Origin of the sequence: Actinoplanes subglobosus (assembly GCF_042650585.1) — a bacterium.
GTDB classification, from domain to species: Bacteria; Actinomycetota; Actinomycetes; order Mycobacteriales; family Micromonosporaceae; genus Actinoplanes; species Actinoplanes subglobosus.
Genome location: NZ_JBHSBL010000026.1, coordinates 293,534 through 334,208, shown reverse-complemented (window position 1 = coordinate 334,208; position 40,675 = coordinate 293,534). Strand labels below are relative to the sequence as shown.

The following is a 40,675-nucleotide window of genomic DNA, read 5'->3' as shown; positions in this document are numbered from 1 at the left end:
GGGTGTGGGAGAGTAGGACGCCGCCGGACTCAACGTATGGAAAGGCCCACCCGGGTATCGGGTGGGCCTTTTCGTGTTTCCGGGACGCGACGACGAGGGCGGTCGCGGCGCAGCCGGGGACTGGGATCTTGCGGTTGGGGAGCGGTGGCCGTACCCGAGAAAGGTTGTCCTTCTTGACAGGGAAGGCTCCGGTTGGGCATAGAAGTGAGTAACGCGGGGCCGACCGGTGCAGGACCAGTGCGAGGGAGGGACGATGCGGATCAGCGACATTCTGCGGGTCAAGGGCGGGCAGGTGGTCACTGTCGAGCCCGATGCGAGTATCGAGCGGTTGTTGGCAGTTCTGGCGGAGCACGGGATCGGTGCGGCCGTGGTGTCGCGGGACGGTTCGGTGGTGGACGGGATCGTCAGTGAGCGGGACGTCGTGCGGGCTCTCGCGGCGCGCGGGGCGGCGGTGCTGACGGAACCGGTGAGTGCGATCGCGACCGCCCAGGTGCGCACGGTCAGTCCGGAGGCGCAGCTGGAGGACGTGGAGCGGCTGATGACCGAGCGGCGGTTCCGGCACGTGCCGGTCGTCGTGGACGGGGCGCTGCGCGGCGTCGTCAGCATCGGTGACGTGGTGAAGAACCGGATCGGGGAGCTCGAGGACGAGCGGAGCACCCTGGCCGGCTACATCACGGGAGAGCGGGTCTGAAAAAGCCGGTGCCACCGCCCTGAAGGCGGTGGCACCGGATTCGGTCACCGGTGGAGCAGGGCGGCTAACCGGTTTCGTCCCCGTGCCGCTGACTTCGCCGAGCGTCGCCGGCTCACGAGCACGGCGGCCGCCGCCGCGACGGCCAGCACCAGGGTTGTCGCGGTAACCGTCTTCTTGGGATTTCGGCGTACGGTTTCGGTCACCCGCTGGCGCGCGTGCTCGGATGTGCCGTTGATGTCGGCGGGGACCTCACTGATCGTGGGCTGGTTCGTGGTCATCGCTCACCTCTCCGGAGAGACTCGCAGGGCCTGCTCGGCCGTATGCCCGTCGTGGGGTGGGATTCAACCCTGCGTAACGGTTCATTCACGCTCCAGGGCCGACGCTAATCCGACAGCACCGCGGGCGTTGTCGTCGATCCGACAGGACTAACCCTCTCGGGAGCGGTGCCGTTGATGATCGGGACGGCGACGGTGCGGGAATCGGTGAACAGGTAGGCCTGGGTGTCCTCGATCGGCACATAGGCGTGCGAGGTCACGCCGGGTGGGGCCACGTCGTCGGCGTCGGACTGCAGGCGGTCGCGGGTGAGCGGCTGGTTCGCCGTCACCGGCCGGGTGTGCGGGATCAGGGCGCCCGCGCTGCGGGGCACGTTGACCAGCACCGGCCTGATGTTGCCGCGGACCACTTCGGCGAGTTCGGCGAGGGCCCGGCGGACCGTCTCGCGGCCGGTTCGGGCGAAGTCGCCGACCAGCAGCACCTGGTCGCTGACCGCGGCGAGGGCGATCGCGTCCGCGGCGGTGAGCACCGCCGGCGAGTCCAGGACGACCACGTCGGCGTGATCCCGGACGGACCGCAGTACCGTGGCGATCCGGTCACTGTCCAGCAGGTCGACGTGGCCGCCACCGGGGACGAGACGACGGTGGCCGGCGGGCAGCAGGCGCAGGTTCCGTACCCCGGTGTCCTCCAGCACGTCGCCGGCCGCGGCGTCACCGTCGAGGAGCATGGTGAGGCCGCGGTCGCCGGGCGCCTGGAAGACCCGGTGCAGCTGCGGGTTGCGCAGGTCGGCGTCGACGAGGACCACCTTGCGGCCGGTGCGGGCCAGGGTGACGGCCAGGTTCGCCGCGGTGGTGGTACGGCCCTGCCGGTCACCGGGACTGGTCACCAGGATCGTCGTGGCCCCGGTATCACGCAGCGACGGCAGCAGGCGGGACCGCAGGTAGCGGTAGGCCTCGGCGGCCGGCGACGCGGGTTCACGGAGCGCGATCGGGGCGTCGGCGCCACGGGAGCGCCGGACGCGGGGGACGGTCGCCAGCACCGGGGCGCCGGCGAGTCGCGCGTAGTCCTCGCGGCTGCGGATCGTGCCGCGGGTGCGGGCCCGCAGGAACGCGGTCACGGTGCCGAGCAGCAGGCCTGCGGCGGCACCGGCACCCAGGTAGGGCAGGAGTGGCCGGGCGGCCGGTGCGGCGGGCAGGTTCGGCTCGCTGAGCACCGAGGTCTCGACGCGATAGGCGGCGTACGACTCGACGAGCGCCCGGGCCCGGACGCGGGCACTGAGCGGGTTCTCGGCGGTGTAGACGAACCGCAGCACGTTCGCCCCCGGCACCGCCTCGACGGTCAGGCCGTCCAGGAACGTGGTGGTGTCCTGGGCGACCCGCCCGGCGGCGGGCAGCGCGACCAGGTCGGAGAGGACGACCTGGCGTTCGTCCTCCAGGTCACGTCCGGTCCCGACGAGCACGGTGGCCTCGGATTCGTAGCCGGCCGGTGCCGACCGGTGCAGACCCCAGGCGGTGCCGACGGCCGCTGTGGTCACCACCAGTACCCAGGGACCGTATCGGCGCAACAGTCGTGCGGTGCGCCCGTACGTCGTCATCGCTGGTGGTCCTCCCCGTCGCCTGACTCTCAGGCCGGGAATTCTTCCACCGTCCGGTCACTCTCCGCGTCGATCGTTCCGGCGATTCTGGACGCACTCAGCGGACCACGGTCAGCCCGGCCCGGCGCGGCGATCGCAACCGCCGGACCGTGTTGACGGTGAGCGGAGCCAGGAACAGGACGGCGGCGTCGCGCACGAACGGGATGACGGCGTCGGAGGCCGACGAGCCGGTGTCGATGACGCCCCAGATCACCGCCGACACGGCCGCCGTCAGCAGCGCGGCACCGGCGAGCAGCGGAAGCGCGGTGGCCGGACGGCGGAACCGGTCGCCGTGACCCCGCCAGTAGCCGGGCAGCCACCGTTCCACGAGCACCGCGAAGAGCAGGGCGGGGAGCACCGCCCACACCGCGACGGTCAGCGACATCATCAGGCCGGCGCCCTGGATCGTCGCGGCGACCGCCGCTGTCGTGGCCAGCATGATCACATCGAAGCGGCGGAGCCCGTGCCCGGCCTGCGCGATCAGCCAGACCGCGGCGACCACCACCGGCGCGAGCGGGAGGATCGGGATCAGCAGGACACCGAAGAACGCGGCCAGGTACACCGTCACGAACACGGCGGATCGCAGGACGTAGCGGGGGTTGCTCACGGCGGCGACGTTCGGCAGGCCACGGCCGGTCCTGAGTCTTCCGGCAAGAGCCCGGCAAAGTCCCGTTCCGATCAGGGCGGCCGGGCGTTCGGCGATTGCTTCCGCTTTCTTGCGGTTCACGTCATCCCGGGTATCCGGACGGCAGCGGTCGCATTCATGCGGCGCCCCGATCGTACGCATCATGACGCGCATCGATCGCCGTTACTTCGTGCTCGGCGGTGTCGCCACCGCCGGATCGCTCGTCCTGCCCTCGTCCGCCGTCGCCGCCACCCCGACCCCGTTCCAGCTCGGTGTCGCCTCGGGCGACCCGGACCCGACGAGCGTGGTGCTCTGGACACGGCTTGCGGTCAAACCGCTCAACGGTGACGGGCACGGTGGCATGCCGAGCCGGCCCGTCACGGTCCAGTGGCAGGTCTCGCCCAACTCCCGGTTCACCCGGATCGTGGCCTCGGGTTCGGTGAACGCGCGGTACACCGACGGCCACGCCGTCCACGTCGTCGCCCGTGGCCTGCAGCCGGGGGCTTCGTACTTCTACCGGTTCCGGGCGCTCGGGCACCTGTCCCCGATCGGGCGGACCCGGACCACCCCGGCCGCCGGGACCTACGGCCCGGAACTGCGGATCGCCGTCGCCTCCTGCGCCAACTACGAGAACGGGTACTACACGGCGTACCGGCGGATCGCCGAGGAGGACCCGGGGATGGTGCTGTTCCTGGGCGACTACATCTACGAGGACACCGGGGTTACGGGGCGGGTCCGGTCGCATGCCGGCGGCGAGACGGTGACGCTCGGCGACTACCGGCGGCGGTACGCGCAGTACCGTTCCGACCCCGATCTGCAGGCCGCGCACGCCGCCGCCCCGTGGCTGGTGGTGCCGGACGATCACGAGGTCGAGAACAACTACGCGGCTCTGGTACGGGGTAACACCCGGCCGGCGTTGACCGCGGCGCAGTGGCGTGCCCGGCGTGCGGCCGCCTACCGGGCGTACTACGAGAACATGCCGTTGCGATCGGCCACCTTCTACCGCCGGGTGCGCTGGGGCCGGCTGGCCAACTTCCACATGCTCGACACCCGCCGGTTCCGTGACGACCAGCCGTGCGGCGACTACTGGCAGGTGTGTGCCGCCGCCGACGCCCCGAACCGCACGATCACCGGGGCGGCCCAGGAGAAATGGCTGCTCGACGGCCTGGCCCAGCACGGGAGCGTCTGGGACGTGCTCGGCCAGCAGGTGTTCTTCGCGCGGTACTTCGACGACGTGGGCGGCGCCAACATGGACGCCTGGGACGGTTACCGGGACGCCCGTGACCGGCTTCAGCGGGGCTGGCTCCAGCGTGGGGTGCGTAACCCGCTGGTGCTGACCGGAGACGTGCACGCGGCGTTCGCCAACGATCTGCTGGCCGACTACCGTGATCCCGGCTCGGCGGTCATCGGCACCGAGCTGATCTGCACGTCGATCACCTCTGACGGGGACGGTACCTCGAAGCGGGAGGTGCCGTGGGCGGGCGTCAACCCGCACATCAAGTTCTACTCGGAACGGCGGGGGTACACGATGGTCACGATCGGGCGGCACGCGATCCGGGCGGACTTCCGGGTGCTGCCGAGGGTCAGCCGGCGGGGCGCGGCGGTCTCCACGGCGGCGTCGTTCGTGGTCGAGGCCGGGCGGCCCGGCCTGCACACGATCTGACCGGTGTCAGCGGGCGGCGCTGGTGAGGAACCGCAAGAGGGGGCGTAGTTCCTCCGGCACGCACGGCTCGGCCACCGTGCCGCGCCAGTGCCGCCCGCCGTACTCGACGGCCAGCTGGTAGCGGGTGAGGTCGGCGTCGGAGGCGGCACCGATCTCCGCACCGACCCGGGTCAGGTCGATCTGTTCGACCAGCCGGGCCAGCTGGGCGGCCTGATCGCGGGGGAGGGTGGCGGAGTCCAGCACGACGCGCAGCGACCGGTCCCGGAATCCGCCCGTCCGGCGCAGCTCGGCTCGTACGCGAGGGGTCACCCTTGCGACGGTGTCATCCGCGCGGCGCGGGCGCTGTCAGATCAAGGGCAGTCCGGCCTTCCCGATATCCAACTATGCCTATAGGTTTTACGCCGTGACATCGATTCAGCTCGCCGCCCTCGCGCTGGCCGCCGTCGTGGCGACCGGGCCGGCCGCCCCGCAGAACCCGTTCACCGCGCCGGCGGGTGGCGCCAGCACCCACGGCGACAGCGCCTCGGCCAAGACCTTCACCGGCCGTGGCCCGGCCGGCAGCGGTGCCAGGGCGACCCGCTACAACCTGCTCGCGGCCTGCCCGACCCTGCTCTTCGGCAGCGACAAGGCCCTGCTCGCGCTCTGCACCGAATACCTGGGGCAGGCGCCGGTGCTGAAGCTGATCGACAAGGCCGGCAGCGGCGCCCTCGCCTCCCTGCCGATCACCAAGGGCTCGCTGCTCGGTGGCGTCTACGCCTACCTCGACCAGCAGAACCAGGTGGTGATCGTCGACGGCAACCGTGACCTGCTGCGCATCGCGCACACGTCGAACTCGCTGACCGTCACGTCACGCCTCTCGCTGGCGAGCGCGATCGCCGCGGACGATGCCGTGGTCGGTGTGATCCCGGCCTATGACGGGCGGGTCTGGTTCGTCACCGCAGCAGGCACCGTCGGTGCCGTCGACACCGCGACCGGTGTCATCGCCACCCACGAGCTGCCGGATGGGGAGAAGGTCGCCAACAGCATCTCCACCGTGCCCGGCCGGTTCGCCGTCACCAGCGACCATGCCCTCTACCTCTTCGACACCACGACGGCCGCGCCGGCACTGCTGTGGCGCCATGCCTACGATCGCGGTGCGGCCCGCAAGCCGGGGCAGCTCAGCTGGGGGAGTGGGGCGACCCCGGTGTTCTTCGGGCCGGTGACCGGCCACGAGTACGTGGCGATCACCGACAACGCCGATCCACACCTCAACCTGATCGTCCTGCCCACCGACGGGCCGGCCGTCCCGGTCTGCGTGCGGCCCCTCTTCACCGACCAGGCCGCCAGCGGTACCGAGAACGCACCCGTCGCGGTCGGTCGCAGCATCTTCCTCACCAATACGTACGGCTACGACTACCCGAAGCTGCCGGATGACGCCGGGGCCAGCGTCCCGGCGGATGCCGACTTCACCGGTGGTGTGACCAGGGTCGATGTGGACGCTTCGGGGGCCGGCTGCTCGGTCACCTGGACGACCGCCACCAGGAGCGCTGCCCTGCCCCGGCTGTCGGTCACTGACGGCAAGCTCTACACGGTTGTTCAGGAGGGGCTGCTCAACACCTTCAGCCTGGCCGCGATCGACTCCGCCACCGGGGTGGTCAGCGATCGGACGACCCTCGGGTTCGGATTGGTCGATCCGCTGCAGACGGCCGGGACGGTCATCGATCGCACCTACTACCAGGGCACCGTCACCGGCCTCGTCCGGATCGAGCCGACCACCTGAGACCCGGCCCGGCCCGGCCGGTCAGCACTCGGGGCGGCCCAGGCGCCAGTAGCCCATGAACGCGACCGCACGCCGGTCGACGCCGCACTCGGAGACCAGGTGACGGCGCAGCGTCTTGATCACCGCCGCCTCACCGGCCAGCCACGCGTAGAAGCCGTCCGGAGCACCCGCCGACTCCTCCGGCACCTCCCACAGGATGCCGGCGTCGACGTCGACATCCTCCAGGGCGGCCGAGGCCGGGGCCGTGCAGTCGCCGAGCAGCTGCTGTGCGACCTCGCGCACCGCGGGGATCAGCGCGACACCGTGCTCGGCGCCGTCACGCGGCAGCCACGTCACCGTGAAGCCGGCCGGCTTGGTGATCTCCAGCCGGTCGGCGGACTCCGGGACTTCCAGCAGCGCGTGACCGACCGTGTCCGCCGGCAGGCGGGACAGGATCGACGCGATCGCCGGGACCGCCGTCTCGTCGCCGACCAGCAGGATCCGGCGGGTCGTGGCCGGCGGGTGGAAGTCGATGCCACCGGAGCCACCGGCGAAGTCGGCGTTGGGCCCGAGAATGCACATCGTCGAACCCGGGCCGGCGGCCACCGCCCAGCGCGACGCCGGGCCGTTCACCCCGTGCAGCACCATGTCGACGTCGATCTCACGCTGCTCGGCGCGAACGTCGCGAACCGTGTACGTCCGGATCGGGTTGCGCTGATCGTCGGGAAGCTCGCGCCACCGGGTGTACCAGTCGGGCCCGGTCGGCAGGTGCTCGTGGCCGGAGTCAGCCAGCGGCGGGATCAGCTTGATCCGCTGGTCCCACCCGTTGTCGGCGAACCGGCTCAGGTCGTCTCCGGTGAACGTCACCCGCAGGAAGTTCGGACTCAGCCGGACGATGCGGGCGACCTCGACCGGGAAGAACCGGAACGGGGACGCTTCGGTCGGCACGACGGTCTGGGTCACGGTCGCCTCCTCGTTTAGGTAACCCTAACCTAACCGCTGCCGGGTCCGGTGTCATCACCGGCCCCCTCCGCACCCCTTTCGCAACCATGATCATCCTGCGATTCCGCGTTCTCCCGCCGATCAGAACGGTCCCAGGGCGGGCCATCGCGTCCCGCCGGCCATCCGGTCCGGGCCGCATCCGTGCGTCCCGCCGACCGCATGGTCCGGGACGCGCCCGTGCGTCCCGCCGGGTCTGAACCGCCCGCGCTCGAAGGAGATGACATGCCGCAGACCCCGTCCGCAACGACCACGGCATTGACGTTCAGCGACGCCGATGCCCTGCCGTGGGTCGCGGACGACTGGGCCGCGGCCCTCCAGCCGCCCACCGTCCTGATCGCCGACGACGACGGTGACATCCGCGACCTGGTAGCCGTGAAGCTGCGCGCCGCCGGTTACCGCATCCTCGAGGCCGACAACGGCCGCACCGCCATGTCACTCGCGGTCAACGAGCAGCCCTCGCTGGTTCTGCTGGACGTCTCCATGCCCGGCCTCGACGGCCTCGGCTTCTGTTACGAGCTGCACTCCTCGCCGCAGACGGCCCACATTCCGGTGATCATCATCAGCGGCCGTGGAAGCCCGTCCGACATGATGCTGGGCGAGATGGTCGGCGCCGAGGACTACCTGGTCAAACCCTTCACGCCGGCGGAACTCCTGCGCCGCGTCGAACACCTGGTCCCTGCCCACATCTGATCGTTTCCGGTCACGGTTCGCCTGCCAGGCCCGCATTGCCGGCAGGCGGACCTTTTCTTTGTACGGCTACCCGCCCCGTACCGGAAAGGACGGGGTGCGCTCAGACCCGGAAACGCTGAACGACCTCGCGAAGCTCGCCGGCCACCTGGGTGAGTTCGCTGACCGACGACTCGGCCTCGCCGAGCGCCGCGGTGGTGGCCTGGGCGGCACTGGCGACGGCGTTGATGTTGCCGGCGATGACCGAGCTGCCGTTGGCCGCCTCGCCGATGCTGCGGGACATCTCGTTGGTGGTCGCGGTCTGCTCCTCGACGGCCGACGCGATGGTCACCTGGTAGTCGTTGATCTCCGAGATGATGCGGGAGATCTCCTGGATCGCGACGACGGCACTGGACGTGTCGGCCTGGATGGCCTCGACCCGGCGGGCGATGTCCTCGGTGGCCTTCGCCGTCTCCTGCGCCAGGTCCTTGACCTCGGTGGCCACGACCGCGAAGCCTTTGCCCAGTTCACCGGCCCGCGCCGCCTCGATGGTGGCGTTGAGGGCCAGCAGGTTCGTCTGCTCGGCGATCGCGGTGATCACCTTGACGACGTTGCCGATCTCCTCCGATGACGTGCCGAGCTTGGCGACCGTGTCGTTGGTCGTCTGGGCGACGCCGACCGCGCCGGAGGCCACCTGGGCGGCGTTGTTGGCGTTCTCGGAGATCTCGCGGATGGACGCGCCCATCTCGTCGGAGCCGGCGGCCACCGACTGGACGCTCGCCGACACCTCACCGGCCGTGCCGGCGACCAGGCCGGCCTGTTCGGAGGCCTCACGGGCCTCCGCGTCCAGGCGGGTGGTGATCGAGGTGAGGCGCTGGGTGACGTCGCTGAGGACCTCGGCGCCGTGGTTGAGCTGACGCACGCTGGTGAGCAGGCCTTCCCGGGCGCGGTTGGTGGCCTCTGCCATCCGGCCCAGCTCGTCGCGGGAGCGGACCTCGGCGGGCACTGTCAGATCGCCGTCGGCGACCGCGCGCAGCGCCGCGGAGACGGTCGCCAGCTGCCGTTTGATGAGGCGCATCACGCCGATGCCGACGAACGCGGCGATGACGAAACCGAGGGCGAGACCGCCGAGCGTCATCCACAGGGCGCGGTGGTAGGCGTCGTTGCCCTCCTTGGCCATCGCGTCGGCGTCGGCCTCCTCGGCTGCCTGCAGATCGTTCATGGCGGTGGCCATCCCGGCGTCGCCCTTGTTGAAGGCGGCGAGGATGTCCTGCGGGGCAGGCATCTCGAAGCCGGCCGGTGGCGCCTCCCGGAAGATGATCACGTTACTGAGGGCACGGTGGTACTCGACGGCGTCGGTGAAGGCGGCCAGTTTCTCCAGCCGGTCGGTGGCGCCGGATTCGGTGGCGATCTCGCGGTAGGCGGCGAGCGCGTCGTCGATCCTGGCGGCGGCCGCGGTCTTGTCGTCGAGACCCATCTGCTTGAGGTCGGGGTTGTTGCCGGTGACACCCGCGTTGTACTTGAGGGCGCTGCGGAACCACTCGGTGAGGCCGTAACGCATGTTCGCGATCAGTTCCATGCTGTCGACATGCTGGTTCTTCATGTCCTGGAGGCTGTCGCGGAGGGTGGCGATCCGGGTGAGGGCTACCGCGGTGACGGCCACCGCGACGAGGGCCACGCAGGCGGCGGCGATAGTGCTCTTCATGAGCAGGCTGCGGTCGCCGAGGACGCGTTCCAGCAATGTGCGCCGGATCGGCGTCGGGGCGGTGTCCTGCTGCATCACCTCACTGTAGGAGCCGTTACGGGTGAATTCTGGCAGATTGCCCAGGAGGGCTAGCGGCCGCCGTGTACGAGAGCGATGCTGCACCGGGCCCGATGCAGCAGGTGCCGGCCGATCGACGGGCGCAAGGTCACCCGCAGCGCCCGCCGGACGCGTGCCCCGGCCACCACGAGCTGCGCGCCGGCCGCTGCCTCGGCCAGCACCTCGCCGGGCGCACCGACCAGGACCTCGGCGCTGACCGGGACGTGCGGGAACCGGCCGCGCCAGCAGTCCACCACCGCCTCCAGGCGACGGCGCTCGGCCGCGACGGCACTCAGGTTGGCGTCGCAGAGCAGGTCGCCGCCGCCGGGTGCCGGCCAGCCGTGCACCGCCCGGACCGCCACGCCGCGGACCGCGGCCTGCTCGAACGCGAACCCGAGAACCGTGGCGGCGGCCGGCGAGTCGTCCACCCCGGCCACCACCGGATCGGTGTCACGGGGCTCGCCCCGCACCACCACGACCGGGCAGCGGGCGTGCGCGCTCACCGACCCACTCGTCGAACCGAGCAGGGCCCGGACCGGCGAGTGCCGCGGACCGCCGACCACCACGAGTGCGGCCTCGGCACTGCGCTGGGCCAGGGCGACCGCGGCCGTGCCGTGCTCGACCCGGGTGCGCAACCGCACGCACGGGTGGGTGGTCGCGGCCGTCTCCAGGGCCCGGCCCAGCATCTCGCCGACCGCGTCGTCGGTGTCGGCGTCGGGATAGACCGCGGCGGCCGGCATCATCGCGGCGGCGGGGACGTAACTCGGCCACTCGTAGGCGTAGAGCAGCTCCACTGTGGCGCCGGTGCGCTGTGCCTCGTCGAGGGCCCATCGTGCGGCCTTGCGCGCGTCGGGCGAGCCGTCATAACCCACGACGATCCGCTGAGTGGCCACGGCGCCTCCTCCTACGTCCTCCCCTGATCGTCGTGGGTCGGCGTCACTTCTTCAAGACCGCCACGACGGCTTCGGCGACTCCTGTCGAGGAGGCCGGGTTCTGCCCGGTGACCAGGCGCCCGTCGGTGACCACGTGCGGCTGCCAGTCGGCGGCGCCGGTGTGTTTCGCGCCCAGCTCCTCGAGACGGCTCTGCAGCAGGAACGGCACGACCTCGGTGAGCCCGGCGGCGCTCTCCTCGCTGTCGGTGAACGCCGCCACCTGCCTGCCGGCGACCAGCGGCGTGCCGTCGGAGAGGGTGAGCCCGGTCAGGGCGGCCGGCCCGTGGCAGACCGCGGCCACCACGCCACCGCGCTCGTAGAGGTCACGGGTGAACCCGGCGAGGGCGGTGTCGGACGGGAAGTCCCACATGGCGCCGTGGCCGCCGGCGAACAGGACCGCGTCGTAGCCGGCCGGGTCGAGGTCGGCGAACCGTGGCGTGCCCGTCAGATCGACCTGCTCGGTGAACTCCCGCTGCACCGGGTCGGACAGGTCGGCGCCGTCGACCGGGGGCTCGCCGCCGGCCACCGAGGCGAACTCGACCGTGTAGCCGGCATCGCTGAAGACCCGCCACGGGTGGGCGGCCTCGGGGAGGTAGTAGCCGGTGGAACGCAGGCCGCCCAGGTCGCCGTGACTGGTGAGGCCGATCAGGATCGTGTTCGTCGTCATGCCTGAACCATGCCCCCGGGGAGCCATCGGGAACCAACAGAAAACCTGATGCCGGCAATAGGAATACTGATGTCGTGCTCGATCTGCTGCATACCTTCCTGGCCGTCTACCGCGCCGGCACGATGACCCGTGCCGCCGAGTCGCTCGGCCTGTCCCAGCCGACCGTCACCGGCCAGTTGCGCAGCCTGGAGGCGCGGATCGGGCAGCCGCTGTTCGTCCGCGGAGCCCGGGGCGTGACACCGACGGCGGTCGCCGACGACCTGGCCCGGCGTCTCGACGGGCCGATGGACGCGCTCGCCGGGGTGGCCTCCGGGCTGCTCGGGTTGCCGGCCGCCGGGCGGACCCTGCACCTGGGTGGACCGGCCGAGCTGATGAGTGCCCGGGTGCTGCCCGCGCTGGCCGGGGTGATCGCGGGCGGTACCGACGTCCGGGTGCGCCTCGGCCTGGCCGACGACCTGCTCGCCGAGCTGTCCGACGGGCGGCTCGACCTGGTGGTCAGCGCGATCCGCCCGCGCCGCGCCGGGCTGCACGCCGAGCCGCTGTGTGACGAGGAGTTCGTGCTGGTCGCGGCACCGGGGGTGGACTTCTCCCGGCTCCTCGCCTACGCCGAGGAACTGCCGATCATCCGGCGCTGGTGGCGGCACGTGCTGGGTGTGCCGCCACCGAGGCGGGCGGCCCTGGTCGTACCGGATCTGCGCGCTCTGCGGGCCGCGGCGGTCGCCGGGGTCGGCGCGACCGTGCTGCCGCGGTACCTCGTGGAGGAGGAACTGCGGTCCGGGGCGCTCGTCGACCTGATGCCGACCGAGGATCCGCCGATCAACACGCTCTATCTGGCCACCCGGACCGCGGCCCGGGATCTGGGCGGTGTCCGTGACGCCCTGATTTCGGCGGCTGGTAACTGGTGAACGTTACCGGGATCACCCATCCACGGTGCGGGATCGGAAACAAGGAGTTGATCTGAGGCGGATATCGTCCTCGCGCCGGGCCTGGGTTTACCACCTGTTTATCAGTGTTGTTCAGGCTTAGCGGAGTACGCCCCGAGTACGCCAGTTTGAGGAGAAAACGCACAATGGCTGTCAAGGCCGAGTACCTCTGGGTCGACGGAACCCAGCCCACCGCGAAGCTGCGCTCCAAGACCAAGATCCTCGCCCCCGGCGAGAAGCCCGGCATCTGGGGCTTCGACGGATCCAGCACCAACCAGGCGCCCGGTGACAAGTCCGACTGCGTTCTCCAGCCGGTGTTCGTCTGCCCCGACCCGATCCGGGGCGGTGACAACATCCTCGTGCTGTGCGAGGTCGAGCTGATCGACGGCACCCCGCACCCGACCAACACCCGCGCCCCGCTCCGCGCGGTCGCCGAGAAGTACGCCGACCAGGAGGCGATCTTCGGCATCGAGCAGGAGTACACCTTCTTCAAGGACGGCCGCCCGCTCGGCTTCCCGGTCGGCGGCGGCTACCCGGCCCCGCAGGGTGGCTACTACTGCGGCGTCGGCGCGGACGAGGTCTTCGGCCGTGAGATCGTCGAGGAGCACATGGACGCGGTGCTCGCCGCGGGCCTGCACCTCTCCGGCATCAACGCCGAGGTCATGCCCGGTCAGTGGGAGTTCCAGATCGGCCCGGTCGGCGCTCCGCTGGTCGCCGACGAGCTGTGGGTGGCCCGCTGGCTGCTTTACCGCATCGCCGAGAAGCACGGCGTCTCCGCCACCCTCGACCCCAAGCCGGTCAAGGGCGACTGGAACGGTGCCGGCGCGCACACCAACTTCTCCACCAAGGCCATGCGTGAGGGCTACGACGCGATCATCGCGGGTGCCGAGGCGCTGGGCAAGAAGCGCCAGGAGCACGTCGACGGCTACGGTGCCGGCATCGACCAGCGCCTCACCGGCCTGCACGAGACCGCCCCGTGGACCGAGTACAGCTACGGCGTCTCCGACCGCGGCGCGTCGGTGCGCATCCCGTGGCAGGTCGCCAAGGACGGCAAGGGCTACATCGAGGACCGTCGTCCGAACGCCAACGTGGACCCGTACGTGGTCACCCGCCTGCTGATCGACACGATCTGCTCCGAGCTGGCCTGATCGGTCTCTTCGAAAGCCACCGCGCGTACGCTCGCGCGGTGGCTTTCGACGTTCTTCCCGGCGATTCCACGTCGCCGGTGATCCTGCACGTTCCGCATTCCTCCCGGCAAATCGTCGAATCCGGGCTATTTCCTGAAATGGTCGCGGAGGAATTGGATCAGCTGACCGACGCGCACACCGATCTCATCGCGTTTCGTGCCGCCGACCTCGCGGAGAAACGGCCGTGGATCTTCGTGAACCGGCTGTCGCGGCTCGTCGTCGACCCCGAGCGATTCGTCGAGGACGAGATGCTCGCCGTCGGCATGGGCCCGGTCTACACCCACGGCCACGCGGGGCGACGGTTGCGCGCCGATGACCCGGCCCGCGACGCGATCCTCCTGGAGACCCTCTTCCAGCCGTACGCCGAAGCGATGACCACCCTCACCGGGCGACGTCTGGCCGCCACCGGGCGGGCGCTGGTGCTCGACGTGCACTCCTATCCGACCGCGCGGCTGCCCTACGAACTGCACGGCGACGGCCCCCGCCCACCCGTGTGCCTCGGCACCGACCCGTTCCACACCCCGGAACCGCTGATCGCCGCCGCCCGGTCCGCGTTCGGCGACACCGGCTTGAACAGCCCGTTCGCCGGATGCTACGTCCCGCTCGAGTACTACCACCGCGACCCCGCCGTCCAGGCGCTGATGGTCGAGGTCCGCCGTGACCAGTACATGATCGAACCCGGCGGCGCGCCCACCGGCGGTCTCGAACGCATCGCCCGGGCCCTGGCCACCCTCGTCGATACCGTCCCCCGGACGGGCTGACCGGCGATCGCACCTATTTCGTGGCAAGGATGACATGATGGCCGAGGCAGGCGGGCGGCCGCCGGGAAGGGCACGGCGATCGATGGCGAACTTCGAGGCGCGGACCTCCGCCGCGAGCGGCCGGATCACGGTGTCCCTGACCGGTGAGTGCGACCTGTCGACCCGGGAGCATCTGACCGCCGTCCTGCTCGACGCGGTGCACCGGGCCCGGGCCGTCTTCGTCGACCTGGCCCGCCTCACGTTCATCGACTCCAGCGGGGTGCACAGCCTGATCACCGCCCATCACGCCGCCAAGCAGACCGGCGGGCACGTCTACGTGATCAACGCGGCCGGCCCGGTCGCGGCGGTCCTCGAGATCACCGGCCTCGACACGCTGCTGGGCGCCCCCGCCGAGGAGCGCCGCCATGTCTGACCTCTCCGCCGAGGCCGTCGACGGCATGTTCTACGAGGTTCCCGACGACCTCCGTCGCGTCCGTGTCTTCGTCACCGAGCGGGCGCTCGCGCTCGGCCTGCCGGAGACCCGGATAGAGGTGCTCACCCTCGCGGTCAGCGAGCTCACCACCAACACGCTCCAGCACACCAGCGGCGGCGGCCACATCCGGATCTGGGCCGAGGACGGCCGCCTGGTCTGCGACGTCGTCGATCAGGGCCCGGACCGCCCGTTCGGTCGCGCCATGCCGGCCGCCGAGGCGGTCCGGGGCCGGGGGCTGGCCATCGTCGAACGGGTCTGCGACGCCGTCTACACCACAGCGGTGCCCGGCGGGACGCTCGTACGAATCTGCCTGAATCTATGAAGTTTCTGTAGTCGCGTGGTCGGTGCGGCATCTACACGGTGTCCCCTGCATCCCCATGCGAAAGGAACATCCCCATGTTCCCCTCAAGACGACGCCACGGCCTGGTCGCCGCCGGTGTCCTGACGGTGGCCGTGCCGGCCGGACTCGTGGCCGTGTCCATGCTCCCGGCGGACGCGGCGACGACCCCGGTCGCCGGCGGTGTCTACACTCTGGCCTCCGGATCCAGCGGCAAATGCGTGGACGTCACCGGCGCCTCGGCGGACAACTCGGCGCCGCTCGTCCAGACCGCCTGCAACGCCGCGCTGACCAACCACCAGTGGAAGGCCGTCGCCCAGGCGAACGGCCAGTTCAACCTGGCCAACGGCAACAGCGGCCGGTGCGTCGACGTACCCTCCGCCGGCACCACCTCCGGCCTCCAGCTCCAGCAGTACGGCTGCGGCGACGGCACCAAGACCAACCAGCTCTGGACCTTCACCGCCTCCACCGCCGCGACCGGGAAGTTCCTGGTCAAGAGCGTCGCCACCGGCCTGTGCGTCAGCAACAAGGACGGCTCCACCGCCGGCAACAACCCGATCGTGCAGGAGACCTGCTCGGACATCGCCCGCATGCAGTGGAGCTTCAACTACGTCTCCGGCCCGACGGCCACCCCGACGGCCACCTCGTCCACGCCACCGGCCACCGGCCGCCAGATGGAGGACCTCGACCGCGGCCTGATCAGCGTCCGCTCGGGCAGCGCCAACCTGGTGTCGTGGCGGCTGCTCGGCACCGAGGCACCGTCGACCGGCTTCAACGTCTACCGCGCCGGCACGAGGCTGAACTCGTCGCCGGTCACCGGCTCGACGAACTACCTCGACGCGGGTGCGGCCGCGAACGCCTCCTACACGGTCCGGGCCGTCGTCAACGGCACCGAACAGGCCGACTCGCCCGCGTCACTGACCTTCGCCAACGGCTACCTCGACGTGAGATTGCAGGTCCCGGCCGGTGGCACGACGCCGGACGGGGTCGCCTACACCTACTCGGCCAACGACGCGTCGGTCGGTGACGTGGACGGCGACGGCGACTACGAGATCGTCGTGAAGTGGGACCCGTCTAACGCCAAGGACAACTCGCAGTCCGGCTACACCGGCAACGTCTACGTCGACGCCTACACCCTGCAGGGCGCCCGTCTGTGGCGCATCGACCTGGGCCGCAACATCCGCGCGGGCGCGCATTACACCCAGTTCCAGGTGTACGACTACGACGGCGACGGCAAAGCGGAAGTAGCCATGAAAACCGCCGACGGAACGGTCTCCGGAACCGGCGTGACCATCGGTTCCGCCACCGCCGACTACCGCAACTCGTCCGGCTACATCCTGTCCGGTCCCGAATACCTGACCATGTTCAGCGGCCAGACCGGCGCCGCGCTCTCCACCGTCAACTACACCCCGGCCCGCGGCACCGTCTCGTCGTGGGGCGACAGCTACGGCAACCGGGTCGACCGGTTCCTGGCCGGCACCGCCTACCTCGACGGCGCCCGCCCGTCGCTGATCATGGCCCGTGGCTACTACACCCGTGCCGTGATCGCCGCCTGGGACTTCCGCAACGGCACGCTCACCAGCCGCTGGACCTACGACTCCGGCAACAGCAACGTCGGCGCCTACGGCCAGGGCAACCACCAGCTGTCCATCGCCGACACCGACGCCGACGGCAAGGACGAGATCATCTACGGCGCCGCCGCGATCAACGACAACGGCACCCTGATGTGGCGCAGCGGCCTCGGCCACGGCGACTCCCTGCACGTCGGTGACCTGATCCCCGCCCGGGCCGGCATCGAGGTGTACCGTCCGTCCGAGTCCACCTCCCAGCCGACCGACGCGATGCTCGACGGCCGTACCGGCGCGGTGATCTGGTCCCACGCCTCGTGCGGTTGTGACAACGGCCGGGCGGTCGCCGGCGACGTCTACGCCGGCAGCCCCGGCGCCGAGGCCTGGTCCTCGTCGGTGTCCACCCTGACCAGCGCGACCGGCGCGGCGCTGGGCCGCAAGCCGTCGTCGACGAACTTCCTCGCCTGGTGGGACGCCGACCCGGTCCGCGAACTCGTCGACGCCACGCGCGTGGACAAGTACGGCACGGGCTCCGACACCCGCCTGCTGACCGCCTCCGGGGTCGCCTCCAACAACAGCACGAAGCAGACCCCCGCCGTCTCCGGCGACCTGCTGGGCGACTGGCGCGAGGAGATCGTCTGGCGCCTGTCCGACTCCTCGGCGCTGCGCATCTACAGCACCCCGACCCCCACCGACCGCCGCATCCACACGTTGATGCACGACTCCCAGTACCGGGTGGCCATCGCCTGGCAGAACACCGCCTACAACCAGCCCCCGCACCCGAGCTTCTTCCTCGGCGACGGCATGACCACCCCCGCACAGCCCGACATCTACGTCCGCTGACCCACCCCGTCCAGGCCCCGGCGCACCCCGCGCCGGGGCATCACTTCTCCGGCGATCCCGGTTCGCTCGCCACCGGGAACACACCGGTGGTCAGCACGCGGACGGCGAGGGTGCACGTGTCGTCGTCGGGGCTCGGGGCGTACAGCATCCGGTGGATGCGGGCCAAGGGTTCCGGGCCCGGATCGGCGGAGACCGACGACAGGTGTGCGCGGATCTCCGCCGAGCGGCCGTCGACGCCCCGGTCGCGACGTTCGACCAGGCCGTCGGTGTAGAAGAGGATCAGGTCGCCCGGCTCCAGGTCGGTGCTCGTCGTCGGGAAGTCGACCTCCGGCTCGGCGCCGAGCAACAGGCCCGGCGGGCGTTCCAGGTCGGTGCCGCGGCCGCCCCGGCCCAGCATCGGCGGCGGGTGGCCGGCCCTGGCCCACGGCAGTCTCCGGGTCCGGGGGTCGTAGATCGCCACCAGCGCGGTGCCGGTGATGCCGAGCTGCGCGCACAGCCGGTTCATGTGCCGCAGCAGCTCACCGGGCTCGCGGATACCGATCGACAGCCACGCCACCAGCGCGAACCGCAGATGGGCCATGCCACTGGCGGCCTCCAGGCCGTGCCCGGCGACGTCGCCGATCGCCAGGGCGACGAGGCCGTCCGGCAGTGTCTGTGCGTGGTACCAGTCGCCGCCCACCCGAGCAGCGCTCTCCGCCGGCAGATAACTGACCATCGCCTCCAGGCCGGCCAGCTCGAAGGGAGCCCTCGGCACCGGCTGGATCATGTTCTGCAGCTGGCCGGCCAGACGATGCTCGGCCAGGGCGGTCATCTCACGGGTCCGCAGGCGGTCGCTCAACGACTCGATCTCGGTACGGGAGTCGACCCGCGCCGTCACGTCCTGCACCACCGCGTAGATCTTCACCGGCGTGCCGGACGCGTCCCGGGCCACGTCGGACAGGATCCGCAGGTGCTTCACCCGCTCACCGATGTGGAATCGGACCGTCACGTCCGAGGTGGCACCGCTGTCCAGGGTCTGCCAGGCCGCTTCCGAGATGCCCCGGTCGTCGGGAAGCATCGCGCGGGCCTGATCCGTCCGCGACAGCGGTCCCGCGGCGGGATCCCGGTCGAAGATCCGGTACATCCCGGGGGACCAGTCGGCGCGCCCCGTCGTCAGGTCGAACTCGGACCAGCCGAGACTGCCGAGCGCCTCGGTGTGCTCCAGCCGTCGCTGGTACTCGTCGACCCGCTGCCACCAGATCAGCAACCCGCCCAGCACCCGGTGGACGCTGATCTCGAACCGGGACTCGGCGATCACGCCCGAGCGACTCTCCTCGAAGCGGAACTCGTCCATCCGGCCGGAGACACCGGTGGACATCACCTCGAGGTAGAGATCCCACAGCGGGCCGCCGATCACCTGCGGGTACAGCTCGCCGATCAGGCTGTCGATGCGCTGCGTGCCACGGCCGAAGACGTCCCGGATGGTGTCGCTCGTCGCGGCGATCCGGAAATCGGTGATCGAGCCGTCCGGCCCGCGGACCGGCAGCGCCCAGGTGCAGCCCACCGGAATCGCGGCGAGCAACTCCCGCACCACGGCCTCATCCGCCATCCGGGCAGCCTATCGGTGGAACGTTTCCCACGGGCCCTGCCGTGGTCCACCGTCACCCGGGTGTCGGTCGGAGGACGGACGGCGGCTTACTGGCCGTACCGGATGAGGGTCTGCAGGAACGCCGCGTTGGAGGTGCTGGAGCGCAGCCGCTTCAGGAAGCCGGGCATCGCGTCGCGGGGGTTTGCGCCGGTCAGGGCGCGTCGCAGATGGGTCACCGGCGGGAGTTCGGCCGGGTGCAGGAGGTTCTCGTCGTGGCGGGTGCCGGAGGCGGCCACATCGACGGCGGGGAAGACCCGGGATTCGGCGAGCGCCCGGTCGAGTTTGAGGTCGGCGTTGCCGGTGCTCTTGAGTTCCTCGTAGATGAGGTTGTCCATGGCGGAGCCGGTCTCGACGAGGGCGGTGGCGATGATCGTCACCGATCCGCCGGCGTCGAGGGCGCGTGCCGCCCCGAGCAGGCGTTTCGGAGGGTGCAGGGCGGTGGTGTCGAGCCCGCCGGAGAGTGTGCGGCCGCGGGCCGGGGCGGCCAGGTTGTACGCGCGGGCCAGCCGGGTCAGCGAGTCGAGCAGCAGGATCACGTCCTCGCCCTGTTCGGCCAGGCGTTTCGCGCGTTCGGCGGCGAGTTCGGCCACGGCGGTGTGCTCGTGGGGCGGGCGGTCGAAGGGCGAGGCCACGACCTCGCCCTTGACGGTGCGGCGCATGTCGGTGACCTCCTCGGGGCGTTCGTCGACCAGCAGCACCATCAGGTGGCAGCCGGGATGGTTGCGGGTGATCGCGTCGGCGATGTCGTGCAGGACGGTGGTCTTCCCGGCCTTCGGGGGTGCGGCGATGATGGCGCGCTGGCCCTTGCCGATCGGCATGACCAGGTCCAGGACCCGGGTGGTCAGGCGGTTCGGGTCGGTCTCCAGGCGCAGGCGGTCGTGCGGATGCACCGATGTGGACTGGTAGAAGTCCGGCCGTGGGCCCGGTGGCCGGCCGTTCACCGAGGTCAGCAGGAGTTTCCGGTCGGTGGTCCAGGTGCCGGTCACCCGGTCGCCGCGGCGGAGGTGCAGTCGCCGGGTCTCGCCGCGGGCCAGGGGGAGGTCGGTGGGGGAGGGTGCATAGCCGTGCGGGCGCAGGCAGGCACGGTCGTCGGTGATGTCGACGAGGGCGTCGACAGGTACGGGTTCGGACATGGGTGGGACTCGATTCGGTGGGGGCGCCGTGCGTGGCGCTGCGACGCCGATACAGGGGAGGCCGGCTGTGGTGCCGGGAGAAGTGCCCGGGCTGTCGAACGGCGCCGGGAGATTTCGATCATCGGGGGCGATCTGATTCGCCTGCATCCGGGATCGGAGTTGGCCCCACCTTAGCACCGCGCGACGATTCCGGCGATGATGGCTGCGGACGGACACGCGGGGAGGGAGACCGGGATGCCACTGTTGCGGCGGGTCATCGGGGCGGTTCTGCGGCGGATCAGGCTTGGTCAGGGTCGCACTCTGCGGGAGGTGGCCGCGGCGGCCGGGGTGTCGCTGCCATACCTGTCGGAGGTGGAGCGCGGCACGAAGGAGGCGTCGTCGGAGGTGCTGGCGGCCATCTGCCGTGCGTTGGGCCTGCCGATGCCGGATCTGCTCGACGAGGTGCGCAAGGAGATGCTGCGGCACACCGTCCCGGCGTCCCGGACCATCACCAGCCTGGCAGCTGACCGGGGACGGGGCCCGCGGTGCTCGGCGGCCCGCTGGATGGTCTGCGCGACCACGGCGTCCCGGGTCGCCGTCAGGCGGTGACGACGACCGGCGTGCCCGGATCGACCTGGGCCAGTAGTTTCCGCATGCCGGCGGGCGGGGTGCGCACACAACCGTTGGAGACGTCCCGGCCGAAGGCGGACGTGTTCGTCCAGGCGTGGATGCCGGTGTGCGCGCCTCGCAGGCTGGCCGCCAGCTTCTCCGGCTCCTCGGGCACCGAGCCGAGCACGAGCGCGTCCAGCCCGGCGTAAACGGCGCCGGACGTGCCCGTACGCCCGAGCACGAAGGTGCGGCCGAGCGGTGTCGGCGTCTTCGTGGCGCCGACCGCCACACTCCACCGGGCCTGCTCCTCGCCCTCGCGCAGCCATGTCATCCGGCGCTCGGCCAGGCTGACGACGATCTGGTCACGCAGCGGCTCGGGGCTCCACCCGGCCTCGGGAACCCAGCCGATGGTGCGGTTGGACGACGGCGCGAGGACGGCGGCCCACCCGTTCTCCCGGGCGACGATCGGGACGACCACCGGCAGGCCGCTGATCCGCGCCGGCAGGAAGGCGCGGGGCCGGCCGCCGGGCGCGTCGTACAGCGCCATCTGGGTCTCGGGCCGCAGCGCCTCGGTGATCGGCACCACCGAACCCGGCTCCGGGTCGGCGGGCAGGCCGCGCGGGCCTTTCGCGTAGGCGATGACCGGCAGGTCGGCGGGTGGCTCAGCGGCCGGCGGCACCGCCGGTGACGGCTCGGCCGCCGTCGAGGGGGTCGCGGCGGAGACGGTCGGCTGGGCCAGCCGTGCCGGGTCCGGGTCGCTGCCGCGGGACAGGCGGATGCCCACGAGAACGGCGACGACCAGCACGATCGCCGTCAGCATGAGCAGGTTCCGTCGGGTCCGGCCGGCAAGCATGCGCCAAGGGTAGCGTCGGCCACGAACGGCGCAACAATGCCGTCAACCGCTGCAACAATGCCGGACTAGCATGATCATATGCTGCGCAAGTTGGGCTTCCTGACCATCGGACTGTTCGACGAGGCGGATCCGCGCCGCGGCCACGAGTCCACCCTGGAGATCATCGAGCTCGGGGAGCGCCTCGGCTTCGACAGCGCCTGGCTGCGCCACCGCCACCTCCAGTTCGGCATCTCCTCCCCGGTGGCGGTGCTCGCCGCGGCGAGCCAGCGCACCAGCCGCATCGAGCTGGGCACCGCGGTCACCCCGCTGGGCTGGGAGAATCCGCTGCGCCTGGCCGAGGACCTGGCCACCGTCGACCTCCTCTCCGGCGGCCGGCTCAACCCGGGCATCAGCGTCGGCCCGCCGATGAACTACGAGCGCGTCCGCGACGCGATCTATCCGGACACGGCCGACGCGGAGGACTTCAGCTTCACCCGGGTCGAGCGATTCCTCTCCGCGGTACGGGGTGAGCCCCAGACCTCGTTCGCCGGTTTCGAGGGGTTCGAACAGTTCTCCGACCGGGTCCAGCCGCATGCCCCGGGTCTCGCGTCCCGCCTCTGGTACGGCGGGGGCAGCCTGCGCTCGGCGCGGTGGGCCGGCGAGCACGGCATGAACTTCCTGACCAGCAGTGTCGTGAAGGCCGAGGAGTCGGAGGATTTCGACCGGATCCAGCTGTCCCACATCCGCACCTTCCGGGCTCATCACCCGGACGGTGACGGCGCGCGGGTCTCGCAGGGTCTCGTGGTGATCCCCACCGACAACGCCACACCCGCCCAGGTGGCGAAATATCGCGAGTATGCGGAGAAGCGCACCCCGCGCACGGCGCAGCCCCAGGGCCCGGCCCGGATGATGTTCGCCCCGGACATCGTCGGCTCCTCGGCCGAGATCGCCGAGCGGCTGAACGAGCGCGCCGCCTTCCGTGAGATCGACGAGGTGGCCTTCGCTCTGCCGTTCACCTTCGAGCACGACGACTACGAACAGATCCTCACCGACATGGCGGGGCACCTCGGTCCGGCCCTCGGTTGGCGAGCAACATAGCCGCCATCTGGAAAAATAGATGAACGTGGCTATTTATCGGGGCTAATCTTGGCGTACCAGATCAGTTCTCTGGGCAGGCGGTGGCGCGCATGTCCGATCGCAGGTCCGTGGTGCGGCAGCGGCAGCTGGACCCCACGCTCTGTCACCTTCTCCGTGCGATGGCGGTGTCGCACGCCCGCGTGCAACGACTGGCCGCGCTGAGGATCGCCATCTCGGTCGCGCTGGCCGTGACCGGCCTGCTGGCCATCCTCGCCGGCTCGCTGAACGCCACGCCGTTCACCCGCTCGCTGAGCATCACGGTCACCGTCGCCGGCGCGCTCTGGGCCCTGATCTACTCGCTGGGCCTGGCCTCGTGGGCGCACCGGGAGCTGTTCCGGGCGGCGCTGCTGCAGGAGACGTTCGAGGTGCGGCTCCTGCACCTGGGCTGGAACCACGTGCTGGCCGGTGACGAGGTGCCGGCCGAGGACGTGCACAAGCTGAGCAGCCGGTTCCGTGGTTCGGAGGACTCGCTGCGGGCGTCCTACGCGATGCCGAACATGCCCATCCCGTTCGACGTCCTGGCCCGCCAGCAGCAGAACCTCGCCTGGGGCGGCCGGGTCCGCCGCCGCTACGCCCGCACGGTCCTGGCCGGTCTGCTCGCCTGGACCGCGTTCGGCCTGTGCACCGCGATGCTCCGGGGTTCGACGGTCACCGATTTCCTGGTGCAGTGGTGCGTACCGTCGCTGGGTCTGTTGATGCTCGGCTGGGACACCTTCCGTGAGCAGCGTGGCATCTTCACCGATCGCCGCCGGGTGGCCCGCTGGTCGAGGGCCCGCTGTCTGCACGCGGCGCCGTCGAGCCAGCAGCCGGCGGTCCGCCAGGATCTGTGGTTGATGGCCCGGCAGGTCCAGGACCAGCTGTTCCTGACGCGCCGCCGGGCGCCCCGGGTCCCGTCGTGGTTCTTCCGCCGCTACTACCTCCAGGACAGCAGCGATTTCACCGCCGGGCTGGCCGAGATGCGCCGCTCCCTGATCGACGCGGGCCTGGACATGCGGACCCACCGCCGCCCCTGACGGCGTCCGGGCCGGTTCGTGAGCCGTCGCTCAGGCACCTCGAGAGCGGCCGATGAGGTGTCGCAGCGACGGCCCGGCTCCAGAGTTGTTTCAGCCGTGGGTGAGCCGGGCGGCCAGGCCGTCGACGAACATCGTCAGCGCGAAGTCGAAACTGTCCCGGTCGACGGCGTCGGCGTGCTCGCGCAGCCGGTGGGCGTCGCCGAGGGACGGATAGCGGTCCAGATAGACCTGCACGTCGTCGACGAACCCGCGCGAGAAGCTGCCCATCGCGGCGCCGAGGACCAGGTATTTCGTCGACGCGCCGATCATGGTGGCCTCGCGGGGCGGCCAGCCGGCGGCGACCAGGCCGCCGTGGATCGCGTCGGCCCGGCGCAGTGAGGCGTCGCGCTGGCCGGGGCCGCGAGCCAGGAACGGCACGATGTTCGGATGCTCGGCGAGCGCCGCCCGGTAGGAGCGGGCCCAGGTCAGCAGCCCCTCACGCCAGCCGAGGGTGAAGGCGGAGACGTCCACCTTCTCCATGATCTCGCTGGCCACGTCGTCGAGCAGCTGCTCCTTGGTGGGGTAGTGGAAATACAGCGCGGGCGCCGAGACGCCCAGGGCGGCGGCGAGTTTGCGCATGCTGAGACCGTCGAGACCGTCACGGTCGATGATCTCCAGCGCGGACGCGCGGATGCCGGCCTGGCTGAGCAGTGGCGTCGTCGGCCGTGGCATGCGAACCCCCTTGGTTTATCTAACGCTGTTAAGTTAGCATGGCCTGAGAAACCTGACAGCGTTCAATTACGGGAGCCGCTATGGACCTCGGCCTGACGGCGGAACAGCAGCAGTTCCGGGACCTGGCCCGCGAGTGGGTGGACCGTGAGGTCGTGCCGCACGCCACCGAGTGGGACCGGGCCGAGCAGGTCGACACCAAGATCGTCGGCAAGCTCGCCGAGCTGGGTTTCCTCGGCCTCGGGATCGACGAGGAGTGGGGCGGCTCGGGCGGTGACTTCCTGACGTACTGCCTGATGATGGAGGAGCTGGGCCGCGGTGACACGTCGGTCCGCGGAATCGTCTCGGTCTCCCTGGGTCTCGTATCCAAAAATATCCAGAAATATGGGACAGAGGCTCAGAAATCACGCTGGCTCCCCGCGCTGTGCGGCGGCGAGATGCTCGGCTGTTTCGGCTTGACCGAGCCCGGTACCGGCTCCGACGCGGGCTCGCTGATCACCAAGGCGGTCCGCGACGGCGACGACTGGGTGATCTCCGGCGAAAAGATCTTCATTACGAACGGCACCTGGGCCGGCGTGGCTTTGATCTTCGCCCGCACCGGAGGCCCGGGTCCGAAGGGGATCACGGCCTTCCTGGTGCCGACAGATATAAGCGGATTTGTTCGGAATGAGATCAAGGGCAAGCTTGGCTTGCGCGGCCAGGCCACCGCGTCGATCAGCCTGGACGAGGTCCGGGTCAGCGATGACCACCGGCTCGGCGCGGAGGGTGAAGGCTTCAAGATCGCGATGGCCGCCCTGGACAAGGGTCGCATCGCCGTCGCCGCCGGCTCGGTCGGCCTGGCCCGGGGCTGCCTGGAGGCGAGTGTCGCGTACGCCAAGGATCGCACCCAGTTCGGCAAACCCATCGCCGGCTACCAGCTCGTTCAGGAGATGATCGCCGACATGGCGGTCGAGACCGACGCCGCCCGCCTGCTCGTCTGGCGCGCCGCCGACCTGGTCGACCGCGGCCTGCCGTTCCGCACCGAGGCGTCGATGGCCAAGCTGTTCGCCACCGAGTCCGCCGTCAAGGCCGCCAACCAGGCCATCCAGATCTTCGGGGGGTACGGCTACGTCGACGAGTTCCCGGTCGGCAAGGCCATGCGTGACGCCCGGGTGACGACCCTCTACGAGGGCACCAGCCAGATCCAGAAACTGCTCATCGGCCGTGCGTTGACCGGGATCAACGCGTTCTGACCACGGAGGTTGTTCATGAGTCGCGTCGCCATCGTCACCGGGGCCGCGAGAGGTATCGGCGCCGCCACCGCCATCCAGTTCGCCCGTGAGGGCGCGTCCGTCGCCGTGCTCGACCTCGACGAGCAGGCCTGCGCGGAGACCGTCGACCGGATCACCGCGTCCGGCGGGACCGCTGTCGCCTTCGGCTGCGACGTCGCCGACGAGGCCCAGGTCGACGCCGTGATCAACAAGGTCGCCGGCGAGCTGGGCGGGGTCGACGTGCTGGTCAACAACGCCGGCGTGCTCCGCGACAACCTGCTGCACAAGATGTCCGTGTCGGACTGGGACATCGTGATGAACGTGCACCTCCGCGGCGCGTTCCTGTGCAGCCGGGCCGCCCAGCGGCACATGGTCGCCAAGCGCTCCGGCAAGATCGTGAACACGTCGAGCGTGTCCGCGCTCGGCAACCGGGGGCAGGCCAACTACTCGGCCGCGAAGGCGGGTGTCCAGGGCCTGACCAGGACCCTCGCGATGGAGCTGGGACCGTTCAACATCAACGTCAACGCGGTGGCACCCGGATTCGTCGTCACCGAGATGACCGACGCGACCGCCGCCCGGGTCGGCATCTCCGCCGCCGACATGCGGGCCAAGGCCGCCGAGATCACCCCGCTGCGCCGGGTCGGCCGGCCGGAGGACATCGCCCGCGTGGTGGCGTTCCTGGCCAGTGACGCGGCATCCTTCATCACCGGGCAGACGATCTACGTCGACGGCGGACGCCGTCTCTAACAAAGAGGAACACTGATGCGCCGCACTGTTTTCAACGAGGACCACGAGGCGTTCCGCCAGACCCTGCGGGACTTCATCGAGGCCGAGGTCGTGCCCCGCTACGACCAGTGGTTTGCCGACGGCCAGGTCCCGCGCGACTTCTACAAGCAGCTCGCCGAGCTGGGCCTGTTCGGCATCGAGGTGCCGGAGGAGTACGGCGGCGCCGGCATCGACAGCTTCAAGTTCGCCGCCGTCCAGACCGAGGAGACCATGCGCGCCGGGGTCTCCTTCGGAGCGGCCGGGGCGCACGTCGCGCTGGGCCTGCCGTACCTGCTGGACCTGGGCACCGAGGAGCAGAAGCGGCGCTGGCTGCCCGACTTCGTCTCCGGCGACACGATGTACGCGCTGGCCATGACCGAGCCCGGCACCGGCAGCGACCTGGCCGGCATGAGCACCACCGCCAAGCTGAGCGAGGACGGCACGCACTACGTGCTCAACGGCGCGAAGACCTTCATCACCGGCGGTGTCCTCGCCGACCGGGTGATCGTCTGCGCGCGCACCTCCCCGTCGAAGCCCGACGACCGCCGTTACGGCATCACCCTGCTCAACGTCGACACCACGCTGCCCGGTTACTCGGTCGGCCGCAAGCTCGACAAGCTCGGCCTGAAGACGTCGGACACCGGCGAGCTGGCGTTCGTCGACGTGCACGTGCCGGTGGAGGACCGGCTGGGCGAGGAGAACAAGGGCTTCTACTACCTCGGCAAGAACCTGCCGAAGGAGCGTCTGAGCATCGCCTACGGCGCGTACGCGCAGGCCGCGGCCGCGGTCCGGTTCGCCAAGCAGTACGTGCAGGACCGCAAGGTGTTCGGTCAGCCGGTCGCCAGCTTCCAGAACACCAAGTTCGAGCTGGCCGCCTGCCAGGCCGAGGTGGACGCCGCGCAGGCCGTCGCCGACCGCGCCCTGGAGGCCCTCGACGCGGGCGAGCTGACCGCTGCCGAGGCCGCCTCGGCGAAGCTCTTCTGCACCGAGGTCGCCCACCGGGTCATCGACCGCTGCCTGCAGCTGCACGGCGGTTACGGCTTCATCAACGAATACCCGATCGCCCGCCTCTACGCCGACAACCGCGTCAACCGCATCTACGGCGGCACGTCCGAGGTCATGAAGATGATCATCGCCAAGGACATGGGTCTTTAAAAAGCTCCATATGGTACGGACGTGCCTGTCCCGCCGAAGCCGACGCAGTTCCCGGGCTACCGCGCGACATCCGCGGTGGCCCGGGCCGCGACGCGACCGCCGGGCTGATGCGACGGTCACCGGACACGGCGTGACGGGCCACGCCGGCGGGCGTGGCTCCACGCGTCACGCCGGTGGGTGCGGCTCCGGCCGTACCGCCGCATCGTCCTGACGGCGGACGCGGGCAGCCCCGGTGACCACCGCCACCGCGGTCCAGGCCGCCAGACCGATGATCAGCGCGCTCGACGCGGTGTCCCCCCAGTCGCCGGCGAAGGCCGGGCGGATCTCCCCTGCGCCCAGCGACAGCGACGCCATGCCGATCGCGGTGGCCGCGGCCAGCGGCGGAACCACCCACAGCAGCGGGGCCGGGAAGTCGATCCGGCCGACCTGCATCAGCCCGTCGACGCTCACCACCGACCAGCCGATCGTCAGGACCACCACCGCGACCGTGCGGGCCCGCCGCGACCCGAGCCGGCCGGCGAGGAGCACATCGAGGCCGGCGCCCAGAAGCGCATAGAGCGGGAACGCCACGAGCAGCGGACCGTGCTGGACCTCGCCGACGACGGCCGGCTCCCACAGCACCCGTCCGTCCCCGCCGACCCGCAGCCGTTCACCGCCGAGCACGTGCGCCGTCAGGAACGCCGCCGCGGCCATCGCCGTCCCGATGCCCGCCGCGATCGCGAGCGCCACCGGATACCGGCGCCGGCGGGCCAGCCACGCCCCGGTGACCAGGGCGAGCAGGTGCCCGTACAGATATCCGGAGGTGTTGCGCATGACCTCCCGGTTGTACCGCCACTCCCACTGCTGGCCCTCACCCTGCGGATCGAAGTTGATCCAGGTCAGGTAGAAGCCGTCGTTGAGCGGCAGCAGAACGGCGGCCAGCAAGGCGGTGACCGGAATCGCCCAGAGGACCCTCATCCGCCCAGTCTGGCCTAGGCTGCCGGGCATGGCGATTCTCCACAAGGCGACCATCGTTCCCGGCAAGCTCGAACTGCTCGCGACCTGGCTGCCCGGCCGGAGATGGTATGACGGGCCGGCCGTCGAGCCGGAGCGGGTGGCCGCGGCCCGGTTCGACGACCCCGCCGGTGAGGTGGGCATCGAGACGCTGATCGTGCGGGCCGGCGACGGCCCGCTGTGGCACGTGCCGCTCACCTACCGGGGCGCGCCGCTGGCCGGTGCCGAGGAGTGGCTGGTCGGCACCACCGAGCACTCGGTGCTGGGCACCCGCTGGGTCTACGACGCCGAGGGCGACCCGGTCTACCGGGCGGTCGCCGAGGAGACGATCCGGTCCGGCGGGCACGAGGCGGCCGAGGAGTTCGAGGTCGACGGCGTGACGGTCGCCCGCGAGCCGTCGATGCGGCTGCGCGGCAGCACCGCCGACCCGGGCGACGTGTCCGGTGACCTGACCGTGGTCCGCACGATCGGCCCGGTGATGGCGATGGGCGCCACCCTGACCGGCACGTGGGACGGCGAGTCGGCGGTGCTGGCGATCCTGGCCTAGCGGGCGTCGCTCGCCTTGCGGTCGTCTCGACCTGGAGGGCGTCCGAGGCATTGCGGGCGTCTCGGGCCTAGAGGGCGTCCGAGGCTTTGCGGGCGGCGATCAGGATCGGGTCCCAGACGGGGGCGTAGGGCGGGGCGTAACCGAGGTCGAGGGCGGTCATCTCGGTGACCGTCATCCGGTTCCACACGGCGACCGCGAAGGCGTCGATGCGTTTGGCCGCCTCGGCCCGCCCGACGATCTGGGCGCCGAGCAGCAGCCCGGTGTCCTTCTCGGCGATCACCTTGACGGTCATCGGTACCGCGCCCGGGAAGTATCCGGCCCGGTTGGTGGACTCGACGGTGGCGGTCACGAACCGGAACCCGGCCGCCTCCGCCTCCTTCGACGACAGCCCGGTCCGCGCCACCTCCAGGTCGCAGATCTTGGTGATGGCCGTGCCGATGACGCCGGGAAACGTGGCGTACCCGCCGCCGATGTTGATCCCGGCGACCCGGCCCTGCTTGTTGGCGTGGGTGCCGAGCGGGATGTGCATGGCCCGCCCGCTGACCAGGTGGGTGACCTGGGTGCAGTCGCCGGCCGCCCAGACGCCGTCGACGATGCCGTCCGGACCGGTGACCCGCTGCCGCAGGTCGGTGGCGATCGCGCCGGTGACGCCGAGCGGCAGTCCGGCGTCGTCGGCGAGTGCCGTGTTGGGCCGCACGCCGAGCCCGAGGACGACGACGTCGGCGGGGAGCACCCCGTCGTCGGTGACGACCGCGCTGACCCGGCCGCCGTCGGTCTCCAGGCCCTGCACGGTCACCCCGGTACGCAACTCGATGCCGAGCCCGCGGATCGCGTCGGCGACGAGTGCCCCCATGTCCTGGTCGACGGTGGCCATCGGCTGGCCGGACCGTTCGACCAGGGTGACCCGGAGCCCCCGGCGCTGCAGGGCCTCGGCCATCTCGACGCCGATGTAGCCGGCCCCGATCACGACCGCGGTGTCCCGCCCCGGTTCCAGCCATTCCTGCAGGGCGGCGGCGTCGCCGAGGGTCTGCACGCCGTAGACGCCCTTGGCGGGGGTGTCGGCCCAGGCCGGCCGGACCGGGGTGGCGCCGGCGGCGTACACCAGTTGGTCGAAGCTCTCGGCGCGGTCCGGACCGGACGAGCGGACCGTGACCGTCCGGGCCTTGAGGTCGATGCCGGTGACCTCGTGTCCGGTGTAGACGCCGATGCCGTTGGCCCGGTGGGTGGCCGGGTCGCGGGCGATGAGCTCGTCCGGCCCGCCGACGTGCCCGCCCACCCAGTACGGGATCCCGCACGCCGAGTAGGACGTGTATTCGCCCCGTTCGAAGGCCGTGATGTCGAGGTCGCCGGGCTTGAGCAGACGGCGCGCCTGGGACGCGGCGGACATTCCGGCCGCATCGCCGCCGATGACGATCAATCGCATCCGGTCATTCTGCCTCTGTTACCGGTGGATTTCCGGAAAGCTGCGCGGAGTGGTTGCCCGGCGCATCGGCCCCGCTCTATGGTGGCCTCACCGCACCCCATTGTCGCCGGGCCTTTCGGATACCAATCGTCGAAGCGCTTCGACCGATTCCCGTGCCTTATGAAACCTGCCTTGTAAAGAGGAGACTGCCATGCGTCTCAGACGCGGTCTCGCCGCGCTTGCGGCCGCCGTCCTGGTCCTCCCACCGACGGTCGGAGCGGCCCAGGCCGACCCGGCGTTCCCGTTCCGTGACCCGTCCCTTCCGCTGGCCACCCGCCTCGACGACCTGCTCGGCCGGCTCACCCTGGACGAGAAGATCTCGCTGCTGCACCAGTACCAGCCGGCCATTCCGCGCCTCGGCCTGAACGTGTTCAAATCCGGCACCGAGGCCCTGCACGGCGTCGCCTGGTCCAACGACTACTACGACAACTCAGCGAAGATCGACGCGACCGCGACCGTCTTCCCGCAGGCGGTCGGTCTGGCCAGCACGTGGGACCCCGCGTTGATCACGCGCGTGGGCGAGGCGGTCGGCGACGAGCTGCGCGGCTTCCACGCCCAGGACCCGACGGTCTGGGGGCTGAACGCCTGGGCGCCGGTGGTCAACCTGCTGCGCGACCCGCGCTGGGGCCGCAACGAGGAGGGTTACTCCGAGGACCCGCTGCTGTCCGGCGCCATCGCCACCGCCTACGGCGACGGGCTGCAGGGCGACGACCCGGAGCACCTCAAGGTCGCGCCGACACTCAAGCACTACGCCGCCTACAACAACGAGACGCTGCGTGACCGGACCTCGTCCCATGTGCCGCAGCGGGTGCTCAACGAATACGACCGCAAACCGTTCGAGATCGCGTTGCGCAACGGTGCCGCGACCGGGGTGATGGCCTCCTACAACCTGATCAACGGGCGGCCCGCCACCGTCGACCCGGACCTCGCCACCCTGGTCCGGGACTGGAGCGACCAGCGGCTGTTCAACGTCAGCGACGCCTGGGCGCCGACCAATCTGACCGGCTCGCAGGCCTACTTCGCCACCCAGGCCGAGGCGAACGCCGCCACGCTCAAGGCCGGGCTGGACAGCTTCACGGTCAACGACACCAACGCCGTGCCCACGGTCACCGCGATCAAGGAGGCCCTCGCGCGGGGCCTGCTCACCGAGGCCGATGTGGACGAGTCGGCGGGCAACGCGCTGAGCATCCGCTTCCGGCTGGGCGAGTTCGATCCGGACGGTGGCCCGTACGCCGGGATCTCGCCCTCGGTGATCGACAGCCCGGCGCATCGCGCGCTGGCCCGCGAGACCGCCGCCGAGGCCGCGGTCCTTCTCAAGAACAACGGCATCCTTCCGCTCCGGGCGGGCGGTTCGGTCGCGGTCGTCGGCCCGGTCGCCGACAAGCTCTACAGCGATTGGTACGGCGGACAACTCCCGTATCGGGTCAGCGTCCTCGACGGGATCACCGAGCGTGCGTCCACGGTGTCCACCGGCACCGGCGCCGACCGGATCGCCCTGAAGGACACCGTCACCGGCCGTTACGTCACCGCGGGCACGGGCAGCGTCAGCCTGACCGAGACCAGCCCGACGACGGCCGCCCAGTTCGACACGGTCGATTGGGGCGACGGCGTCTCGACCCTGCGCAGCGTCGCCAACGGCAGGCTGGTCGGCTACGGCTGGGGCCCGTTCGTCACCCAGGCCACCGATCCGACCGGCTGGTTCGTGCAGGAGCAGTTCAAGATCGAGGACCAGGGCGACGGTACGGTCGTGCTGCACTACGCGGGCTACGAGACCCAGGAGTCGTGGTTCCCGGACACCGACTACGTGACCGTGGGCAGCGACGGCAACCTGACGCTGGGCAATCTCGCCGCCGCCACCAGGTTCACCCGGGAGGTGCTGGTCGACGGTGTGGCCGAGGCCGCCGCGGCCGCGAAGAAGGCGCAGACCGCCGTGGTCGTCGTCGGCACCGACCCGTTCGTCGCCGGCCGCGAGGTCCACGACCGGACCGGGCTCGGTCTCGGCGCCCGCCAGGAGGCCCTGATCAAGGCGGTCCGGGCGGCCAACCCGCGGACCGTCGTGGTGCTGCAGAGCAGCTACCCGCAGACGATCAACTGGGCGCAGCAGCACGTCCCGGGCATCCTGTGGACCACGCATGCCGGCGCCGAGACCGGGCACGCCGTCGCCGATGTGCTCTACGGCGACGTCAACCCGTCCGGCAGGCTCACCCAGACCTGGCCGGGCTCGGTCGCGCAACTACCGGCGGACCTGCTCCAGTACGACATCGTGAAGTCGGAGCAGACCTATCTGTACAGCGATGCGAAACCGCTCTACGCCTTCGGGCACGGCCTGTCCTACAGTTCCTTCCGGTACAGCGATGTCACGGTGAAGCCGGGCCAGGTCTCGGTGACCGTCACCAACGCCGGCAAGCGTGCGGGCGACGAGGTCGTCCAGCTCTACACGCATCAGCGCACCTCCCGGGACGCCACCGCGAACAAGCAGCTCCGCGGCTTCGAGAAGGTCTCGCTCGGGGCCGGGCAGTCGAAGAGGGTCACGTTCGCCCTCAAGCCGTCCGACCTGGCCCGCTGGGACCAGACCCGGCAGCGCTGGGTGGTCGAGAACTCGGTCCACGACATCCTGCTCGGCTCGTCCTCCGCCGACATCCGCCAGCGGGCCACGTGGGCGGTGCCGGGCGAGACGATTCCGGCCCGCGACCTCGGGAAGGAGACCCGGGCCGAGACGTTCGACGACTACTCCGGCGTCGAGCTGCTCGATGAGAGCAAGGCGTCCGGCACCGTGGTCGGCGGCATCGCGGCGGGGGACTGGCTGGCGTTCAAGGACGTGGCGCTGCGCGGCGGCACCACCTTCACGGCCCGCGCCTCCGGTAGCGGGACCGTCCAGGTCCGTCTCGGATCACCGTCCGGCCGCCTGCTCGGCACCGCGACCGTGAGAGGCGCCGGCGGCGTCTACGACTACACGACGGCGACCGCCACCCTGGCCCGCTTCTCCGGCCGTCAGACGGTCTATCTGCTGCCCAGCCCCGGCCTGCGCCTGGCCACGTTCTCGATCAGGTGAGGCCCGCGCGCCGGCCCGCGGTTCGATCCGGACCGCGGGCCGGCGCCCGGTCCGGCCCCGCCGGTCGGGGGGTGAAGGCGCTGATCAGTAGGATCGGCGGAAGGAACGGCTGTGGCGACCTGGGGAGGCTCGGTGCCGACGATCAACGATGTCGCCAAAGCGGCGGGGGTCTCGCCCAGCACGGTGTCCTACGTTCTGAGCGGCCGCCGCCCGATCTCGGCGGAGACCCGGGCCCGGGTCCAGGCCGCGATCGCCGAGCTCGGCTTCCACCCGCACGCCGGCGCCCGGGCCCTGGCGAGCAGCAAGACGAATGTGATCGCCCTGGTGGCGCCGCTGCGGGTGGACGTCAACGTGCCGGTGATCATGCAGTTCGCCACGGCCGTGGTGACGGCCGCCCGGTCGTACAACCATGATGTCCTGCTCCTGACGAAGGACGAGGGGACCGCCGGGCTGGAGCGGGTCGCGCACAGCACCATGGTCGACGCGTTGATACTGATGGACCTCGAGCGCGACGACCTGCGCATCCCGGCCCTGCGCAAGCTGAAGCAGCCGTCGGTGCTGATCGGCCTGCCGTCCGATCACACCGGGATCGCCTGTGTCGACCTCGACTTCGGTGCCGCCGCCCGCGAGGCGCTCACCCATCTGGCCGGGCACGGGCACCGCCGGATCGGCCTGGTCGGCCCGTCCCCGGCGGTGTACAAGAGGCAGACCACCTACGCCGACCGGTTCCTCAGCGGGTTCCTGGAGGCGTCGGCCGAGCTGGAGCTGCGCACGGTGACGCACCCGTGCGAGCCGGGCGCCGAGGGTGTGCGTTCATGCCTGGCCGACCTCGACGCCGAACTCGACGGCCTGACCGCCCTGGTCGTGCACAATGAGGAGGCGCTGCGGCCGTTGCTCGACCTGCTGCACGCCACCGGCCGCCGGGTGCCCGACGACGTCTCCATCGTCGCCGTCTGCCCGCGTGACGTGGCGACGGCGATGCCGATCCACCTGACGTCGATCGACATTCCGGCGCACGACGTCGGGACCCTTGCGGTGGAGACCGCGATGCGGCTGCTGGACGGGCGCCGCGTCGAGTACACCAGGCTGCTGGCGCCCAGCCTGGTCGAGCGCGACTCGTGCCGCGAAATCTCGCCGTCACACCGTTGACATGAACCGGGCTCGTTCCATAGCGTCTCGACAAGGCCGATCGTCGAAGCGCTTCGACGACGAGGACTTCCCGCTCTCATTCCCCTCGGGAGGAACGGCAATGCTCCGATCAAAATCCGGTCTCGCGGCCGGTGCTCTTTTGCTGGCGGCAACTCTCGGTCTCGCCGCGTGCGGCAGTGACGACTCCTCGACCGAGGGCGCCGACGCCAAGTCCCTCACCCTCTGGCACTACGAGGGCCCGAACAGCGCCATGGGCATCGCCTGGAACAAGGCGATCGAGCTGTTCAAGACCAGCCACCCGGGCGTCGAGGTGAAGTTCGAGGAGAAGGGCTTCGAGCAGATCCAGCAGAACGCCCAGATGATCCTCAACTCCGACAGCGCCCCGGACATCCTCGAGTACAACAAGGGCAACGCGACCGCCGGCCTGCTCTCCAAGCAGGGCCTGCTCACCGACCTGTCGGACGAGTTCACCAAGCGCGGCTGGGACAAGAAGCTGAGCGCCAGCCTGCAGACGACGGCGAAATACGACGAAGACGGCATCATGGGCAACGGCAAGGTCTTCGGCGTGCCCAACTACGGCGAGTTCGTGACCGTCTACTACAACAAGAAGATGTTCGACCAGTACAAGCTGGCCGTCCCGACCTCGTTCGACGAGTTCACCAAGGTGATGGACACCTTCGTGCAGAACAAGGTGACCCCGCTGGCCGTCGGTGGCGCCGAGTACCCGGCACAGCAGATCTTCTACGAGCTGGCGCTGTCGAAGTCGGACCGGGCGTTCGTCAACGACTACCAGCTCTACACGAACAAGGTCGACTTCAAGGGGCCGCAGTTCACCTACGGCGCGCAGACCTTCGCCGACTGGGTCGGCAAGGGCTACATCAGCAAGGACTCGGCCGGAATCAAGGCCGAGGACATGGGTGTCTCGTTCACTCAGGGCAAGTTCCCGATCCTGATCTCCGGCTCCTGGTGGTACGGCCGGTTCGCCTCCGAGATCAAGGACTTCGAGTGGGGCACCTTCCTCTTCCCGGGCAACACGCTGCACCCGGGCTCCAGCGGCAACCTCTGGGTGGTGCCGGAGAAGAGCAAGGCCAAGTCGCTGGCGTACGACTTCATCGACATAACCATGTCGCCCGAGGTGCAGGCGCTGCTCGGCAACAGCGGCGGTGTCCCGGTCGCGGCCGACCCGTCGGCGATCACCGACCCGAAGAACAAGGAACTGGTCGAGACGTTCAACAAGATCTCGACCGCGGACGGCCTGGCGTTCTACCCGGACTGGCCGGCGCCCGGCTACTACGACGTCCTGGTGGCGGGCACCCAGGGCCTGATCAACGGTTCGAAGACACCGGACGCCTTCCTCGACGAGATCGCGAAGCCGTACCTCGAGAACCTGTCTGACCTCGGCAAATGAGTGTGGCGCGGCGCGGGCGGTGACCAGCCGCCCGCGCCGCGAGGAAAGGGGTCCGGCATGGCCGGTCGTAACCGCGGCTACGCGGTGTATCTGATCCCTGGTGTACTCGCCTCGCTCGCGGTGATCGTGGTGCCGCTGGTGATGACCGTGTACGTCAGTTTCACCAAGTGGACCGGCGTCGGCGACCCGCGCTGGGTCGGCTTCGACAACTACACCCGGCTGTTCGGCGACACCCTGTTCTGGCAGTCGTTCGGCAACATCGGGCTGCTCGTGTTCGCGATGGCGATCATCCCGACGCTGCTCGGCCTGGTGCTGGCGGCGGTGCTCTTCGACTATGTGGGCAAGAAGTTCGGCGACCGCTGGGCCGGCCTGTTCCGCTCCGGCTACTACCTGCCGCAGGTCATCCCGGTCGCGGTCACCGGCATCATCTGGAGCTGGATCCTGCACCCGAGTTACGGCGCGCTCAACCGGATCCTGGAAGCGGTCGGGCTGGGCGGGCTGGCGAAGAACTGGCTCGGTGACCCCGACTACGCGCTGTACAGCGTGATGCTGGTGATGATCTGGTTCCAGATCGGCTACCCGGTCGTCATGTTCATGTCCGGACTGTCCCGGATCGACCCGTCGCTGTACGAGGCGGCCGACCTGGACGGGGCAACGTGGTGGCAGCGGTTCCGCAAGATCACCGTCCACATGATCAAGCCGGAGTTCTACGTCGTGCTGATCACCACCACGATCGCCGCGCTGAAGATCTTCGGACAGGTCTTCGTGCTCACCAAGGGCGGCCCGAGCAACGCCACCCTGGTGCCGTCGTACTTCGCCTACAAGAACTTCTTCGAGAAGGCCCAGGTCGGGTACGGGTCGGCGATCTCCACCGTGCTCACCGTGCTGATCGTGGTCCTGGCCTTCCTGTTCCTCCGTCTCCAGCACCGCTCGGAGGAGCTCCGGTGACTCTACGAAACCCGTTCCGCTTCGTGGTCCTCACGGGACTGCTGGTGCTGCTCCTGCTGCTGGTCGGGCCGCTCCTGGTGATCGCCGTCAACGCGGTCAAGAGCCCCGCCGACTACGCCGCCAACGGGCCGCTGTCGATCCCCGGCAGCCTCTACTGGGACGGCATCGTCGACTTCTGGAACCGGGTGAACTTCGGCCAGAAACTCCTGAACAGCTTCTTCACCGCGCTGGTGGTGGCGGTCCTCGGCGTGGTGCTGTCGATCCTCAACGCGTACGCCCTGGGCATCGGCCGGGTCCGGGGCCGCGTCTGGTTCCTGGTGTTCTTCCTGGTCGCGAACCTGCTGCCGCAGGAGGTCCTGGTCTACCCGCTCTACTACATCTCCAAGGAGGTGGGGCTCTACGACAGCCTGTTCGCGATCATCATCATCTTCACGGTCATCCAGAGCGCGTTCGGCACGTACCTGCTGACCTCGGTCTACACCGAGTTCCCCCGGGAGTTGCTGGACGCGGCCTCCGTCGACGGCGCCGGCAAGTGGCGGACCCTGTGGCGGGTCGTCGTGCCGGTCAGCGGCCCCACCCTCGCGGTGCTGTTCACGTTCTTCTTCATCTGGACCTGGAACGAGTTCTTCCTCCCCCTGGTCTTCCTCGTCTCCAACGACAACCAGACCGTTCCCGTCGCCCTCGGCGTGCTGCAGGGCGACCGGATGATGGACGCCACCACGACCAGCGCCTCCGCCCTGATCGGCATCCTCCCCGCAATCCTCTTCTTCCTGATCTTCCAGCGGACCCTCACGCGCGGCATCGCCGCCGGCGCCATCAAGTAAAGGACTTTCATGAAGTTCACCGACGGCTATTGGCGTAAGCGCGCAGGCGTCACCGTGCTGCACCCCGCCCACCTCCAGGACACGGCGCCCGGCGCGGACACGCTGACCGCCTGGGCCGCGACCCGGCCGATCACGCACCGCGGTGACACGCTCAACTCCGCCCTCATCACCGTCGAGCTCGCGGCGCCCGCCCCCGACGTCATCCGGGTCACCGTCTCCCACTTCCAGGGAGAGCGCTCCAAGTCCCCGAATTTCGCGATTTCCGGCGAACCCGGGGACGTGTCGGTCGACGCCCGCTCGATCACCTCGGGCGCGCTGACCGCCCGGCTCTCCGACGGCGACAACTGGGCACTCGACTTCCTCGACGCCGACGGCCGCCGTCTCACCGGCAGCGGCTGGAAGGGCATGGGCATCGTCGCCGGCCCCGACGGTGACCACATCCACGAGCAGCTCGACCTCGGTGTCGGGCACGTCGTCTACGGGATGGGCGAGCGGTTCGGGCCACTCGTCAAGAACGGCCAGACCATCGACATCTGGCAGGAGGACGGCGGCACCAGCTCCGAGCAGGCTTACAAGAACGTCCCGTTCTACTTCACCAACGCGGGGTACGGGGTACTCGTCGACCACCCCGGCAAGGTGTCCTTCGAGGTCGCCTCCGAGATGGTCACCCGCACCCAGTTCAGCGTCGCCGGGCAGAGCCTGTCCTACCTGGTCATCTACGGGCCCACCCCGGCCGACATCATCCGTAGGTACACCGCGCTGACCGGGCGGCCCGCGCTGCCGCCGGCCTGGTCGTTCGGGCTGTGGCTGACCACGTCGTTCACCACCGACTACGACGAGGAGACGGTCAACAAGTTCGTCGGCGGGATGGCCGACCGGGACCTGCCACTGTCGGTGTTCCACTTCGACTGTTTCTGGATGCGCGAGTTCAACTGGTGCGACTTCGAGTGGGACCCGCGCGTCTTCCCGGACCCGCCGGGCATGCTCAAACGGCTCGCCGACCGGGGCCTGCGCACCTGTCTGTGGATCAACCCGTACATCGCGCAGCGGTCACCGCTCTTCGCCGAGGGCCGGGACAACGGGTACCTGGTTCTCCGGCCGAACGGTGACGTCTTCCAATGGGACCTGTGGCAGGCCGGCATGGCGCTCGTCGACTTCACCAACCCCTCCGCCCGCGAATGGTATGCGGGGAAGCTGCGCGGCCTGGTCGAGATGGGGGTCGACGCGTTCAAGTCGGACTTCGGCGAACGGGTGCCCACCGACGTGGTGTGGCACGACGGGTCCGACCCGGAACGCATGCACAACTACTACACGCAGCTCTACAACGAGGTCGTCTTCGAGGTGCTGCGGGACCTCAAGGGTGAGGGTGAGGCGGTGCTGTTCGCCCGCTCGGCGACCGTCGGCGGGCAGCAGTTCCCGGTGCACTGGGGTGGCGACAACTCCAGCACCTACGAGTCGATGGCGGAGAGCCTGCGCGGCGGGCTGTCGCTGATGTCGTCCGGGTTCGGGTTCTGGAGCCACGACATCGGCGGTTTCGAGGGCATGCCCGATCCGGCGGTGTTCAAGCGCTGGGTGGCGTTCGGCCTGCTGTCGTCACACAGCCGGTTGCACGGCAGCAGCTCCTACCGGGTGCCGTGGCTGTTCGACGAGGAAGCCGTGGACGTGCTGCGGTCCTTCACCCACCTGAAGTACCGCCTGATGCCGTACATCTACGGCGCCGCCCGCGAAGCCCACCTGACCGGCCTGCCGGTGATGCGGCCGATGCCCGTCGCGTTCCCGGACGACCCGGCCGTCACCCACCTCGACCGGCAGTACATGCTCGGCCCCGACCTGCTGGTCGCCCCGGTCTTCACCGCCGGCGGCGAAGTCTCCTACTACGTCCCGGCCGGCCGCTGGACCCGCTACCTGCCCGCCCCCGGAACCGCTCCGGCGATCGAGGGCCCGCGCTGGGTCACCGAGACCCACGGCTTCGCGACCGCCCCGCTGCTGGTCCGCCCCGGCACGGTCCTGGCCGTCGGCGCCCGCCAGGACCGTCCCGACTACGACTACCGCGACGGCGTGACCCTGCACCTCTTCGAACCGGCCGAAGGCCGGACCGCGGTGGTGGTCCCCGGCCCGACCGGCGCCGACACGGTCTTCACGGTCTCCCGCTCCGGCGACGACGTGGTGGTCGGCCGGATGGGCGACGCCCTCCCCTGGAAGGTCCAGACCGGCGCCACGGTGACCGAACTGGCCGCCGACGAGGACAGCTGCACCCTCACCCTGGGCTAGCGGCTCCCGGCGCCCGGCCCGCCCACCGGCG

General features: G+C 70.3%; 36 protein-coding genes and 1 pseudogene. 23 read left to right on the top strand and 14 right to left on the bottom strand.

Annotated features, from left to right (window positions below; translation table 11 throughout):
• Positions 1-253: 253 nt before the first annotated feature.
• On the top strand, positions 254-691 hold the full coding sequence (locus tag ACFO0C_RS39780; RefSeq protein WP_378071977.1) for a CBS domain-containing protein: 438 nt from the start codon (positions 254-256) through the stop codon (positions 689-691).
• 44 nt (positions 692-735) lie between these two features.
• Here the strand turns inward: ACFO0C_RS39780 and ACFO0C_RS39775 are convergent, their stop codons facing one another.
• The 3 genes from ACFO0C_RS39775 to ACFO0C_RS39765 form a co-directional block, all read right to left on the bottom strand.
• Complete coding sequence (locus ACFO0C_RS39775) at positions 736-969, bottom strand: hypothetical protein (RefSeq protein WP_378071976.1); 234 nt, start codon at positions 967-969, stop codon at positions 736-738.
• A gap of 104 nt (positions 970-1,073) precedes the next feature.
• Entirely contained in the window at positions 1,074-2,558 is a 1,485-nt protein-coding gene (locus tag ACFO0C_RS39770) for a polysaccharide biosynthesis tyrosine autokinase (RefSeq protein ID WP_378071975.1), read from the bottom strand.
• A 97-nt stretch (positions 2,559-2,655) separates the two neighbouring features.
• Complete coding sequence (locus ACFO0C_RS39765; protein WP_378071974.1) at positions 2,656-3,204, bottom strand: hypothetical protein; 549 nt, start codon at positions 3,202-3,204, stop codon at positions 2,656-2,658.
• A gap of 181 nt (positions 3,205-3,385) precedes the next feature.
• Between ACFO0C_RS39765 and ACFO0C_RS39760 the strand changes: the two genes are divergently transcribed.
• Positions 3,386-4,885: an alkaline phosphatase D family protein gene (locus ACFO0C_RS39760; protein ID WP_378071973.1), complete on the top strand. Its 1,500-nt coding sequence runs from the start codon at positions 3,386-3,388 to the stop codon at positions 4,883-4,885.
• Positions 4,886-4,891: 6 nt separating this feature from the next.
• Here ACFO0C_RS39760 and ACFO0C_RS39755 read toward each other — a convergent pair whose 3' ends face one another.
• The gene (locus ACFO0C_RS39755; protein ID WP_378071972.1) at positions 4,892-5,194 is read right to left on the bottom strand and encodes a protealysin inhibitor emfourin; all 303 of its coding nucleotides are present in this window, start codon (positions 5,192-5,194) and stop codon (positions 4,892-4,894) included.
• Between the two features lie 94 nt (positions 5,195-5,288).
• On the opposite strand from ACFO0C_RS39755, the gene ACFO0C_RS39750 reads away from it, so the two are divergent.
• Positions 5,289-6,644 carry a hypothetical protein gene (locus ACFO0C_RS39750; protein ID WP_378071971.1) on the top strand — a complete coding sequence of 452 codons (1,356 nt, stop codon included), beginning with the start codon at positions 5,289-5,291 and terminating at the stop codon, positions 6,642-6,644.
• Between the two features lie 21 nt (positions 6,645-6,665).
• On the opposite strand, the gene ACFO0C_RS39745 is transcribed toward ACFO0C_RS39750, so the two are convergent.
• A complete protein-coding gene (locus tag ACFO0C_RS39745; protein ID WP_378071970.1) occupies positions 6,666-7,586 on the bottom strand; it encodes a siderophore-interacting protein in 921 nt (306 codons plus the stop codon).
• A 261-nt stretch (positions 7,587-7,847) separates the two neighbouring features.
• On the opposite strand from ACFO0C_RS39745, the gene ACFO0C_RS39740 reads away from it, so the two are divergent.
• Positions 7,848-8,315: a response regulator gene (locus ACFO0C_RS39740; RefSeq protein WP_378071969.1), complete on the top strand. Its 468-nt coding sequence runs from the start codon at positions 7,848-7,850 to the stop codon at positions 8,313-8,315.
• Positions 8,316-8,415: 100 nt separating this feature from the next.
• Here the strand turns inward: ACFO0C_RS39740 and ACFO0C_RS39735 are convergent, their stop codons facing one another.
• The 3 genes from ACFO0C_RS39735 to ACFO0C_RS39725 are packed head-to-tail and all read right to left on the bottom strand — an operon-like array spanning position 8,416 to position 11,691.
• A complete protein-coding gene (locus ACFO0C_RS39735; RefSeq protein ID WP_378071968.1) occupies positions 8,416-10,071 on the bottom strand; it encodes a methyl-accepting chemotaxis protein in 1,656 nt (551 codons plus the stop codon).
• Positions 10,072-10,124: 53 nt separating this feature from the next.
• On the bottom strand, positions 10,125-10,985 hold the full coding sequence (locus tag ACFO0C_RS39730; protein WP_378071967.1) for a universal stress protein: 861 nt from the start codon (positions 10,983-10,985) through the stop codon (positions 10,125-10,127).
• A 43-nt stretch (positions 10,986-11,028) separates the two neighbouring features.
• Positions 11,029-11,691 carry a type 1 glutamine amidotransferase domain-containing protein gene (locus tag ACFO0C_RS39725; protein ID WP_378071966.1) on the bottom strand — a complete coding sequence of 221 codons (663 nt, stop codon included), beginning with the start codon at positions 11,689-11,691 and terminating at the stop codon, positions 11,029-11,031.
• 74 nt (positions 11,692-11,765) lie between these two features.
• On the opposite strand from ACFO0C_RS39725, the gene ACFO0C_RS39720 reads away from it, so the two are divergent.
• From ACFO0C_RS39720 to ACFO0C_RS39695, 6 genes are all read left to right on the top strand, one after another.
• Entirely contained in the window at positions 11,766-12,596 is an 831-nt protein-coding gene (locus ACFO0C_RS39720; RefSeq protein ID WP_378071965.1) for a LysR family transcriptional regulator, read from the top strand.
• Positions 12,597-12,760: 164 nt separating this feature from the next.
• Positions 12,761-13,762, top strand: a complete 1,002-nt coding sequence (glnII, locus tag ACFO0C_RS39715; RefSeq protein WP_378071964.1) for a glutamine synthetase — start codon at positions 12,761-12,763, stop codon at positions 13,760-13,762.
• A gap of 38 nt (positions 13,763-13,800) precedes the next feature.
• On the top strand, positions 13,801-14,562 hold the full coding sequence (locus tag ACFO0C_RS39710; protein ID WP_378071963.1) for an N-formylglutamate amidohydrolase: 762 nt from the start codon (positions 13,801-13,803) through the stop codon (positions 14,560-14,562).
• 37 nt (positions 14,563-14,599) lie between these two features.
• Complete coding sequence (locus ACFO0C_RS39705) at positions 14,600-14,974, top strand: STAS domain-containing protein (protein ID WP_378071962.1); 375 nt, start codon at positions 14,600-14,602, stop codon at positions 14,972-14,974.
• Complete coding sequence (locus ACFO0C_RS39700; RefSeq protein WP_378071961.1) at positions 14,967-15,356, top strand: ATP-binding protein; 390 nt, start codon at positions 14,967-14,969, stop codon at positions 15,354-15,356. Before ACFO0C_RS39705 ends, ACFO0C_RS39700 begins: the two co-directional genes overlap by 8 nt.
• A 74-nt stretch (positions 15,357-15,430) precedes the next feature.
• Positions 15,431-17,782 carry a rhamnogalacturonan lyase family protein gene (locus ACFO0C_RS39695; protein ID WP_378071960.1) on the top strand — a complete coding sequence of 784 codons (2,352 nt, stop codon included), beginning with the start codon at positions 15,431-15,433 and terminating at the stop codon, positions 17,780-17,782.
• Between the two features lie 40 nt (positions 17,783-17,822).
• On the opposite strand, the gene ACFO0C_RS39690 is transcribed toward ACFO0C_RS39695, so the two are convergent.
• Positions 17,823-19,370, bottom strand: coding sequence for a PP2C family protein-serine/threonine phosphatase (locus ACFO0C_RS39690; protein ID WP_378071959.1), 1,548 nt, complete (start codon positions 19,368-19,370; stop codon positions 17,823-17,825).
• 86 nt (positions 19,371-19,456) lie between these two features.
• Complete coding sequence (gene rho / locus ACFO0C_RS39685) at positions 19,457-20,542, bottom strand: transcription termination factor Rho (protein ID WP_378071958.1); 1,086 nt, start codon at positions 20,540-20,542, stop codon at positions 19,457-19,459.
• 234 nt (positions 20,543-20,776) lie between these two features.
• Here rho and ACFO0C_RS39680 point away from each other — a divergent pair.
• A pseudogene (locus tag ACFO0C_RS39680) lies at positions 20,777-20,990 on the top strand (helix-turn-helix domain-containing protein); the annotation flags it as partial.
• 129 nt (positions 20,991-21,119) lie between these two features.
• Here ACFO0C_RS39680 and ACFO0C_RS39675 read toward each other — a convergent pair.
• Positions 21,120-21,983 (bottom strand): L,D-transpeptidase, encoded by an 864-nt coding sequence (locus tag ACFO0C_RS39675; protein WP_378071957.1) that lies wholly within the window; start codon positions 21,981-21,983, stop codon positions 21,120-21,122.
• Positions 21,984-22,061: 78 nt separating this feature from the next.
• Between ACFO0C_RS39675 and ACFO0C_RS39670 the strand changes: the two genes are divergently transcribed.
• Positions 22,062-23,060: an LLM class flavin-dependent oxidoreductase gene (locus tag ACFO0C_RS39670; RefSeq protein ID WP_378071956.1), complete on the top strand. Its 999-nt coding sequence runs from the start codon at positions 22,062-22,064 to the stop codon at positions 23,058-23,060.
• An 89-nt stretch (positions 23,061-23,149) separates the two neighbouring features.
• Positions 23,150-24,112 carry an S-4TM family putative pore-forming effector gene (locus ACFO0C_RS39665; protein WP_378071955.1) on the top strand — a complete coding sequence of 321 codons (963 nt, stop codon included), beginning with the start codon at positions 23,150-23,152 and terminating at the stop codon, positions 24,110-24,112.
• A gap of 90 nt (positions 24,113-24,202) precedes the next feature.
• Here ACFO0C_RS39665 and ACFO0C_RS39660 read toward each other — a convergent pair whose 3' ends face one another.
• Positions 24,203-24,823, bottom strand: a complete 621-nt coding sequence (locus tag ACFO0C_RS39660) for a TetR/AcrR family transcriptional regulator (protein ID WP_378071954.1) — start codon at positions 24,821-24,823, stop codon at positions 24,203-24,205.
• Positions 24,824-24,903: 80 nt separating this feature from the next.
• Here ACFO0C_RS39660 and ACFO0C_RS39655 point away from each other — a divergent pair, with 80 nt between their 5' ends.
• Genes ACFO0C_RS39655 through ACFO0C_RS39645 form a run of 3 tightly spaced genes read left to right on the top strand, consistent with a single transcriptional unit; the run spans position 24,904 to position 27,990 of the window.
• Entirely contained in the window at positions 24,904-26,052 is a 1,149-nt protein-coding gene (locus ACFO0C_RS39655; protein ID WP_378071953.1) for an acyl-CoA dehydrogenase family protein, read from the top strand.
• 15 nt (positions 26,053-26,067) lie between these two features.
• Positions 26,068-26,817, top strand: coding sequence for a 3-oxoacyl-ACP reductase FabG (gene fabG, locus ACFO0C_RS39650; RefSeq protein WP_378071952.1), 750 nt, complete (start codon positions 26,068-26,070; stop codon positions 26,815-26,817).
• Positions 26,818-26,832: 15 nt separating this feature from the next.
• Positions 26,833-27,990 (top strand): acyl-CoA dehydrogenase family protein, encoded by a 1,158-nt coding sequence (locus ACFO0C_RS39645; RefSeq protein ID WP_378071951.1) that lies wholly within the window; start codon positions 26,833-26,835, stop codon positions 27,988-27,990.
• A gap of 165 nt (positions 27,991-28,155) precedes the next feature.
• Here the strand turns inward: ACFO0C_RS39645 and ACFO0C_RS39640 are convergent, their stop codons facing one another.
• A complete protein-coding gene (locus ACFO0C_RS39640) occupies positions 28,156-28,947 on the bottom strand; it encodes a hypothetical protein (RefSeq protein ID WP_378071950.1) in 792 nt (263 codons plus the stop codon).
• Between the two features lie 28 nt (positions 28,948-28,975).
• Between ACFO0C_RS39640 and ACFO0C_RS39635 the strand changes: the two genes are divergently transcribed.
• Entirely contained in the window at positions 28,976-29,530 is a 555-nt protein-coding gene (locus ACFO0C_RS39635) for a CG0192-related protein (protein ID WP_378071949.1), read from the top strand.
• Positions 29,531-29,597: 67 nt separating this feature from the next.
• Here ACFO0C_RS39635 and ACFO0C_RS39630 read toward each other — a convergent pair whose 3' ends face one another.
• Positions 29,598-30,953 (bottom strand): FAD-dependent oxidoreductase, encoded by a 1,356-nt coding sequence (locus tag ACFO0C_RS39630; protein WP_378071948.1) that lies wholly within the window; start codon positions 30,951-30,953, stop codon positions 29,598-29,600.
• 190 nt (positions 30,954-31,143) lie between these two features.
• Between ACFO0C_RS39630 and ACFO0C_RS39625 the strand changes: the two genes are divergently transcribed.
• The 6 genes from ACFO0C_RS39625 to yicI all read left to right on the top strand — a co-directional run bounded on the left by ACFO0C_RS39625 (position 31,144) and on the right by yicI (position 40,644).
• The gene (locus ACFO0C_RS39625; RefSeq protein ID WP_378071947.1) at positions 31,144-34,044 is read left to right on the top strand and encodes a glycoside hydrolase family 3 C-terminal domain-containing protein; all 2,901 of its coding nucleotides are present in this window, start codon (positions 31,144-31,146) and stop codon (positions 34,042-34,044) included.
• Positions 34,045-34,176: 132 nt separating this feature from the next.
• Positions 34,177-35,193, top strand: a complete 1,017-nt coding sequence (locus ACFO0C_RS39620; RefSeq protein WP_378071985.1) for a LacI family DNA-binding transcriptional regulator — start codon at positions 34,177-34,179, stop codon at positions 35,191-35,193.
• A gap of 100 nt (positions 35,194-35,293) precedes the next feature.
• Positions 35,294-36,601 carry an extracellular solute-binding protein gene (locus tag ACFO0C_RS39615; RefSeq protein WP_378071946.1) on the top strand — a complete coding sequence of 436 codons (1,308 nt, stop codon included), beginning with the start codon at positions 35,294-35,296 and terminating at the stop codon, positions 36,599-36,601.
• Positions 36,602-36,658: 57 nt separating this feature from the next.
• The gene (locus ACFO0C_RS39610) at positions 36,659-37,549 is read left to right on the top strand and encodes a carbohydrate ABC transporter permease (RefSeq protein ID WP_378071945.1); all 891 of its coding nucleotides are present in this window, start codon (positions 36,659-36,661) and stop codon (positions 37,547-37,549) included.
• Complete coding sequence (locus tag ACFO0C_RS39605; RefSeq protein ID WP_378071944.1) at positions 37,546-38,373, top strand: carbohydrate ABC transporter permease; 828 nt, start codon at positions 37,546-37,548, stop codon at positions 38,371-38,373. Before ACFO0C_RS39610 ends, ACFO0C_RS39605 begins: the two co-directional genes overlap by 4 nt.
• A 9-nt stretch (positions 38,374-38,382) precedes the next feature.
• On the top strand, positions 38,383-40,644 hold the full coding sequence (gene yicI / locus ACFO0C_RS39600; RefSeq protein ID WP_378071943.1) for an alpha-xylosidase: 2,262 nt from the start codon (positions 38,383-38,385) through the stop codon (positions 40,642-40,644).
• The last annotated feature ends 31 nt before the right edge of the window (positions 40,645-40,675 follow it).

Excerpts from the sequence above, each read along its gene's own strand:
- ACFO0C_RS39780 (WP_378071977.1), top strand. The coding sequence starts at position 254 with ATGCGGATCAGCGACATTCTGCGGGTCAAGGGCGGGCAGGTGGTCACT.
- ACFO0C_RS39775 (WP_378071976.1), bottom strand. The coding sequence starts at position 969 with ATGACCACGAACCAGCCCACGATCAGTGAGGTCCCCGCCGACATCAAC.
- ACFO0C_RS39770 (WP_378071975.1), bottom strand. The coding sequence starts at position 2,558 with ATGACGACGTACGGGCGCACCGCACGACTGTTGCGCCGATACGGTCCC.
- ACFO0C_RS39760 (WP_378071973.1), top strand. The coding sequence starts at position 3,386 with ATGACGCGCATCGATCGCCGTTACTTCGTGCTCGGCGGTGTCGCCACC.
- ACFO0C_RS39740 (WP_378071969.1), top strand. The coding sequence starts at position 7,848 with ATGCCGCAGACCCCGTCCGCAACGACCACGGCATTGACGTTCAGCGAC.
- ACFO0C_RS39735 (WP_378071968.1), bottom strand. The coding sequence starts at position 10,071 with ATGCAGCAGGACACCGCCCCGACGCCGATCCGGCGCACATTGCTGGAA.
- ACFO0C_RS39725 (WP_378071966.1), bottom strand. The coding sequence starts at position 11,691 with ATGACGACGAACACGATCCTGATCGGCCTCACCAGTCACGGCGACCTG.
- glnII (WP_378071964.1), top strand. The coding sequence starts at position 12,761 with ATGGCTGTCAAGGCCGAGTACCTCTGGGTCGACGGAACCCAGCCCACC.
- ACFO0C_RS39705 (WP_378071962.1), top strand. The coding sequence starts at position 14,600 with ATGGCCGAGGCAGGCGGGCGGCCGCCGGGAAGGGCACGGCGATCGATG.
- ACFO0C_RS39700 (WP_378071961.1), top strand. The coding sequence starts at position 14,967 with ATGTCTGACCTCTCCGCCGAGGCCGTCGACGGCATGTTCTACGAGGTT.
- ACFO0C_RS39695 (WP_378071960.1), top strand. The coding sequence starts at position 15,431 with ATGTTCCCCTCAAGACGACGCCACGGCCTGGTCGCCGCCGGTGTCCTG.
- ACFO0C_RS39690 (WP_378071959.1), bottom strand. The coding sequence starts at position 19,370 with ATGGCGGATGAGGCCGTGGTGCGGGAGTTGCTCGCCGCGATTCCGGTG.
- rho (WP_378071958.1), bottom strand. The coding sequence starts at position 20,542 with ATGTCCGAACCCGTACCTGTCGACGCCCTCGTCGACATCACCGACGAC.
- ACFO0C_RS39675 (WP_378071957.1), bottom strand. The coding sequence starts at position 21,983 with ATGCTTGCCGGCCGGACCCGACGGAACCTGCTCATGCTGACGGCGATC.
- ACFO0C_RS39670 (WP_378071956.1), top strand. The coding sequence starts at position 22,062 with ATGCTGCGCAAGTTGGGCTTCCTGACCATCGGACTGTTCGACGAGGCG.
- ACFO0C_RS39665 (WP_378071955.1), top strand. The coding sequence starts at position 23,150 with ATGTCCGATCGCAGGTCCGTGGTGCGGCAGCGGCAGCTGGACCCCACG.
- ACFO0C_RS39660 (WP_378071954.1), bottom strand. The coding sequence starts at position 24,823 with ATGCCACGGCCGACGACGCCACTGCTCAGCCAGGCCGGCATCCGCGCG.
- ACFO0C_RS39655 (WP_378071953.1), top strand. The coding sequence starts at position 24,904 with ATGGACCTCGGCCTGACGGCGGAACAGCAGCAGTTCCGGGACCTGGCC.
- fabG (WP_378071952.1), top strand. The coding sequence starts at position 26,068 with ATGAGTCGCGTCGCCATCGTCACCGGGGCCGCGAGAGGTATCGGCGCC.
- ACFO0C_RS39645 (WP_378071951.1), top strand. The coding sequence starts at position 26,833 with ATGCGCCGCACTGTTTTCAACGAGGACCACGAGGCGTTCCGCCAGACC.
- ACFO0C_RS39640 (WP_378071950.1), bottom strand. The coding sequence starts at position 28,947 with ATGAGGGTCCTCTGGGCGATTCCGGTCACCGCCTTGCTGGCCGCCGTT.
- ACFO0C_RS39635 (WP_378071949.1), top strand. The coding sequence starts at position 28,976 with ATGGCGATTCTCCACAAGGCGACCATCGTTCCCGGCAAGCTCGAACTG.
- ACFO0C_RS39630 (WP_378071948.1), bottom strand. The coding sequence starts at position 30,953 with ATGCGATTGATCGTCATCGGCGGCGATGCGGCCGGAATGTCCGCCGCG.
- ACFO0C_RS39625 (WP_378071947.1), top strand. The coding sequence starts at position 31,144 with ATGCGTCTCAGACGCGGTCTCGCCGCGCTTGCGGCCGCCGTCCTGGTC.
- ACFO0C_RS39615 (WP_378071946.1), top strand. The coding sequence starts at position 35,294 with ATGCTCCGATCAAAATCCGGTCTCGCGGCCGGTGCTCTTTTGCTGGCG.
- ACFO0C_RS39610 (WP_378071945.1), top strand. The coding sequence starts at position 36,659 with ATGGCCGGTCGTAACCGCGGCTACGCGGTGTATCTGATCCCTGGTGTA.
- yicI (WP_378071943.1), top strand. The coding sequence starts at position 38,383 with ATGAAGTTCACCGACGGCTATTGGCGTAAGCGCGCAGGCGTCACCGTG.